Raw genomic sequence first — 57671 nt, 5'->3', positions numbered from 1 at the left:
ACGGCAGCAGATCCGGGGTGAACTGGATGCGCCGCACCGAGCAGTCCAGGGACCGCGCCAGCGCCTTGGCCAGCATCGTCTTGCCGACGCCCGGCACGTCCTCGATGAGCAGGTGCCCCTCGGCGAGCAGCACCGTGAGCGCCAGCCGTACGACCTCCGGCTTGCCCTCGATGACACCTTCGACCGACCGCTGCACCCGTTCGGCAGTGGTGGTCACATCAACGAGGCTCGCTCGCTCGTCATACGTCGTCACCGGCCCTCCTCGGCCCTTCCCCGTGCCCGCGCTGAACAGAGGATTCCTCATCACCGGACCGGCGCCTTCCGTACGGCCCGGCCCGCCCCCGGACGCGGCGCCGCACCCGGCCCGAGCCGCGGCGACGCCACCCCCGCATTCTCACCGGCGCGCGCACTCCACGTCATGGCCTGTGGACAACTGACGGTGTTTCGCCCCGGCGGGTGACGCCGGCCCGCCCGCCTTCGGGCAGCACGAAGCCGGGCACGGGACGTGGGTCCCGCACCCGGCGTCGGCGCGAGGTCAGCGCTGGGGGAAGATCTCCCGCAGCAGACCGGTGGTGACGTCGAAGACGAAGCCGCGGACGTCGTCCTTGTGCAGCAGGAACGGCGAGGTGCGCACCCGCTCCATCGACTGGCGGACGTCCTCGTCGAGGTCCTTGAACGCCTCGACCGCCCAGGTGGGGCGCTGGCCGACCTCGGCCGCCAGATCGTGGCGGAAGTCCTCGGTGAGGCCCAGCAGACCGCAGTCGGTGTGGTGGATGAGGACCACCGAACGGGTGCCCAGCGCGCGCTGGCTGATGGTCAGGGAACGGATGATGTCGTCGGTGACCACGCCGCCCGCGTTGCGGATCGTGTGGCAGTCACCCAGCTCCAGACCGAGCGCCGCGTGCAGGTCGAGACGGGCGTCCATGCAGGCCACGACGGCGACCTTGAGGACCGGCCGGGCATCCATGCCGGGGTCGCTGAAGGCGTCGGCGTACTGCGCGTTCGCCGTGACGAGGCGGTCGGTGACGGTGGTCCCGGCGGGCGCGGTGCCGTCGGCGGCCGGGGACGGCGACTGTGAGGCAGATATGGACATGGCCTCACCGTAGCTCCGGAGGCCGGATCCGGCCGCACCTGGGAGTGGTCATAGCGGGTGACATCACCCCTTGTGACGTAATCCACATGGAGCGTTACGGTGTCCCCGTTCGGGTGAGCGAGGCCCCGGACAGCCGCTCCGGGACGCGCGGAACCGGTTGATTGACCGGGGAAGGCGGTGGACTAAAGTGGCGCGAAGTGGGAGGCGTGACGCTCTCCTCGGTCCCCGAAGCCCTCGCGTGTCCACCACACGTACGGCTCGGCCTCCTCCCGCTCCAGCGGCCTTCCGACGCCAATTCCCGTCGCCGGAGAGCCACTTCCCCTTCAGAGCGGGCGGGGACCAAGCGGTACGTGCGGCACCCCGCCAGCGGCCGGGGACCCACCTGCCGCTCACCCATCGGAAGGCTTATGAGCGAGCGCAGCGAGCGAATCAGAAAGAGGTGCGCCCGCCCCGGATGCGGGTCCGCCCGGCGAAGCGGGGGCCGCGCATGAGCGCCCACACCCGCCACGTCCCCGTCATGCTCCGGCGCTGTCTGGACATGCTCGCCCCCGCCCTCGCCGAGCCGGGCGCCGTCGTCGTCGACTGCACCCTCGGCCTCGGCGGCCACAGCGAGGCGCTGCTCGCCACCTTCCCCGCGGCCCGGCTCATCGCCCTCGACCGCGACCCCTCCGCGCTGCGCCTGGCCGGCGAACGCCTCGCCCCCTACGGTGACCGCGCCACCTTGGTGCACGCCGTCTACGACGAGCTCCCCGAGGTCCTCGACCGCCTCGGCGTGCCCCGGGTGCAGGGCGTCCTCTTCGACCTCGGCGTCTCCTCCATGCAGCTCGACGAGGCCGACCGCGGCTTCGCCTACGCACAGGACGCGCCGCTGGACATGCGGATGGACCAGACGACCGGCATCAGCGCCGCCGACGTCCTCAACACCTACGCCCCCGGGGAGCTGGTGCGGATCCTGCGCTCCTACGGGGAGGAGAAGCAGGCCAAGCGGATCGTCGAGGCGATCGTCCGCGAGCGGGCGAAGGAGCCGTTCCGCAACAGCGCCCGGCTCGTCGAGCTGATCCGCGACGCGCTGCCGCAGGCCGCCAAGCGGCACGGCGGCAACCCCGCCAAGCGCACCTTCCAGGCGCTGCGCATCGAGGTCAACGGCGAGCTGGCGGCCGTGGAGCGGGCGGTGCCCGCCGCGGTCAAGTCGCTGGCGGTCGGCGGCCGGATCGCGGTCCTCGCCTACCACTCGCTGGAGGACCGGATCGTCAAGCAGGTCTTCGCCGCCGGTGCCGCCAACACCGCGCCGCCCGGCCTGCCCGTCGTGCCCGAGCAGTACCAGCCGCGGCTGAAGCTGCTCACCCGGGGCGCCGAACTCCCCACGGAGGAAGAGGTCGCCGAGAACCGGCGCGCGGCCCCGGCCCGGCTGCGCGGCGCCGAACGCATCCGTGAGGACATCGCGTGACCCCCCGGGGGCGTTCGCCGAGGGGGCCCTCCCGCCTCGCGGCGCTGTTCCCCGGCGGGAGCAGTTCCGCCGCGCGAACGCCCTTCGTCCTGCTGGTCGTCGTCCTCCTCGGCTCCGGGCTGCTCGCCCTGCTGCTGCTCAACTCCGCGCTCAACCAGGGCTCGTTCGAGCTGAGCCGGCTGGAGAAGCGGACCGACGAGCTCACCGACGACCAGCAGGAACTCCAGCAGCAGGTGGACGCGGTCTCCGCGCCGGGCGCCCTCGAACGCCGCGCCCGGGAGCTGGGCATGGTGCCGGGCGGCAACCCGGCGTTCCTCGCCCCGGACGGCACGGTCCGCGGCAAGCCGAGCGAGGCGACCGAGGAGCCGCGCCCGCTGCACGCCCCGGCCGGACCGCTCCCCGGGGCGCTCGGCGGCTCCCCGGGGGCGCAGGCACCGTCCCCGGGCGCCCCCGGCGCCCCGTCCCCCGCGCCGTCCGCCACGCCCGGCGCACCGGCCCCGGCCGCCCCGCCGCCCGCCGCGACCGTCCCCGCCCCGACAACCTCCGGCAGGTGAACCCGGTGACGTACCAGGCCCCCCAGCCGTGCGGCGCAGGAGCCCCGCGGCCCCCCGCGGCCACGGGGACCGCCGCCCCGCACCGGCCGGCCGTGTCATGACCGCGCCCAAGGATCCCCGGCGCCGCGTCCCCCGCCCCGCACAGAGCGCCGGCGCCCGCCGCCCGGCCCCGAAGAGCGGCCGGCCCACCCCGAAGACCGGCCGGCCCGCGCCGAAGGGCGGCCGCCCCCAGGCCGCCCGCCGCCCCGCCAAGGCCGCCCCGCCGCGGCGCCCCGCCCGGCCGCGGCCGGCCCCGCGGCCCGCGCCCGCGCTCCGGCTGGGCAGCCCCCGGCCCCGGCTGCGGCTGATCGCCCTCGCGCTGACGCTGGTGATGCTGGTCTTCGTGGTCCGCCTCTTCCAGGTGCAGGCCGTCGACGCCGCCGCGTACGCCGCCAAGGCCAACGTCAACCGCTACGTCCCGGTGACCCTGGCCGCCGAGCGCGGCACCATCACCGACCGCTCCGGCACCGACCTCGCCACCACCGTCGACGCCTACGACATCACCGCCGACCCCAGCCTGCTGGCGCCCGACAAGACCAAGATCCCGGACGCCCCGCAGCGGGCCGCCGCGCTGCTCGCGCCGGTCCTCGGCGAGGACCGCGCCACCCTCGCCGCCAAGCTGTCCAAGCCCTCCTCCCGGTACGTCGTCCTCGCCCGGCAGCAGACCCCGCAGGTCTGGAAGAAGATCAAGGACATGCGGGCGGAGCAGGACAAAAAGGCCGCCGCCGCACCGAAGAAGGCGCCCGCCCCCAACGTCCTCGTCGGCATCTTCGCCGACAAGCACAGCAAGCGCGTGTACCCCAACGACGCCCTCGCCGCCGGCGTCCTCGGCTTCGTCAACAGCGAGGGCAGGGGCGGCGGCGGACTGGAGGCGCAGCTGAACAAGGAGCTGGCCGGCAAGGACGGCAAACTCGTCTACGCCCAGTCCGGCGGCCGCCGGGTGCCCACCGCCGACACCCAGGAACACCCCGCCGTCCCCGGCACCGACATCCGCCTCACCCTGGACCGCGACATCCAGTGGGAGGCGCAGAAGGCCATCACCGAGCAGGTCACCAGGTCCAAGGCCGACCGCGGCTACGTCGTCGTCCAGGACACCCGCACCGGACAGATCCTCGCCCTCGCCAACGCCCCCGGCTTCGACCCCAACCACCTCGACCGCGCCGACCCCGCGGCCCTGGGCAACGCCGCCCTCACCGACGCCTTCGAACCGGGCTCCACCAGCAAGCTGATGTCGATGGCCGCCGTCCTGGAGGAGGGCGCCGCCACCCCCGCGACCCGCGTCACCGTCCCCAACCGGCTGCACCGCGGCGACCGGCTCTTCGCCGACGACGTCGACCACGACACCTGGCACCTGACCCTCAACGGCGTCCTCGCCAAGTCCAGCAACATCGGCACCATCCTCGCCACCGGCCAGCTCGGGAAGACCCAGCCCGAGGCCAACCGGGTGCTCCACTCCTACCTCGACAAGTTCGGCATCGGCCGCCCCACCGGGCTCAACTTCCCCGGCGAGACCGACGGCATCCTGGCCAAGCCGCAGGACTGGAACACCTCGCAGCAGTACACGATCCCGTTCGGCCAGGGCCTCTCCCTCAACGCCGTGCAGGCCGCCTCCGTCTACTCCACCATCGCCAACGGCGGCGAGCGCATCGCGCCCACCCTCGTCCGCGGCACCACCGGGCCCGACGGCCACTACCGTCCGGCGCCCACCCCGGAGAAGAACCGCGTGGTGAGCCGGCAGACCGCCCGGCAGCTCGCCACCATGCTCGAATCCGTCGTCGACGACCGCGAGGGCACCGGTGCCGCCGCGAAGATCGACGGCTACCGCGTGGGCGGCAAGACCGGCACGTCCAACCGGGTGGATCCCAAGACCGGCCGCTACCACGGCTACACCGCCTCCTTCGCCGGTTTCGCCCCCGCCGACACCCCCCGCATCACCGTCTACTGCGCGGTCCAGAACCCGACCAAGGGCAGCTATTTCGGCGGCCAGGTCTGCGGCCCCGTCTATCAGCAGGTGATGAAGTTCGCGCTCAAAACCCTGCAGGTCCCGCCCAGCGGCAGCGCGCCCCCGAGGCTGCCCGTCACCTTCACGCCAGGCGACTGAAAACGAGGCAACATCGCCGTGACGACCATCACTCCCCACGGAACACCCGAGCCGGCGCACCGCTCGCGCACAAAACCCTCACTTCGCCTCGGAGCTGCCACGCCCGGTACGCTCACCGCCGTGTCACATGCTGAACAGTCCCCCAACGCCCAGAAGGACGCCTCCGGAACGTACCCGGGAGCGCCCCGCCCCGAGGTGGTCCGTCCCACCCCGCTTGCGGTCCTCGCCGAGCAGCTGGGCACCCCCGCTCCCGACGCGGCAGACGTCCAGGTCACCGGCATCACCCATGACTCCCGGGCGGTACGCCCCGGTGACGTCTACGCGGCACTGCCCGGGGCCCGCCTGCACGGCGCCGACTTCGTCGCCCAGGCCGCCGATCTCGGCGCCGCGGCGATCCTGACCGACCCGACGGGCGAGAAGCGCGCCGCCGGAACGGGCCTGCCGGTCCTGGTCACCGAGGACCCGCGTGCCCGGATGGGCGCCCTGGCCGTCTCCATCTACGGCGCGCCGGGCGAGGACCTCCTCCAGATCGGCATCACCGGGACCTCCGGCAAGACCACGACGGCCTACTTGATCGAAGGAGGCCTGCGCGAAGCGCTGTCCCGTGCGGGCGGCCGCGAGGCCGCGGCCGCCGCCGACGGCAAGGGCGCGCTGACCGGTCTGATCGGCACCGTCGAGACCCGCATCGGCGACGAGCGCATCAAGTCCGAGCGCACCACCCCCGAGGCCACCGACCTGCAGGCGCTCTTCGCCGTCATGCGCGAGCGGGGCGTCAGCTCCGTCGCCATGGAGGTCTCCAGCCACGCGCTGGTCCTCGGCCGGGTCGACGGCTGCGTCTTCGACGTCGCCGTCTTCAACAACCTCAGCCCGGAGCACATGGAGTTCCACTCCGGCATGGAGGACTACTTCCAGGCCAAGACCCGGCTGTTCACCCGGGCCCGCAGCCGCGCCGGTGTCGTCAACCTCGACGACGAGTACGGCAAGCGCCTGGCCCGCGGCCTCTCCGAGGTCCCGGTGACCACCTTCTCCGCCGAGGGCCACCCGGACGCCGACTGGCGCGCCTCCGACGTCGAGATCGGCACGCTCGGCTCGACCTTCACGGTGCACGGCCCGAACGGTGAGAAGCTGCGGGCCGCCTCGCCGCTCGCCGGCCCGTTCAACGTCGCCAACGCGCTCGCCGCGATCACCGCCCTGGTCGTCGCCGGGATCGACCCGCAGACCGCCGCCGACGGCGTCGCCGCGGTCCCCGGTGTCCCCGGCCGGCTGGAGCGCGTCGACGCCGGTCAGCCCTACCTCGCCGTCGTCGACTACGCGCACAAGACCGACGCCGTCGAATCGGTTCTGCGGGCGCTGCGCAAGGTCACCGACGGCAAGCTGCACGCCGTGCTCGGCTGCGGCGGCGACCGTGACCCGCACAAGCGCGTCCCCATGGGCGCCGCGGTGGCCCGCCTCGCCGACACCGCCGTACTGACCTCCGACAACCCGCGCTCCGAGGACCCGCTGGCGATCCTCGCGACCATGCTCGCGGGCGCCGCCGAGGTACCGATCCACGAGCGCGGGACCGTCCTCGTCGAGGAGGAGCGCGGCGCGGCCATCGCCGCCGCCGTCGCCCGCGCCGAACCGGGCGACACCGTGATCGTCGCCGGCAAGGGCCACGAACAGGGCCAGGACATCGCCGGAGTGGTCCGCCCCTTCGACGACCGCCAGGTGTTGCGCGAGGCCATCGAGGCCTCGCAGTCCGAGCAACAGCCGAACCACCAGGGATGACACACCGCCATGCGCGCACAACCTTTCCGCTGGTACCTTCCGCCGCTCGCCGGGGGTGACCTGTGATCTCCCTGACCCTCGCCGAGATCGCGAGCATCACCGGCGGGCAGCCGCACGACATACCGGACCTGGAACTCCAGGTCTTCGGCCCGGTCGTGCAGGACTCCCGTCAGGTACGCCCCGGCAGCCTCTTCGTGGCCTTCGCCGGTGAACGGGCCGACGGCCACGACTTCGCCGCGGGCGCCGTCGCCGACGGCGCGACGGCCGTGCTCGCGGCCCGTCCCGTCGGCGTCCCGGCGATCGTCGTCGACGACGTCACCGCCGCGCTCGGCGCGCTCGCCCGCGCCGTCGTCGGGCGGCTGGGCACCAACGCCGTCGCCCTCACCGGCTCCGCCGGCAAGACCAGCACCAAGGACCTGATCGCCCAGCTGCTGCGGCGCAACGGCCCGACGGTCTGGCCGGAGGGCAACCTCAACAACGAGATCGGCCTGCCGCTCACCGCGCTCCGCGCCGACGAGAGCACCCGTCACCTCGTGCTGGAGATGGGCGCCCGCGGCGTCGGCCACATCCGCTATCTCGCGGCGCTCACCCCGCCCCGGATCGGTGTGGTCCTCAACGTCGGCAGCGCCCACATCGGCGAGTTCGGCGGCCGCGAGCAGATTGCGCTGGCAAAGGGCGAACTGGTCGAGGCCCTGCCGTCCGCGGAGGAGGGCGGCATCGCCGTGCTCAACGCCGACGACCCCTACGTCCGCGCGATGGTGCACCGCACCAAGGCCCGTACGGTCCTCTTCGGCGAGGCGCCGGAGGCCGACATCCGTGCCGAGAATGTCCGGCTCACCACACTCGGTCAGCCCGCCTTCACGCTCCACACACCCTCCGGGTGCAGCGAGGTGACCATGCGGCTGTACGGTGAGCACCACGTGTCGAACGCGCTCGCCGCGGCCGCCGTCGCCCACGAGTCGGGCATGTCCGTGGACGAGATCGCCACCGCGCTCTCCGAAGCCGGCACGCTCTCCCGCTGGCGGATGGAGGTCACCGAGCGCGCGGACGGCGTGACGGTCGTCAACGACGCCTACAACGCGAACCCCGAGTCCATGCGAGCGGCGCTGCGAGCGCTGGTCGCGATGGGCGAAGCCGGCAAGGCGCGGGGCGGGCGCACGTGGGCGGTGCTCGGAGAGATGGCCGAGCTGGGCGAGGACGCCCTCGCCGAACACGACGCGGTCGGACGCCTGGCCGTCCGGCTCAACGTCAGCAAGCTCGTGGCGGTCGGTGGCAGGGAAGCCGCCTGGCTGCAAATGGGCGCTTACAACGAGGGTTCGTGGGGTGAGGAGTCGGTGCACGTGTCCGACACGCGGGCGGCGGTCGACCTGTTGCGCAGCGAGCTGCGGCCGGGGGACGTCGTGCTGGTGAAGGCATCCAGGTCGGTGGGGCTCGAACGGGTCGCGGCGGCATTGCTGGACGACGAGGGCGTACAGGGCGCCGAGAGCGGGTCCGCGGCCCGATGAACTCCATGAAGCAGATCCTCTTCTCCGGAATGATCGGGCTCTTCCTGACCCTGATCGGTACCCCGCTGCTGATCAAGCTGCTGGCCAAGAAGGGCTACGGGCAGTTCATCCGCGATGACGGACCCCGTACCCACGGCAGCAAGAAGGGCACGCCCACCATGGGCGGCATCTCCTTCATCCTGGCCACGATCATCGCGTACGCCCTGACGAAGGTGATCACCTCCAGCGACCCGACCTTCTCCGGTGTGCTGGTGCTCTTCCTCTTCGCGGGCATGGGCCTGGTCGGCTTCCTCGACGACTACATCAAGATCGTCAAGCAGCGTTCGCTGGGCCTGCGGGCCAAGGCGAAGATGGCCGGCCAGCTGATCGTCGGCATCGCCTTCGCGGTGCTCTCGCTGCAATTCGCCGACCTGCGCGGCGCCACCCCGGCGTCCGACCGGCTCTCCTTCACCCAGGACTTCGGCTGGCAGATCGGCCCGGTGCTCTTCGTCATCTGGGCGCTGTTCATGATCCTGGCGATGTCCAACGGCGTGAACCTCACCGACGGTCTCGACGGTCTGGCCACCGGCGCCTCGGTGATGGTCTTCGGCGCGTACACCTTCATCGGCATCTGGCAACACCAGGAGTCCTGCGCCAACGCGATCACCGCGGGCCCCGGCTGCTACGAGGTGCGCGATCCGCTCGACCTCGCGGTCGTCGCCTCCGCCCTGATGGGCGCCTGCTTCGGCTTCCTGTGGTGGAACACCTCGCCCGCCAAGATCTTCATGGGTGACACCGGTTCGCTGGCGCTGGGCGGTGCGCTCGCGGGTCTGGCGATCTGCTCCCGCACCGAGCTGCTGCTGGCGGTCCTGGGCGGTCTGTTCGTCCTCATCACGATGTCCGTGGTCATCCAGGTCGGCTCGTTCCGCCTGACCGGCAAGCGGGTGTTCCGGATGGCGCCACTTCAGCACCACTTCGAACTCAAGGGGTGGTCCGAAGTCCTTGTCGTGGTCCGCTTCTGGATCATCCAGGGCATGTGCGTGATCGTCGGCCTGGGCCTCTTCTACGGCGGTTGGCAGGCCGCCAAGTGACCGCCGAATTCGCAGGCGCGTACATCACCGTCGCCGGCCTGGGCGTGAGCGGCATCAGCGCCGCCCGCGCCCTGGCCGGCCGCGGCGCCCATGTCACGGTCGTGGACGGCGGCGACGGCGAGCGGCAGCGGGCCGCCGCCGCGGAGCTGACGGAGTGGGCGGCCCGCGAGGCCGCCGGCGGGTCGGTGACCGTCCGCCTCGGCGACGGCGCCACCCTCCCCGAGGGCACCGGCCTCGTCGTCACCTCGCCCGGCTGGCAGCCGGACAGCCCGCTGTTCACCGCGGCCGCCGAGGCCGGGGTGGACGTCGTCGGCGACGTCGAGATCGCCTGGCGGCTGCGCGGCCCGGACGCCGCCGACTGGCTGGCGGTCACCGGCACCAACGGCAAGACCACCACCGTGCGGATGCTCGCCGCGATCCTGGAGGCCGAGGGCCTGCGCACCACGGTCGCCGGCAACATCGGCACCCCGATCATCGACCTCGTCCTCGCCCAGGACACCGAGCGCTACGACGTCCTCGCCGTGGAGCTGTCCAGCTACCAGCTGCACTGGGCCCCGTCCGTACGGGCCCACTCCGGCGCGGTCCTCAACCTCGCCCCCGACCACCTCGACTGGCACGGCTCCATGGACGCGTACGCCGCCGACAAGGGCCGGATCTACGAGGGCAACACCGTCGCCTGCGTCTACAACGTCGCCGACAAGGCGACCGAGGACCTGGTCCGCGAGGCCGACGTCGAGGAGGGCTGCCGGGCGATCGGCTTCACCCTCGGCACCCCGGGCCCCTCGCAGCTCGGGGTGGTCGACGGCATCCTCGTCGACCGCGCCTTCGTCACCAACCGCCAGAAGCAGGCCCAGGAACTGGCCGAGGTCGCTGACGTAACGCCGCCGGCCCCGCACAACATCGCCAACGCCCTCGCGGCCGCGGCGCTGGCCCGGGCGTACGGCGTGCGGCCCGCGGCGGTCCGCGAGGGGCTGCGGGCGTTCCACCCGGACGCCCACCGCATCCAGCACATCGCGGACGTCGCCGAGGTGGCGTACGTCGACGATTCCAAGGCGACCAACACCCACGCGGCCGAGGCGTCGTTGGCCTCGTACGAGCACATCGTCTGGATCGCCGGCGGGCTCGCCAAGGGAGCCACCTTCGACGAGCTGGTGCGGACGGCCGAGGGCAGGCTGCGCGGGGCGGTGCTGATCGGCGCCGACCGGGCGCTCATCCGCGAAGCCCTGGCGCGACACGCCCCCGATGTCCCGGTGGTCGACCTCGACCGGACCGACACTGGGGCGATGTCCGCGGCGGTCCGCGAGGCGGCCGCCCTCGCCGAGCCCGGCGACACGGTGCTCCTGGCCCCGGCCTGCGCCTCGATGGACATGTTCACCAACTACAACAAGCGCGGCGACGCCTTCGCCGACGCGGTGCGCGACCTGGGCGCATCTGGCCGGTAGCCGCTCGTCCCGCTCCCGTCGGGGATCTGCGGCCCGCACTGTGGAGGGGACGAGATGACGGCCCGATCGGCGAAGGCGGCGCCGCCGCGCCCGCGGCGCACCGTGAACGCGCCGCGGACTCCGCGGACACCGCGCGGCGGCCGCCCGGCCGGCGGCGCCCCGCGGCGGTTCCACGCCCGCCTCCGGCGGGCCTGGGACCGTCCGCTGACGGCGTACTACCTGATCCTCGGCGGCAGCCTGCTGCTCATCGTCCTCGGTCTGGTGATGGTCTACTCGGCCTCGCAGATCAAGGCGCTGCAGTCCGGGCTGGCGCCGAGCTTCTTCTTCCGCAAGCAGCTGATGGCCGCGGCCGTCGGCGGGGTGCTGCTCTACCTCGCCGCCCGGCTGCCGGTGCGGCTGCACCGCGCGTGCGCCTATCCGCTGCTGGCGGCCTCGGTGTTCGCGATGTGCCTGGTGCAGGTGCCGGGGATCGGCGTCGCGGTCAACGGCAACCAGAACTGGATCAACCTCGGCGGCGTCTTCCAGATGCAGCCGAGCGAGTTCGGGAAGCTCGCGCTGGTCCTGTGGGGCGCCGATCTGCTCGCCCGCAAGCAGGAGCGGAAGCTGCTCACGCAGTGGAAGCACCTGCTGGTGCCGCTGATCCCGGTCGCCTTCCTGCTGCTCGGGCTGATCATGCTCGGCGGCGACATGGGCACCGCGATCATTCTCACGGCGATCCTCTTCGGGCTGCTGTGGCTGGCGGGCGCCCCCACCCGGCTGTTCGCCGGCGTCCTGGGCACCGCTACGGTCATCGGTGCCCTGCTGATCAAGACCAGCGCCAACCGGATGTCCCGTCTCGCCTGCATCGGCGCGACCGATCCGGGCCCCAGCGACCAGTGCTGGCAGGCGGTGCACGGCATCTACGCGCTGGCCTCCGGCGGACTCTTCGGTTCCGGGCTCGGCGCGAGTATGGAAAAATGGGGTGAACTCCCTGAACCGCACACCGACTTCATCTTCGCCATCACCGGGGAGGAACTGGGACTGGCGGGGACGCTGTCGGTACTCGCCCTGTTCGCGGCTCTAGGCTATGCGGGTATCCGCGTGGCCGGACGCACGGAGGACCCCTTCGTGAGGTACGCCGCGGGAGGTGTGACCACCTGGATCATGGCCCAGACCATGGTCAACATCGGTGCGGTGCTCGGCCTGTTGCCGATCGCCGGCGTCCCGCTCCCGCTGTTCTCCTACGGAGGCTCCGCCCTGCTGCCGTCGATGTTCGCCGTCGGGCTGCTGATCGCCTTCGCGCGTGACGAGCCCGCGGCGCGGGCGGCACTGGCCGCGCAGGCCACGCGGCGGCCGGGTTCCGGAAGGAAACCGGCCGGGGTGAGATGGAAGACGATGAGACGGCGCGTCACGAGGCGACCGTCCGGAGAGCGGTGAATTTCGGTGCATGTCGTACTCGCCGGTGGGGGGACCGCCGGCCACATCGAGCCCGCGCTCGCCCTCGCGGACGCACTGCGGAGGCAGGACCCGACCGTGGGGATCACGGCACTCGGCACGGAACGCGGTCTGGAGACCCGGCTCGTCCCGGAGCGCGGCTACGAGCTGGGACTGATCCCGGCCGTACCGCTGCCCCGTAAGCCCACCCCCGAACTCATCACCGTCCCCGGGCGGCTGCGCGGCACCATCAAGGCGGCCGAGCAGATCCTGGAGCGGACGAAGGCGGACTGCGTCGTCGGCTTCGGCGGCTACGTCGCCCTGCCCGGCTACCTCGCCGCCAAGCGCCTGGGCGTGCCGATCATCGTCCACGAGGCCAACGCCCGCCCCGGTCTGGCCAACAAGATCGGCTCGCGGTACGCCAAGTTCGTCGCGGTCTCCACCCCGGAGAGCAAGCTGCGCGGCGCCCGCTACGTCGGCATTCCGCTGCGCCGCACCATCGCCACCCTCGACCGGGCGGCCGTCCGTCCCGAGGCGCGCGCGGCGTTCGGGCTCGACCCCAACCTCCCGACGCTGCTGGTCTCCGGCGGCTCCCAGGGCGCGCGCCGCCTCAACGAGGTCATCCAGGCGGCGGTCCCGGCGCTCCAGCGCTCCGGCATCCAGGTCCTGCACGCGGTCGGCCCGAAGAACGAACTGCCGCAGGTCGACAACATGCCGGGCATGCCCCCCTATGTCCCGGTACCGTACGTGGACCGGATGGACCTCGCCTACGCCGCGGCGGACATGATGCTCTGCCGCGCGGGCGCGATGACCGTCGCCGAACTCTCCGCCGTCGGGCTCCCCGCCGCCTACGTCCCGCTGCCGATCGGCAACGGCGAACAGCGGCTGAACGCCCAGCCGGTGGTCAACGCCGGCGGCGGACTCCTCGTCGACGACGCCCAGCTGACCCCGGAGTGGGTGCAGTCCACGGTCCTGCCGGTCCTCGCCGACCCGCACCGGCTGTTCGAGATGTCCCGCGCGGCCGCCGAGTTCGGCCGCCGGGACGCCGATGAGCTGCTCGTCGGCATGGTGTACGAGGCGATTGCCCAGCGGAACAGCTAGACGACGAAAGGCAGGGGGAGCGTGGCCGGACCGACCGCCGCCCGCAGCGGCACCAAGGGGGCGCCGGCGTCCGGCCGGGCCCCCGCCGAACCGGCCCGCGCCGGACGGCGCTTGTGGCCACGCCTCCCCTTCCGCCGCCCCGGACGCCGCGGTCTGATCATCACTCTGACCCTGGCGCTCCTCGGCGGCTTCGGCGTCTGGGCCCTCTACGGCTCGGACTGGCTGCGGGTGTCGGGCGTCAAGGCGTCCGGCACCCGGGTGCTGACCTCCGGCGAGGTGGTCCGGGCCGCCGCGGTTCCGCTGCACACCCCTTTGGCGTCGGTCGACACCGACGCGATCGCCGCCCGGCTGCGCCACCGGCTGCCCCGGATCAAGTCCGTGGACGTGGTCCGCTCCTGGCCGCACACGATCGCCCTGAAGGTGACCGAAAGGGAACCGGAACTGGTCATGCCGGAGGGCGGCAAGTACGTCGAAGTCGACGCCGAGGGTGTCCGTTTCGCGACCGTCCCCGCGCCGCCCAAGGGCGTTCCCGCACTTCAGCTGGCCGCCGACGACGCCCCCAGCCTGGACCGTTTCGGCCCCGCCCGACTGCGCCGGGCCGCGGTCGAGGTGGCCTCCGACCTTCCCAAAACCCTTCACAATCAGGTCAAAACCCTGCGCGTGACGTCGTACGATGCGATCACACTCGATCTGACGGGGAAGCGCACGGTGGTGTGGGGGAGCGGGGAGAACAGTCCCCGGAAGGCCGCGGTGCTGACCGCTCTCCTCAAAGCCGCGCGTGACGCACACCACTTCGATGTCTCCGTTCCCAGTGCGCCCGCGGTGTCCGGGAGTTGACTGCCGTTGTCGCAGGCCAGCCCCCTGGATGGCTATCACCGCGGGTGATCACATAGGGTGAAAAGAAAAACGGGAGGTTCGGCGTGTTCGTTGAACGTGCGCCACTTGTCGACTTAGTGTCTCGTTCCAAAGGGACTTTGCTTCCAAGGAACACGGATACAAGTAACCCTAAACTTCAACGTTAGGGTTCGGGTCGGCAATACGGACCGTCCCATCGGCATCAGTCGGCGTCCACAAGGAATGTGAGGCGGCGACACGTAACTCGAGGCGAGAGGCCTTCGACGTGGCAGCACCGCAGAACTACCTCGCAGTCATCAAGGTCGTCGGCATCGGCGGCGGTGGCGTGAACGCCATCAACCGGATGATCGAGGTCGGGCTCAAGGGCGTCGAGTTCATCGCGATCAACACCGATGCGCAGGCGTTGCTGATGAGCGACGCCGACGTCAAGCTCGACGTCGGCCGCGAAATGACCCGCGGACTCGGCGCCGGCGCCAACCCGGACGTCGGCCGCAAGGCGGCCGAGGACCACCGCGAGGAGATCGAGGAGGTCCTCAAGGGGGCCGACATGGTCTTCGTGACCGCGGGCGAGGGCGGCGGCACCGGCACCGGCGGCGCCCCGGTCGTCGCCAACATCGCCCGTTCGCTGGGCGCCCTGACGATCGGTGTGGTCACCCGGCCGTTCACCTTCGAGGGCCGCCGGCGGGCCAACCAGGCCGAGGACGGCATCGCCAGCCTCCGCGAAGAGGTCGACACCCTCATCGTCATCCCCAACGACCGCCTGCTGTCCATCTCGGACCGCCAGGTGAGCGTGCTGGATGCGTTCAAGTCGGCCGACCAGGTGCTGCTCTCCGGTGTCCAGGGCATCACCGACCTGATCACCACGCCCGGCCTGATCAACCTCGACTTCGCCGACGTCAAGTCCGTGATGTCGGAGGCCGGTTCGGCGCTCATGGGCATCGGCTCGGCGCGCGGCGACGACCGCGCGGTGGCCGCCGCGGAGATGGCGATCTCCTCGCCGCTCCTGGAGGCGTCCATCGACGGCGCCCGCGGCGTGCTGCTCTCCATCTCCGGCGGCTCCGACCTCGGTCTCTTCGAGATCAACGAGGCCGCGCAGCTGGTCAGCGAGGCGGCCCACCCCGAGGCGAACATCATCTTCGGCGCGGTCATCGACGACGCGCTCGGCGACGAGGTGCGGGTCACCGTCATCGCCGCGGGCTTCGACGGCGGTCAGCCGCCGGCCCGCCGCGACACGGTCATCGGCTCCGCCTCGACCAAGCGCGAGGAGCCGGCCCCGGCCCCTAGCCGCCCGGCCACCCCGCCCGAGCCGCGGTCGTCGTCCTTCGGCGGCCTGGGCGCGGTGCCGGTGCGGGACGAGGAGCCGGCTCCGGCCGAGACCTCCTCGTTCAGCGACGTCCTGTCGTCCCAGCCCACCACCCCGCAGGTGCCCCCGGCCCGTCCGTACTCGGACACCGCGGCCGAGGAGCTGGACGTCCCCGACTTCCTGAAGTAGCCGAAGCACAGCAGTGATAGGGCAACAGCGGTACGCGAGCGGCGCGCACTTCGCCTTCACCGACAGGTGGGGCGGGGTGAGCGCCGCTCCGTACGATCAGCTCAATCTCGGCGGCGCGGTCGGTGACGACCCCGCGGCCGTCCATGAGAACCGCGCCCGCGCGGCCCGGGCGCTCGGTCTCGCGCCGGACTCCGTGGTCTGGATGAACCAGGTGCACGGCAAGGACGTCGCCGTGGTCGACGGGCCGTGGCGCGACGGCGACATCCCGTGCGTGGACGCGGTGGTGACCACCCGTCGGGGCCTGGCCCTCGCGGTGCTCACCGCCGACTGCACCCCGGTACTCCTCGCCGACCCGGTCGCCGGGGTCATCGGCGCGGCGCACGCGGGGCGGCCCGGGATGGTCGCCGGCGTGGTGCCCGAAACGGTCCGCGCCATGACCGGACTGGGTGCGCGGCCCGACCGGATCACCGCCCACACCGGACCGTCCGTGTGCGGACGCTGCTACGAAGTGCCCACCGCGATGCGGGACGAGGTGGCGGCGGTGGTCCCCGAGGCATGGGCGACCACCTCGTGGGGCACGCCGGCGGTGGACGTCACCGCGGGCGTCGCGGCCCAACTCGCCGCCGCGGGCGTGGCGGCCCGTGAAGATTCCCACATCTGCACGATCGAATCGGCGGACCACTTCTCCTATCGGCGCGACCGCACCACCGGGCGGCTCGCGAGCTACGTATGGCTGGACGGCGCGTTGTGACGGATCGCAAGACGGAACTGGCCGCCAATCTGGCGCGGGTCGAGGAGCGCATCGCCGCCGCGTGCGCCGCCGCCGGACGCCGGCGTGACGAGGTCACGCTGATCGTGGTCACCAAGACCTACCCGGCGAGCGATGTGCGGCTGCTCGCCGAGCTGGGGGTGCGTCAGGTCGCGGAGAACCGCGATCAGGACGCGGCACCCAAAGCCGCCGAATGTGCCGATCTGCCCCTGACTTGGCATTTTGTTGGTCAATTGCAGACCAACAAGGTCCGCTCGGTCGCCCGCTACGCCGGCCTCGTCCAGTCCGTCGACCGCGGCCGTCTGGTCACCGCGCTCTCGAAGGAAGCGGTGCGCGCGGAGCGGGAGATGGGGTGCCTGATCCAGGTGGCGCTGGACGCGGAGGCGGGGGAGCGGGGCGAGCGCGGCGGGGTGGCGCCGGACGGGGTCGCGGCGCTCGCCGCGGCGGTCGACGGCGCCCAAGGGCTGCGCCTGGACGGCGTGATGACGGTCGCACCGCTGGCGGGGCCGTACGCCGGGCGCCAACGGGCCGCGTTCGAGCGGCTCATGGAAATCTCAACCGACCTGCGCGCCGCTTATCCTGCTGCCACCATGGTGTCGGCAGGCATGAGCGCGGACTTGGAGGACGCCGTGGCGGCCGGAGCGACACATGTGCGCGTCGGCACTGCGGTACTCGGAGTCCGTCCACGCCTCGGGTAACGTCGCCAAGCAAGTCGGACCACAGCACAAAATATGGTCATTCCCGTAAGAAATGGGACAGGCCCAGTGGATCCAGGGCGCCCGGTGACGGAGCCGATCCACCACAGAGCGGAGGACGCAGAGAATGGCCGGCGCGATGCGCAAGATGGCGGTCTACCTCGGCCTCGTGGAGGACGATGGGTACGACGGCCGGGGGTTCGACCCCGATGACGAGTTCGAGCCCGAACTCGATCCGGAGCCCGACCGCGGACGGCGGCAGCAGCAGCAAGTGCAGCCGGAGACACGCCCGGAGCGGGAGGAGCCGGTCAGATCCGTTCAGCCGCCCGCGCAGCGTGAGCCCACTCCGCTGCCCGCGGAAAGCGGACGACCCGCCCGAATCGCCCCCGTGGCATCCATCACACCCGACCGTCCGAATCTGGAGAAGAACGCACCGGTGATCATGCCCAAAGTTGTGTCCGAGCGGGAGCCTTACCGCATCACCACACTGCATCCCCGGACCTACAACGAAGCCCGTACCATCGGGGAACACTTCCGTGAGGGCACTCCGGTGATCATGAATCTCACGGAGATGGACGACACCGACGCGAAGCGACTTGTCGACTTTGCCGCCGGGCTAGTCTTCGGTCTGCACGGCAGCATCGAGCGCGTGACGCAGAAGGTGTTCCTGTTGTCGCCTGCTAACGTCGATGTCACGGCGGAGGACAAGGCCCGTATCGCAGAGGGTGGGTTCTTCAACCAGAGCTGAGACGCAACACCGGGCACACCGAGGCCGCGAGGCCGACACGAGGGATCAGGGGAGAGGGACGCGCGAAGATGAATGTCTTTGGGCAGGTGATCTACATCGCGCTGTACTGCTTCCTGATCGTGTTGATCTTCCGGCTGGTGATGGACTACGTGTTCCAGTTCGCCCGTTCATGGCAACCCGGCAAGGCAATGGTCGTCATTCTCGAAGCCGCTTACACCATCACCGATCCGCCACTCAAGCTTCTGCGGCGGGTCATCCCGCCGCTGCGTCTCGGGGGCGTGGCGCTTGACCTGTCCTTCTTCGTATTGATGATCATCGTATACATCCTGATCACCGTCGTGAGGTCGGTGTTGTTGGTGTGAACGATACGGTCTTGCCGATTGCCGACGACTACGTTGAGGTGAAGTAGAGATGCCGTTGACCCCCGAGGACGTGCGGAACAAGCAGTTCACAACCGTCCGCCTCCGAGAAGGCTATGACGAGGACGAGGTCGATGCCTTCCTCGACGAGGTGGAAGCCGAACTGACCCGTCTGCTGCGGGAGAACGAGGATCTGCGCGCGAAGCTGGCCGCCGCCACGCGAGCCGCCGCCCAGAACCAGCAGCAGGGTCTCCGTAAGGGACCCGACCAGCAGCAGGAGCAGCAGCAGCGCGGAGGGGCACCGGTGCCCGCCGCCATATCGGGTCCGCAGCCGGTCCCGCCGCAGCAGCAGGGGATGGGTGGTCCTCCCCAGCTTCCCGGCGGTGCACCTCAGCTGCCCGCAGGTCCCGGTGGACACGGCCCGCAGGCCGGTCCGCACGGCCCCGGCCCGATGGGCCCCGGCGGTCCGATGGGTGGCGGCCCGATGGGCGGCCCCGGCGGTCCGCAGCAGCTGCCCCAGGGCGGGCAGCCGCAGGGCGGTCCCGGCGGTGACAGCGCGGCGCGCGTGCTGTCGCTGGCGCAGCAGACCGCCGACCAGGCGATCGCGGAGGCCCGTTCCGAGGCCAACAAGATTGTCGGCGAGGCGCGTTCGCGCGCCGAGGGTCTGGAGCGGGACGCCCGCGCCAAGGCCGACGCGCTGGAGCGGGACGCGCAGGAGAAGCACCGCGTCGCGATGGGCTCCCTGGAGTCCGCCCGCGCCACGCTGGAGCGCAAGGTCGAGGACCTGCGCGGCTTCGAGCGCGAGTACCGCACCCGCCTGAAGTCGTACCTGGAGAGCCAGCTGCGTCAGCTGGAGAACCAGGCGGACGACTCGCTGGCCCCGCCGCGGACCCCGGCGACCGCGTCGCTGCCGCCGTCGCCCTCGATGGCGTCGGCCGGTGCGGGCTCCATGGGCGGTGGCAACCACACCATGGGCGGCGGTCAGTCGATGGGCGGCCACAACGGCAGCTCCGGCGGCGGTCCGTCGTACGGTGGGCAGCAGCAGATGGCGCCCGCGATGACGCAGCCGATGGCTCCGGTGCGGCCGCAGAGCCCGCAGCCGATGGGGCAGGCGCCGTCGCCGATGCGCGGCTTCCTCATCGACGAGGACGACAACTGACGTAGCCGGCGCACCGCGTCGCACACGTTTCGGCAATCAGGGCCGGGCCCCGAGGGACATGTTCCCCCGGGGCCCGGCCCTTTTGCGTGCGCGGAATGCGGTGGCCCGTGCGCAGCGGCGGGGTCGGGCGGTATCGGGCGGCGCTGACCTGCGCGGATGAGGTGTGTGCCGGAGGGGCGGTGGTCCTGTTCCCGTTGCCTGCGGGCGCCGTGAGGGCGGGTCAGCCGAGGCGTCGTCAGCAGGGGCGGGTGTGCCGTCCCCCGTTCGTGCGGCGCTCTTTCGGGGGGCGGTGGCCCGGGGTGGCGCGGCGACGCCGGGCGGGAAATCGCACCGGTAGCGGCCCCGCCGGACCGGAAATCGCACCGGGCCGACCGGCCGGGGCAAGCCCCGGCACCTCGGCCTCGCGGGCCGGGGAAAGCGCCGGCCACCCGGTGGTGTGAAAAAGCGCCGGGCCCCCGGCACACGCGCGGTGTGCCGGGGGCCCGGTGACGTACGGCGGGCGGTGCCGCCGGGGAGGGTTACGCCTTGCGGAGGCGGAAGGAGAGGCCCAGGGGCTCGTCCGTGAACAGCTCGCCGTAGGCGCCGGCCTCGTCGGCCGCGTCCGCTTCGGCGGTGAAGGCGGTGGCCAGCACCTCGTCGGCGATCAGGGTGGCGTGCTCGGCCAGGGCCGTGCCGAGGTCCGCGTCGGCGGTCTCCCAGCGCAGGGCGATCCGGTCGGAGACGTCCAGACCGCTGCTCTTGCGCGCCTCCTGGATGAGCCGGATCGCGTCGCGGGCCAGACCGGCGCGGCGCAGCTCCGGGGTGATCTCCAGGTCCAGCGCGACGGTCGCACCGGCGTCGGACGCCACCGACCAGCCCTCGCGCGGGGTCTCGGTGATGATCACCTCGTCCGGGGTGAGGGTGACGGTCTCGCCGTCGACCTCGACCGTGGCCTCGCCGTCGCGCAGCGCCAGCGAGAGCGCCGCGGCGTCGGCGGCGGCGACGGCCTTGGCGACCGCCTGGACGCCCTTGCCGAACCGCTTGCCCAGCGCGCGGAAGTTGGCCTTGGCGGAGGTGTCGACCAGCGAACCGCCCATGTCGGAGAGGGCGGCGAGCGAGGTGACGTTCAGCTCCTCGGCGATCTGCGCGCGCAGGTCGTCGGAGAGAGCGGCGAAGCCGTGCGCCGCGACCAGCGCGCGGGACAGCGGCTGACGCGTCTTCACACCGGACTCGGCGCGGGTGGCCCGGCCCAGCTCGACCAGCCGGCGCACCAGCTGCATCTGCGCGGACAGCTCCGGGTCGATCAGCCCCGGGTCGGCCAGCGGCCACGACGACAGGTGCACGGAGTCCGGCGCCTGCGGGGTGACCGGCACGACGAGGTCCTGCCAGACCCGCTCGGTGATGAACGGCGTCAGCGGCGCCATCAGCCGCGTCACCGTCTCGACCACCTCGTGCAGGGTGCGCAGCGCGGCCGGCTCGCCCTGCCAGAAGCGGCGGCGCGAGCGGCGCACGTACCAGTTGGAGAGGTCGTCGACGAAGGATGACAGCAGCTTGCCGGCGCGCTGGGTGTCGTACGCCTCCAGCGCCTCGGTGACGCCCTCGACGAGGGTGTTCAGCTCGCCGAGCAGCCAGCGGTCGAGCAGAGGGCGCTCGGCGGGGGCCGGGTCGGCGGCGGAGGGCGCCCAGTTCGAGGTGCGGGCGTAGAGCGCCTGGAAGGCGACGGTGTTCCAGTACGTCAGCAGGGTCTTGCGGACGACTTCCTGGATGGTGGTGTGGCCCACCCGGCGGGCGGACCAGGGCGAGCCGCCGGCCGCCATGAACCAGCGGACCGCGTCGGCGCCGTGCTGGTCCATCAGCGGGATCGGCTGGAGGATGTTGCCCAGGTGCTTGGACATCTTCCGGCCGTCCTCGGCGAGGATGTGGCCCAGGCAGACGACGTTCTCGTACGACGACTTGTCGAAGACGAGGGTGCCGACGGCCATCAGCGTGTAGAACCAGCCGCGGGTCTGGTCGATCGCCTCGGAGATGAACTGCGCCGGGTAGCGCTTCTCGAAGAGTTCCTTGTTGCGGTACGGGTAGCCCCACTGCGCGAACGGCATCGAGCCCGAGTCGTACCAGGCGTCGATGACCTCGGGCACGCGGGTGGCGGTGAGCGCGCAGCCCTCGTGGGTGCAGCCGAAGGTGACGGCGTCGATGAACGGGCGGTGCGGGTCCAGGCCGGACTGGTCGGTGCCGGTCAGCTCGGTCAGCTCGGTGAGCGAGCCGACGCAGGTGAGGTGGCCCTCCTCGCAGCGCCAGATGGGCAGCGGGGTGCCCCAGTAGCGGTTGCGGCTCAGCGCCCAGTCGATGTTGTTCTGCAGCCAGTCGCCGAACCGGCCGTGCTTGACGGAGTCCGGGAACCAGTTGGTGTTCTCGTTCTCGCGGAGCAGGGCGTCCTTGACGGCGGTGGTGCGGATGTACCAGGACGGCTGCGCGTAGTAGAGCAGCGCGGTGTGGCAGCGCCAGCAGTGCGGGTAGCTGTGCTCGTAGGCGAGGTGGCGGAAGAGCAGGCCGCGGGCGTCGAGGTCGGCGACGAGCGCCTCGTCGGCCTTCTTGAAGAACTCGCCGCCGACGAGCGGCAGTTCGGCCGCGAAGGTGCCGTCGGGGCGGACCGGGTTGACCACCGGCAGGCCGTAGCTCTTGCAGACCTTGAGGTCGTCCTCGCCGAAGGCCGGGGCCTGGTGGACGAGGCCGGTGCCGTCCTCGGTGGTGACGTACTCGGCGTTGACGACGAAGTTGGCGCCCTCCAGCTCGACGAGGTCGAACGGGCGGCGGTAGGCCCAGCGCTCCATCTCGCGGCCGGTGAACGACTGGCCGGTGGCGCTCCAGCCCTCGCCGAGCGCCTTCTCCAGCAGCGGCTCGGCGACGACCAGCTTCTCCTTGCCGTCGGTGGCGACGACGTAGGTGACGTCCGGGTGGGCGGCGACCGCGGTGTTGGAGACCAGTGTCCAGGGCGTGGTCGTCCAGATGAGGAGCGCGGCCTCGCCGGCGAGCGGGCCGGAGGTCAGCGGCAGCCGGACGTAGACGGACGGGTCGACGACCGTTTCGTAGCCCTGCGCCAGCTCGTGGTCGGACAGGCCGGTGCCGCAGCGGGGGCACCAGGGGGCGACGCGGTGGTCCTCGACCAGCAGGCCCTTGGAGAAGATCTCCTTCAGCGACCACCACACCGACTCGATGTAGTCGGGGTCCATGGTGCGGTACGGGGCGTCGAGGTCGGTCCAGTACCCCATGCGGGTCGTGAGCTCGGCGAAGGCGTCGGTGTGGCGGGTCACCGACTCGCGGCACTTGGCGTTGAACTCGGCGATGCCGTACGCCTCGATGTCCTTCTTGCCGTTGAAGCCCAGTTCCTTCTCGACGGCCAGCTCGACGGGGAGGCCGTGGCAGTCCCAGCCGGCCTTGCGGTCGACGTGGTAGCCCTGCATCGTGCGGAAGCGGGGGAAGACGTCCTTGAAGACGCGGGCCTCGATGTGGTGGGCGCCGGGCATGCCGTTGGCGGTCGGCGGGCCCTCGTAGAAGACCCATTCGGGCCGGCCCTCGGACTGCTGGAGGGTGCGGGCGAAGACCTTCTGTTCCTGCCAGAAATCGAGCACGGCGTGCTCCAGGGCGGGTAGGTCGACCTGCGCGGGCACCTGGCGGTACTGCGGCTGCTCACTCATCGGGTTCCTCCGGCGGACACCTGCTGCGTTCTCCGTCCGGAGGGACGAGAGCGCTGCTCCCGCGGTACCACCCTCCTTGGCGGTGGCCTGCCACCGCCCCCTCATTGGGGTCGCGCTGCCGGTTCTACTCGCCCACGGCGCTGCGCGGGCTTTCTTCCGGCGGCTCCGGGGTGATCTTCACGTCGCGCACGCCTCCGGGCTCCCACCGTCCCCGGATCGCTGCTGGCTGCCTACGACGCTACTCGTCCCATCGACGCCTGTCGCTGCGCCCAGTGTACGGGGCGGCGGGGACGGGGCCCGACCGGTTTTCTGGCGGCCCGGCGCCGGAACCCACCCGAACGCGGCGGCGGGCGGCGGGCGGCCGGGCCCCGTGACCGGCCGGGCGGTGGCGGGGCGGAAGCGGGGGCGGAGCGGGGGTACGGGCGGTGCGTCCCATTGCCGCACCTCGTGCGGCGATTTATCGTTCCCGTCACGATTCGCGAACTAGATCACATATGTGAAGGGGTCGCGGCCATGGTGGCGAAGAAGTCCGCCGCGAAGAAGAGCACGGCACCCGCCGAGGAGCCCGGTACGGCACGTCCCGCCGCTCCCCAGGAGGCCGGGGCGGCCGCTTCCGGGACCCCCCAGGAGCCCGGCCCGGCGAAGAAGACCGCGGCCAAGAAGACCGCGGCCAAGAAGACCGCGGCCAAGAAGGCCGTGGCGAAGAAGGCCCCGGCCAAGACGGCTGCGGCGAAGAAAGCCCAGGTCAAGAAGGCTCAGGTCAAGAAGGCCGTGGCGAAGAAAGCCCCGGCGAAGAAGGCCGCGGCGAAGGCCCCGGCGAAGAAGGCGACCGCCGCGAAGGCGGCGGCGAGGAAGACGGGAGCCAAGACGGTGGTGGCGAAGAAGACCGCGGCCGCGACGGCGGCGCACGGCACGAAACCGGCGGTACCCGCGGCGCTCACCGCCGCCCCCGACGACCTGGCCGTCCGGCCGGGCGAGGACCCCTGGACGCCACAGGAGGTGGACGAGGCGCGGACCGGGCTGCTGGCTGAGGCGGTGCGGCTGCGGGCCGAGATCGCCGCCTCCGAGGACGCCATCGCGGGACTGATGCGCGACTCCGGGGACGGCGCGGGCGACGACGAGGCGGACACCGGCACCAAGAACATCACCCGCGAGCACGAGCTGGCGCTGGCCTCCAACGCCCGCGAGATGCTGCTCCAGACCGAACGCGCGCTGGGCCGCCTGGACGCGGGCACGTACGGCCTCTGCGAGAACTGCGGCAACCCGATCGGCAAGGCCCGGATGCAGGCGTTCCCCCGGGCCACCCTCTGCGTGGAGTGCAAGCAGAAGCAGGAACGGCGGGGGTGAGGGGAGCGGGGCGGGCGGCGTCCCCCGAGAGGGCCGGATGCGCCCGGCGGGCGGGCCCGGCGCCTCGCCCGCCGGAGGCCGCCGGCCGCGCCCCGTGCGGCTCCGTGCCCGGCCCGCTCTCCCCGGCCCGCGGGCGGCCGTTGCCCGGTGACCCCGGCCCGGCCGCTGCCCGGGGCGGGTGTCGTACCCTCGTTCCTCAGCCAGGCGTGGCCTGGCGGGGACGCTACGGGCTGAGGGACGCACACAGTGGCAGAGGCGGAACGCATCACCGGTACGCCGGAATCCGGATCGGGTTCCGGGGCGGAGTCCGACGCGGGTTCGGAGGGGGGACGTCCGGCGGAGCCGGAGCAGGGTGAGAGCCGCGGCAAGCGGCGCATCCCGGCCCTGCTGCTGGTCGCGCTCGTCGCCTACCTGCTGGACCTGGGCAGCAAGCTGCTGGTGGTCGCGAAGCTGGAGCACCATGCGCCGGTCGAGGTCATCGGGACGCTGCTGCAGTTCGAGGTGATCCGCAACCGCGGCGCGGCGTTCAGCATGGGGGAGGCGCTGACGATCTTCCTCACCATCATCGCGGTGGCGGTGATCGTGGTGATCTTCCGCATCGCGCGCAAGCTCTACAGCCTGCCGTGGGCCATCGCGCTGGGGCTGCTGCTCGGCGGCGCCTTCGGCAACCTCACCGACCGGCTCTTCCGCTCGCCGGGCGTCTTCGAGGGCGCGGTGGTCGACTTCATCGCCCCGGCGCACTTCGCGGTCTTCAACCTCGCCGACTCCGCGATCGTCTGCGGCGGCATCCTGATCGTGATCCTCTCCTTCCGGGGCCTGGACCCGGACGGCACGGTCCACAAGGACTGAACCGCCTGCGGAAAGGGCCCCCGGCGCCCGCCGCCGGGCACCGGGCGGGCCACCCCGGTCGGACTGCCATACTCGTGGGGTGAGCACGCTTCCCGATATCCGCACCCTGCCCGTACCGGACGGCCTGGAGGGCGAGCGCGTCGACGCCGCGCTGGCCCGCATGTTCGGCTTCTCCCGTACGAAGGCCGCCGAGCTGGCGGCCGCCGGCAAGGTCCGGGTCGACGGCTCCGAGGTGATGAAGTCCGAGCGGGTGCACGGCGGCGCCTGGCTGGAGGTCGAGATGCCGCAGGCGGCGGCGCCGGTCGAGATCGTCGCCGAGCCCGTCGAGGGCATGGAGATCGTCCATGACGACGACGACGTCGTGGTGATCGTCAAGCCCGTCGGCGTCGCCGCGCACCCCAGCCCCGGCTGGACGGGTACCACCGTCATCGGCGGACTGGCCGCCGCCGGCTACCGCATCTCCACCTCCGGCGCCGCCGAGCGCCAGGGCATCGTGCACCGCCTGGACGTCGGCACCTCCGGCCTGATGGTCGTCGCCAAGTCCGAGCGCGCCTACACCCTGCTCAAGCAGCAGTTCCGGGAGCGGACGGTCGACAAGCGCTACCACGCGCTGGTGCAGGGCCACCCGGATCCGATGAGCGGCACCATCGACGCCCCGATCGGCCGCCACCCGCAGCACGACTACAAGTGGGCGGTGACGGCCGAGGGCAAGGCGTCGGTCACCCACTACGACCTCATCGAGGCGTACCGCGCCGCCAGCCTCCTCGACATCAAGCTGGAGACCGGCCGCACCCACCAGATCCGGGTGCACATGTCCGCCCACCGCCACCCCTGCGTCGGCGACCTGACCTACGGCGCGGACCCGACGATGGCCAAGCGGCTCGGGCTGACCCGGCAGTGGCTGCACGCGATGCGGCTCGGTTTCGAGCACCCGTCGGACGGCCGCTGGGTCGAGTTCGAGAGCGCCTATCCCGAGGATCTCCAGCGGGCGCTGGACACCGTGCGGGACGAGAGTTCCTGACGGGCCGACGGGCGCCGGGTCCGGTCAGTAGCGGAAGGCGACCGTCCGCTTTCTGTCCGGGCATGGCAGGCTTGGGGCGGAAAGTGATCGGTTTCGACCCCGGAGCGTAACCCCGTGGATCAGCTCGCCCTGCTGTTCGTGCTTTTGCTGGGGGCGGTGGTCACGGTCCCCCTGGGTGACCGGCTGGGCCTGCCCTCGCCGGTGCTGATGACCCTGGCCGGCGGTGTCCTCGCGCTCCTGCCATTCGTTCCGAACGTCGACATTCCGCCGGAGTACATCCTTCCGCTGGTGCTGCCGCCGCTGCTCTACGCGGCGGTCCAGCGCACCTCCTGGCGCCAGTTCACGGCGAACATCCGCCCGATCTTCCTGCTGGCCGTCGCGCTGGTCTTCGCCACCACCGCGGCGGTCGCGGCGGTCGCCCAGGCCGTGGTGCCGGGGATGCCGCTGGCCGCCGCCGTGGTGCTCGGCGCGCTGGTCGCCCCGCCCGACCCGGTCGCCGCGACCGCGGTCGCCGGCAAGCTGGGGCTGCCCCGCCGCATGGTCTCCATCCTGGAGGGCGAGGGCCTCTTCAACGACGTCACCGCGATCGTCCTCTACCACGTCGCCCTCGCCGCGGCCGTCAGCGGCACCTTCTCCGCGCCGGGAGCCGTCAGCTCGCTGGTGCTCTCCGCCGTCGTCGCCCTCGCCGTCGGCCTGGTCATCGGCTGGGTCGCCAACAAGCTGATGGGCATACTCGGCGACCCGACGCTCCAGATCGGCCTGACGCTGCTGGTCCCGTTCGTCGGCTACGTGCTCGCCGAGGAGTTCCACGGCTCCGGGGTGCTGGCCGTGCTGACCTGCGCGCTCTTCCTCGCCGAGTACGCGGTCGACGCCGACGACGTGATGGGCCGGCTGGCCGGCTACACCTTCTGGGAGATCGTCGACACCCTCGTCACCGGTGTCGCCTTCGGGCTGATCGGCCTGGAGCTGCACAACGTCGTCAGCGCCGCCTCCGGCCACTGGACCGAGCTGCTGCGGGCCGGCGCCGCCGTCGTCGCGGTGGTCGTCGTCGTCCGGTTGCTGTGGCTGCTGCCCGCCGCCTGGCTGGCGAAGCGGATGCACAAGCGCCGCGACTACGACGAGGACATCCCGACGTCCTGGCGCGAGACGATCATCATGTGGTGGTCCGGGATGCGCGGGGTGGCGTCGGTGGCGCTGGCGCTGGCCATCCCGTACACCGTCGACGACGGCGGGGACTTCCCGGCGCGTGAGGAGATCCTCTTCATCGCCTTCGCGGTGGTGCTCACCACCCTCATCGTGCAGGGCCTGACGCTGCCGTGGCTGGTGCGCAAGCTGCGGGTGAAGGCCGACACGGAGGCCGAGGAGGAGCTGGAGCGGGCGCTGGCGCTCCGCGTCATCAAGGCGTCCAAGCACCGCCTCAAGGAGATCCTGGAGGTCGAGGAGCTGCCCGAGGAGGTCAGCGACCAGCTGGCCCGCCGGGCGTACGACATCGGGGCGCGGATTGCGCCGGACATCGTCGACGACGACCGGCGCGAGCACTTCGAGAAGCGCATCACCCGGATGAAGAAGGTGCAGCGCATCCAGAACGAGATGCTCTCGGCCGCGCGCCACGAGGTGCTCGCCGCCCGCAACGAGCCGGGTGCCGACCCGGAGATCGTCGACCGGGTGCTGCGCCAGCTCGACATGCGCAGCCTGCGCAGCACGCCGGAGGTCCACGACTGATCACCGCGGGGCCCGGCCCGGGCGACGGGCCGGGCCCCGCGCGGTCAGCGCTCCTCGGGGGTGTGCTGCCGGACCAGCTCCGCGGGCCGGCCGGCGGGGGCCGCCGCGGTGGTGACCCGGGGCAGCGCGTACGGGTGCTCGGCCGCCAGCCACGTGACCAGCCGTTCGCGGACCCGGCAGCGCACCTGCCACAGGGCGTCCGAGTCGCGGGCGGTGACCAGCGCGCGGACCACCAGCGTCGACGGCGTGGTGTCCGTCACCAGCAGGCTCCAGGCGCGGCCGTCCCACTCCGGGCACTCCTGGAGGATCTGGTGCAGCTGCTCGCGCATCTTCTCCAGCGGCGCGGTGTGGTCGAGGTGGAGGAAGACCGTGCCGGTCAGCTGGGCGCCGCCGCGCGACCAGTTCTCGAACGGCGTGCCGGTGAAGTACGACACCGGCATGGTGATCCGCCGCTCGTCCCAGGTCCGCACGGTCAGGAAGGTCAGGGTGATCTCCTCGATCGTGCCCATCTCGCCGCCCACCACGACCGTGTCGCCGATGCGGACCATGTCGCCGAAGGCGATCTGCAGCCCGGCGAAGAGGTTGCCCAGCGTGGACTGGGCGGCGACACCGGCGACGATGCCCAGCAGCCCGGCCGAGGCCAGGACGGAGGTGCCGACCGCCCGCATCGCCGGGAAGGTCAGCAGCATCGCCGCGGCCGCCACGATGATCACGATCGCGCTGACCACCCGCTGGATCAGCGTGATCTGCGTCCGCACCCGCCGCACCCGCGCCGCGTCGTGCGCGTTGGCGGCGTAGCGCGAGTACGACGACTGGACGATGGCCGCCGCGGCGCGCACCGTCAGCCACGCCGACGCGGCGATCAGCACCAGGGTCAGCGCCCGGCCGATGCCCACCGAGTGGTCGCGCACCAGGTCGAGTCCGGTCGCGTCGTACGACCCGCGCAGCAGCGCCGCGCAGAGCAGCACCTGCAGCGGGATCCGGCAGCGCCGCAGCGCTTCCCACAGCGGGGTCTCCGGGTGGGCGGCGTCGATCCGGCGCAGTACGCGGTCGGCGAGCCAGCCCAGGACGGCCGTGACGACGACCGAACCGCCGATGACGCTCAGCGGGCGCAGGACGTCCTCCAGGGACACGTCGCGATTCCTCCTCGGCTCGGGGTGCCCGTCAGCCGCACCCGGTGGTCGGCGTACGGCATCAGGGCACGGTACGGCACCCGGCGCGGGGCGGCTGTGACGGGGGCCGCGGCTCGGCCTGGCAGGATGGGAGGCTGCCGTCCGACTCAGGGAAGTGAAGAGATGCCGCCCACCACCGAGCCCGCGACCAGCGGTTCCTCGACGATCGTGCTGTTCCATTCGGTGTGCGGGCTGCGCCCTGCGGTGCATGCGGCAGCCGACCGGCTGCGGGCCGCGGGCCATGAGGTGATCGTCCCGGATCTGTTCGAGGGGCGGACCGCGGACTCCGTCGGTGACGGCATGGAGATCAAGGAGGAGATCGGCAAGGAGACGCTGCTGCGGCGCGCGGTCACGGCGGCGGCGCCGTACTCCGACTGCGGGCTGATCTACGCCGGTTTCTCCTTCGGCGGCGCGGTCGCGCAGAATCTGGCGCTCGCCGACGAGAAGGCCCGCGGGCTGCTGCTGATGCACGGCACCTCGGACATCGCCGAGGACACCGACGCCCACGACCTGCCGGTCCAGCTGCACGTCGCGGACCCGGACCCGTTCGAGCCGCACGACTGGCTGACCGCCTGGTACCTCCAGATGCAGCGGGCCGGCGCCGACGTCGAGATCTACCGCTACCCGGGCGCCGGCCACCTCTTCACCGACCCGGAGCTGTCCGAGCACGACGAGGACGCCGCGGAGAGCGCCTGGCGGACGGCGCTGGGGTTCCTGGAAACCCTCTGAGCCGGTGGGCCCGACGGGGTGCGGCGCCGGGCCGGCGCCCGGTCCCGGCGCGGTGACCGGCCCCGGCGCGCGGGTGCGTGACCCCGGCGTGCGGGGCGCATCGCCGCGCCCCGCACACCGCCCGGCTCAGCGCACCGGCGCGTCGCTCCGCTCCACCCGCTGGGTGCCCGAGCGCGTCCGGTAGGAGCGCACCAGCGTGCTGGTGGCCGCCGGGTCCCGCTTGTCGGAGACCGCGAAGTAGTCCATCTGCGTCCGCTCCGCGTCGACGTCGAGGACGCCGTAGCCGTGCGCGTCCATGTCCAGCCACTTCACATGGCGGTTGGCGGCGCGGACGGCGGCCGCCGCGGGCAGCGAGAGGGTGCCCGGGGCGACGTGCAGGATGTCGTCGAGGTTGTCCGAGGTGACGGAGGTGACCACGAACTCCGTCGCCACCGGCGCGGTCGCCGGGTACGTCGCCGCCTTCACCGGGACGTCGTTGGCCCACGCCATGTGGATGTCACCGGTCAGGAAGACGGTGTTGCCGATCCCGCGGTCGCTGAGGTGACCGAGCAGCTCCCGGCGGTCGTCGGTGTAGCCGTCCCACTGGTCGGTGTTGACGGCGATGCCCTCCTTGGGCAGGCCGAGGAGTTCGGCGAGCGGCTCCAGCAGATGCGCGGGCACGGAGCCGAACGCCACCTGCGAGATCATCACCGAGGTGCCGACCAGCCGCCACGCGGTGTCCGAGCGCTCCAGACCCGCCTTGAGCCAGTCCAGCTGGGCCCGCCCGGTGATCGTGCGGCCCGGGTCGTCGACGGCGCCGCTGCCCGGCTTTGCCTGCTCGTCGCGGAACGACCGCAGATCCAGCAGATGCAGATCGGCGAGGGTGCCGAAGCGCAGCCGGCGGTAGGTGGTCCCGGCGGTCGACGGGCGGACCGGCATCCACTCGAAGTACGCCTGCTTGGCCGCCGCCATCCGCCGTGCCCAGGAACCCTCGGTGTCCGGCTGGTGGTTGACCGCCCCGCCCGACCAGGCGTTGTCGGCGAACTCGTGGTCGTCCCACATCGCGATCACCGGATGCGCGGCGTGCATCGCCGCGGCGTCCGGGTCGGCCTTGTGGACGCCGTGCCGGACGCGGTAGTCGGCGAGCGTGCGGAGTTCGTGGGCGGGTGAGTGCGGCCGGACGACCTCCTTGAACTCCGGGTACTCGCCGGACTTGTACTCGTAGAGGTAGTCGCCGAGGTGCAGCACCGCGTCCAGGTCCGCGCGGGCCGCGAGGTGGCGGTAGGCCGAGAAGTAGCCGGACTCCCAGTTGGCGCAGGAGACCACGCCGAAGCGGACGTGGCCGGCGGCCGCGTCGTGCGCCGGGGCGGTCCGGGTGCGGCCGACCGGGGAGGTCCGGCCGCCCGCGGTGAAGCGGTAGAAGTACGCGGTGGCCGGGCGCAGTCCGCGGACGTCGGCCTTGACGGTGTGGTCGGCGGTCGCGGCGGTCCGTACCGTGCCGTGCGCCACGACCTGCGCGAAGCGGCGGTCGGTGGCCACCTCCCACACCACGTCGGTGGCCGCGCCCCGGCCCGAGCCGGGGACCGCGTCCGGGTCGGGCGTGACCCGGGTCCACAGCAGGACGCCGTCGGGCAGCGGGTCACCGGACGCGACGCCGTGCAGGAACTCCGGCGGACCGGCCGCCGCGCCCTTTGCGGGGGACGCGGCGGGAGACGGCGACGCGGCGGAGGCGGGGGCGGCCGCGGCGAGCGGCAGCAGGGCGGCGGTGGCGGCCGCGGCCGTCACGGCGGTGCGGCGCGAGAGCTGGTCATGATCGGTCACGGCCGCTCACCCTACTGGCCGGTATGGGCGGCGGGGACCCTCCGGACACACCGGAATCGGAAATTCTTTCGCCCGCCGCCCGGCGGACACCTATCGCGCCCGCTCAGCCCGCGCTCGGGTCCTTCTCGCCCTTGGCGATACCGGGCGCACCGTCCGGGGCACCGTCCTTGCCGGCGCTCGGGTCCTTCTCGCCCTTGGCGATGCCGGGTGCGCCGCCGTCCTTGCCGCTGGGGTCCTTCTCGCCCTTCGCGACGCCGGGTCCGGCCTCCGCCGGGCCGAACTCCTTGTCGATCATCTTCTTGAAGTTGGCGTCGGCGAGCTGGTTGTACTGCTCCCGCGTCATCTGCTGCTGCGGCACCGGCGGCAGCACCAGCTTCTTGTCGCCGTGCAGGAAGGTCGGGGTGCCCTTGACGCCCTTGCGGCCGAACTGCGCGGTCATGTCCATCGCCCAGCGGTCGTAGGTGCCCTTCTTGACCGCCTGCTCGAAGCCCTTGTTGTGCGCCAGCTCCGGCACCTCGGACGCGATCTTGAGGAGGACGGAGTCCTTGGCGAACGCGTCGTCCTGCTCCTCGGGGTGGTTCTTCAGCGAGTAGAGCGCCGACTTGTACTTGAGGAACGCCTCCGGGCCGACGTTCAGCGCCGCGCCGAGCGCGCTGAGCGCGTTCTTGGACCCCTCGCCGCCCTGGGCGCCGTCGAGGAAGGTGTAGATCGTGAAGCGGACCTTGTAGCGGCCGTTCTCGACGTCCTTGATCAGGGAGGCGCCGGAGGACTGCTCGAACGAGGCGCACATCGGGCAGCGCAGGTCCTCGAAGACCTCCAGCGTCTCCTTGGCGCTCTTGTCCCCGATGAGGATCTCGGTGCCGTTCTTCCCCTGGGTGTGCGCCGGAGCGACCGGCTTGGCCTCCTTGGCCGCCTCCCACCCGGTCGGCTCGGTCGCCTTCACCACGGCGAATCCGGCGCCGCCCGCGACGACCAGAACGCCCGCCACGACGGCGGCGACGGTCAGCTGGCGGCGTATCCGGTCCTTCTTCTTCTGCCGCTCCCGCTCGGCGCGGATCCGCTCACGGGCGGCCGACGGGGCCTTCTGGCTGGTGCCGTTGCTCATCTGTGTCCCGATCCCTCGGTGCTGCGGCTGGCAGTTGCGTCGATGGCGTACGCACCGGGCGGCGGCGGGCCGCGGTGCGGCAGGCAGCGGATCAGGAGGAGCGTGGGGGGCATGCCGGGAGTCTGCCATGTCCACGGCAGACTCCCGGGTCAAGATTTGGCATCGGGCGACGGGCGCGGGCCCGCCGCCCGGCGCCCTACTTCACGCCCTCGTCGACGAGGCGGTTGAAGTCGTCCGGGGTGGACGGGGCGACCTTGTTCGGGCCGCTCTGGATACCGATCTCCTTGCCGTCGAGCTTGACCGTCGGGGTGTTGTTGACGTCCTTGTGCGAGTTGAACTCGACGGACATCTCCAGCGCCCAGCGGTCGAAGACGCCCGACTTCACGGACTTCTCGAAGTCCTTGTTGCCCTTCAGCGCGGGCACGGTGTCGGCGACCTCGATCAGGTAGTTGTCGTCGGCGAACTTGTCCGGACCGGTCTCCTCCGGGTGGTACTCCTTCGAGTACAGGGCTTCCTTGTACTTGAGGAAGGCGTCCGGGCTGACGTTCAGCGCCGAGCCCAGCGCGCTCAGCGCGTTCTTGGAGCCGGTGCCCCGGAGGTTGTTGTCCAGGAAGGTCGCCAGGTGGAAGTGGGCCTTGTACTTGCCGTCCTTGATGTCCTTCTGGACGATCTCGCCGACGTTCTGCTCGAAGTTGGCGCAGCCGGGGCAGCGCGGGTCCTCGAACAGCTCCAGGGTGTGCTTGGCGTCCGCCTTGCCGATGACGAGGGTGGTGCCCTTGTCGCCGGTGGTGTTCGCGGGCTTGACCAGCTTGGCCTTGGCCGCCTTGGCCCATGCCTTGTCGGCGCCGGCCATGTCGTTCACGGTGGCGCCGGAGCCGCCGTCGCCGCCGGACTTGGCGACCATGACGCCGATGCCGCCGGCGATCGCCAGCACCGCGACGATCGCGCCGCCGACGGTCAGCTGCCGCCGCAGCTTGTCCTTCTTCGCCTGCCGCTCACGCTCGGCACGCAGCCGCTCGCGCGCCGCCTGCTTGTTGGCCTGGTTGTTCCGGTTGCTCATGAGGTGTCTCCGGGGAAATTCCGTGGGAAGGGTGCGATGCGTCCAGGCGCGTACGCACCCGGGGGAGGGGTACGCGCGGTGTGGCTGCGGCCCGGGGAAAGGGCTCAGGCAGCGAGCACGCAGGGCGGTCCACGGCGGACGACGGAGTGCACCAGCAGCGGCGGGCGGGGCGCGGGCGGACCGTCGGCGGCGCGGCGGGCGGCCGGGCGCTCCGGGGCGGGCACCCGTACGGCCATCGCGACGGCGGCCAGCAGCGGCCGGAACGCGAAGTGGGCGACCGCGCCGAGCAGCTGCGCCAAGGCGGCCTCGCCGCGGCGCAGCCAGGCGGCGGCCACCAGCCCGACCAGCAGATGGGCGAGGAGCAGCAGCCAGCCGGCCCCGGCGGGGAAGGCGAGCAGCGGCCCGGCGCCGTGGCCGGAGAACCGGGCCAGCGGCGTGCCGACGTCCCCGCCGCCGCAGAGCAGATCGATGCCCAGGGTGTGCAGCGGACCGGTCACCGGGCCGCCGGAGAGGCCGTAGCAGGCGTGCTGGCCGAAGCTGAAGACCGCGTCGGCGGCCAGCTCCAGCGGCAGCAGCAGGGCGGCGATCCGCCCGAAGCCGCGCTCGCGTCCGGCCAGTGCGTAGGCGAGGCCGAAGACCGCGGCCGAGACGACGGCGACGGTGGTCAGCGGCAGCGGCATCCGGGTCAGCAGCACATGGGACGCCGCGGACAGCGTCACGCACAGCGCTGTGAAAAGCGCCGCACGCACCGCCCGCAGGTGTGCCGCCGAGATGTCCATTGCCAGCGAGTGTGCCATGAACCCGCTCGGGTGTTCCCCGAGGGTGCCGGGGAGGGCGCCGTCGCCGGCGTCCCCGGACGGGTCCGCGCGGGCTGCGGGCGGCGTCCGGGCCGGTCCGGAGGCCGGGCGGCGGCCGCCGGGAGCGGCGCGGGGGGGCCGTCGCGCGGGCCGTGCGCCGTTCGTCCGCCCGGGGTGCGGAAGGGTGGCGGAGGCTCGCGTTCCGGGTCGCGGCGGAGCCTCGTTGTCGGTGCCGGGTCGTAGACTTCGAAGCTGCCCACACCATCCGCGGTGCGGCGCCCCGGGCGCCGTCCGTCCCCTCGCCGTGCCCTCGTCCGCCGCCCATCTCCGGAGGTCTTCCGCCGTGGCCAAGCCGCCCTTCACGCACCTGCACGTCCACACCCAGTACTCGCTGCTGGACGGTGCCGCGCGGCTCAAGGACATGTTCGCCGCGTGCAACGAGATGGGCATGACGCACATCGCCATGTCCGACCACGGCAACCTCCACGGCGCGTACGACTTCTTCCACTCCGCCCAGAAGGCCGGGGTCACCCCGATCATCGGGATCGAGGCGTATGTCGCCCCCGAGTCGCGGCGGCTCAAGCGCAAGGTCCAGTGGGGCCAGCCGCACCAGAAGCGCGACGACGTCTCCGGTTCCGGTGGTTACACCCACAAGACCATCTGGGCGGCGAACAAGACCGGACTGCACAACCTCTTCCGCCTCTCCTCGGACGCCTACGCCGAGGGCTGGCTCCAGAAGTGGCCGCGGATGGACAAGGAGACCATCGCCCAGTGGTCCGAGGGCCTGATCGCCTCCACCGGCTGCCCCTCCGGCGAGCTGCAGACCCGCCTGCGCCTGGGCCAGTACGACGAGGCGAGGAAGGCCGCCGGCGAGTACCAGGACATCTTCGGCAAGGACCGGTACTTCCTGGAGCTGATGGACCACGGCATCGACATCGAGCGCCGGGTCCGCGAGGACCTCCTCAAGATCGGCAAGGAGCTGGGCATCCCGCCGCTGGTCACCAACGACTCGCACTACACCTACGCGCACGAGGCCACCGCCCACGACGCGCTGCTGTGCATCCAGACCGGCAAGAACCTCTCCGACCCCGACCGCTTCCGCTTCGACGGCACCGGCTACTACCTCAAGTCCACCGACGAGATGTACGCCATCGACTCCTCGGACGCCTGGCAGGAGGGCTGCCGCAACACCCTCCTGGTCGCCGAGCAGATCAACACCGACGGCATGTTCGAGAAGCGCGACCTCATGCCGAAGTTCGACATCCCCGAGGGATACACCGAGGTCACCTGGTTCCAGGAGGAGGTCCGGCGCGGCATGGCCCGCCGCTTCCCCGCGGGCGTCCCCGACGACCGCCAGAAGCAGGCGGAGTACGAGATGGACATCATCATCCAGATGGGGTTCCCGGGGTACTTCCTCGTCGTCGCCGACTTCATCATGTGGGCGAAGAACAACGGCATCGCGGTGGGCCCGGGCCGTGGCTCCGCGGCCGGTTCGATCGTCGCGTACGCCATGGGCATCACCGACCTCGACCCGATCGAGCACGGCCTGATCTTCGAGCGGTTCCTCAACCCCGAGCGCGTCTCCATGCCCGACGTCGACATCGACTTCGACGAGCGCAGGCGCGTCGAGGTCATCCGGTACGTCACGGAGAAGTACGGCGCCGACAAGGTGGCCATGATCGGCACCTACGGCAAGATCAAGGCGAAGAACGCCATCAAGGACTCCGCCCGCGTCCTCGGCTACCCCTACGCGATGGGCGACCGCCTCACCAAGGCCATGCCCGCCGACGTCCTCGGCAAGGGCATCGACCTCTCCGGCATCACTGACCCCAAGCACCCCCGCTACAGCGAGGCGGGCGAGATCCGCTCGATGTACGAGAACGAGCCGGACGTCAAGAAGGTCATCGACACCGCCAAGGGCGTCGAGGGTCTGGTCCGGCAGATGGGTGTGCACGCGGCGGGCGTGATCATGTCCAGCGAGCCGATCGTCGACCACGCCCCGGTCTGGGTGCGCCACACCGACGGCGTCACCATCACCCAGTGGGACTACCCCCAGTGCGAGTCGCTGGGCCTGCTGAAGATGGACTTCCTGGGCCTGCGCAACCTCACCATCATGGACGACGCCGTCAAGATGGTGGAGGCCAACAAGGGCATCAAGCTGGACCTCCTGGAGATCCCGCTGGACGACCCCAAGACGTACGAACTCCTCTGCCGCGGTGACACGCTCGGCGTCTTCCAGTTCGACGGCGGTCCGATGCGGTCGCTGCTGCGCCAGATGCAGCCCGACAACTTCGAGGACATTTCCGCCGTCTCGGCCCTGTACCGCCCGGGCCCGATGGGCATGAACTCCCACACCAACTACGCCGAGCGCAAGAACGGCCGCCAGGAGATCACCCCGATCCACCCGGAGCTGGAGGAGCCGCTCAAGGAGGTCCTGGGCCTGACCTACGGCCTCATCGTCTACCAGGAGCAGGTCCAGAAGGCCGCCCAGATCGTCGCCGGCTACTCGCTCGGCGAGGCCGACATCCTCCGCCGCGTCATGGGCAAGAAGAAGCCCGAGGAGCTGGAGAAGAACTTCGTCCTCTTCCAGGCGGGCGCCAAGAAGAACGGCTTCAGCGACCAGGCGATCCAGGCGCTGTGGGACGTCCTGGTCCCGTTCGCCGGCTACGCCTTCAACAAGGCGCACTCCTCCGCGTACGGCCTGGTCACCTACTGGACGGCGTACCTCAAGGCCAACTACCCGGCCGAGTACATGTCCGCGCTGCTCACCTCGGTGCGCGACGACAAGGACAAGTCCGCGGTCTATCTGAACGAGTGCCGCCGCATGGGCATCAAGGTGCTCCCGCCGAACGTCAACGAATCGCTGGCCAACTTCGCGGCGCAGGGCGACGACGTGATCCTCTTCGGCCTCACCGCGGTCCGCAACGTCGGCCAGAACGTCGTCGATTCGATCATCCGCTGCCGCAAGGCCAAGGGGAAATACGCCTCGTTCCCCGACTACCTCGACAAGGTCGACGCGGTCGTCTGCAACAAGCGCACCACCGAGTCGCTGATCAAGGCGGGCGCGTTCGACGAGATGGGGCACACCCGCAAGGGCCTCATCGCGCAGTACGAGCCGATGATCGACAACGTCGTCCAGGTCAAGCGCAAGGAGGCCGAGGGGCAGTTCGACCTCTTCGGCGGCATGGGGGACGACGGCGGCGACGACGGCCCCGGTTTCGGCCTCGACGTCGAGTTCTCCGACATCGAGTGGGACAAGACGTACCTCCTCGCCCAGGAGCGGGAGATGCTCGGCCTGTACGTCTCCGACCACCCGCTGTTCGGCCTCGAACACGTCCTGTCGGACAAGGCGGACGCCGCGATCGCCCAGCTGACCGGCGGCGACTACTCCGACGGCTCGATCGTCACCATCGGCGGCATCATCTCGGGCCTCCAGCGGAAGATGACCAAGCAGGGCAACGCCTGGGCCATCGCCACCGTCGAGGACCTCGCAGGCTCGCTGGACTGCATGTTCTTCCCCGCCACCTACCAGCTGGTCTCCACCCAGCTCGTCGAGGACGCGGTGGTCTTCGTCAAGGGCCGCCTCGACAAGCGCGAGGACGTGCCGCGGCTGGTCGCCATGGAGATGATGGTCCCCGACCTCTCGGAGGCGGGCGCCAACGCCCCGGTGACGATCACCATCCCGACGCTGAAGGTCACCCCGCCGCTGGTCGAGAAGCTCGGCGAGGTGCTGACCAGCCACCGCGGCTCCACCGAGGTGCGGATCAAGCTCCAGGGCACCCGCAAGACCACGGTCCTCCGCCTCGACCGGCACCGCGTCACGCCCGACCCGTCGCTCTTCGGCGACCTGAAGGTGCTGCTCGGCCCGTCCTGCCTGGCCGGCTGAGCAGGCCGGACCCCGAAGGGGCGCGCCCGGTGCGGGCGCGCCCCTCAACTTCTGTGCGGCGGGCTTCCGTTACGGCGCCGCCGGCGGCACGGGCCGGGTCAGTTGTGCCCGAAGCGCCGCTGGTGCTTGCGCGCGACGTCCGCCGGGCTGCCCTGCGCCGACTGCTGCGGCTGCCGGATCGCCTCGATCGTCGACTTCTGCGATTCCTCGCGGCCCTGCTGGGCCGGGCCGCTCCGCTGCTGCTTACTTCGGTCCTTCTTGTGCTTGGCCATGACCGTGCCTCCTGAGGGGGATCCTGTGATCGGGCCGTGACCAGACTTACACGCGGGACGAAAGCATGCATTTCCGGCAATTACCATGAGTGAGAAGGGGATCCGCGCGCCACGTCCGCGCCGTCCGTACGTGCTTTAGCGCCATCCGCCACGCCGAAGATCGAGTTCCGGCAGTTAACCCCCGTACGGTCGGGCAGACTCGATGGAAAGCCGAAGGAAACTCGCACCGGGGGGCGATCGGACTTCAGCACCTCCAGGGAAGAGGGTGGATCGTGGATCGCTGCGTCGTCCTGGTGGACGCCGGTTACTTGCTCGGCGCCGCCGCCAGCCTGCTTGCCGGAGAACCCGCCCGGTCCCGGATCACCGTGGACCACGCGGCCCTCATCCAGGGCCTGCGCCGCCGCGCCGAGGCCGACACCGAACGCCCGCTGCTGCGGATCTACTGGTTCGACGGCGCCCCCGACCGCGTCCCGCAGCCCGAACACCGCCGGCTGCGCGTCATGCCCCGCGTCACCGTCCGCCTGGGCGCCCTGACCCGCAGCGACGGCCGCTGGGCACAGAAGGGCGTGGACGCCGCCATGCACGCCGAGCTGACCGAACTCGCCCGCAACCGCGCCTGCTCCGACATCGTGCTGGTCACCGGCGACGGCGATCTGCTGCCCGGACTGATGTCCGCCAAGGAGCACGGCGTCGCCGTCCACCTCTGGGCCGTCCAGGCGGCCGACGGCGACTACAACCAGTCCGAGGACCTGGTCGCCGAGGCCGACGAGCGCCGCGTCCTGGACCGCGCCTGGATCACCCGCGCGGTCCGCGCCAAGGAGCTGGGCGGCCCCTGCGCCCCGCCGCCCGCGCCCCGCCCGGAGATCGCCGCGATCCTCTCCGCGCCGCTGCCCGAGTCCGCGGTGGCCGCCGCTGCCGCCGCGACGTCCACCTCCGGCACCACCGACCGCCCGCGCGGTGCGGACGGCCCGGGCACACCCGCGCCCGCCCGGTCCGGCGGCCGCGAGTCCGCGCCCGCCGACACCAACGGCTCGGGCACCGCCAAGGTCGTCCCCACCCCCAAGGACCTCGCCGGACTCGGCCGCGCCCACGGCAGCGCCGCCGCGTCCGCCGCACCGCAGCCGCCCGCCGCGAGCGCCACCCTGCGCTGGTCGTCCGACCGCGGCTGGGTCGAGCGCGGCGGCCCCGCGGGCGAGCCCTCCGAGACCGCCTCGCTGCCCACCCTCGCCCAGCTCACCAGCGCCGAACAGCGCTGGGCCGACCGCGAGGAGGACATCACCGCCGTCAGCGGTGACCCGTTCGAGGTCGGTCAGGTCTTCGCCCGCCGCTGGACCGAACGCCTCTCGGACACCGTCCACCTCCAGCAGCTCTCCACCGAGTACCCGCGCATCCCGCACCGCATCGACGGCGAACTGCTGCGCTACGCCGCCCGCTTCGGCCTGCTCGCCCACAAGGACGACCAGATCGACGAGCACGACCGGTACGCGATCCGGGCCGGATTCTGGCGCGAGGTGGACCTGCGCACCGCCGCCGGACACACCTCCGCCGCCGACTGACGCCGCCGGTCCGCCGCCCCGCGGGCCGGGCGCGGCCCGCGGGCGCGTACCCTCATAGCTCGTGAGCACGGGCACGAAACAGGCGGAGCACGGCGGAACGGTCTGCGCCGTGCGGGACCTGATCAAGACGTACCCCGCGGTGCGCGGGCGCCGCGGCGCGGCAGGCACGCCCGCACTGCGCGCCAACGACGGCATCACCCTCGACGTGCACCGCGGCGAGATCTTCGGGCTGCTCGGCCCCAACGGCGCCGGCAAGTCCACCCTCGTCCGCCAGCTCACCGGCCTGCTGCGCCCCGACTCCGGCAGCGTCCACGTCCTCGGCCACGACGTCGCCCGCCACCCCGAGCGCGCCGCCCGGCTCCTCGGCTATCTCGGCCAGGAGTCGACCGCCCTCGACGAGATGACCGTCGCGCTGGCCGTGGAGACCACCGGCCGGCTGCGCGGCCTGGGCCCCCGCGAGGCGCGCGCCGAGCGGGACGCGGTCCTCGCCGAGCTGGCCCTCGGCCCGCTCGCCGACCGCCCGCTGAAGAAGCTCTCCGGCGGTCAGCGCCGCCTCGCCTGCTTCGCCGCCGTCCTCACCGGCGACCGTCCGCTCCTCGTCCTGGACGAGCCGACCACCGGCATGGACCCGGTCGCCCGCCGCGCCGTCTGGGCCGCCGTCGACCGCCGCCGCGCCGAACGCGGCGCCACCGTGCTGCTGGTGACCCACAACGTCCTGGAGGCCGAGACCGTCCTGGACCGCGTCGCGGTGATCGACCGCGGCAAGGTCATCGCCTGCGACACGCCCGGCGGGCTCAAGGAGCGGGTCAGCGACGAGGTCCGCCTCGACCTGGTCTGGCGCGACCGGCCGCCGCTCGACGTCCCCGAGGTCGCGGCGCTTCAGCCCGCCGCGCAGGTCGCGGGCCGCCGCTGGACCCTGCGGCTGACCGCCGACCGGGCCCGCGCCGCCGTCGCCGACGTCACCTCCGGCGCCGCCTTCGCGGCCCTGGACGATTTCACCCTCGCCACCCCGAGCCTGGAGGATGTCTACCTCGCGCTCGGCGGCCGCGCCGAGGGACTGGTCAAGGCGTGAAGGGCCGCGCCGCCGAACCGAAGGGCAGAGTGAACGCGTGAGTGGGGTTTCCGCGCAGGCCGTGGCCGGGGCGGCAGCGACGGACGGACGGGCCCGGCCCGGCGCCGCACCGGAGGTGCCCGACCGGGAGACCTGGCCCGCCCCGCTGGCGCCGCGCGCCCGGCTGCTGCCCGCACTCGGCGCCGTCTACCGCGCCCAGCTCTCCCGCGCCCGGGTCGCCCGCATCCCGCTGCTCTTCGTCGCCACCTTCCAGTCCGTCGGGATCATGGTCCTGATGCGCGGGGTGGCCGACGGGCCGGCCGAGGCGCGCGCCGTGGTCGCCGGCTCCAGCGTGCTGGTCGTCGCCTTCGTCGCCCTCAACCTCCTCGCGCAGTACTTCGGGCAGCTGCGGGCCGGCGGCGGCCTCGACCACTACGCGACGCTGCCGGTGCCGCCCGCCGCCGTGGTGCTGGGCGCGGCCGCCGCGTACGCGTCGTTCACCGTCCCCGGCACGGTCGTCACGGCGGTCATCGGCTGTCTGCTCTTCCAGCTGCCGATGGCGCATCTGTGGGTGCTCGCCGCGGTCCTGCCGCTGGCCGGAGCGGCGCTCGCCGGCCTCGGCGCGTTCCTCGGGCTGCTCGCGCCGCGCCAGGAGCTGGCGACGCTCTGCGGACAGCTCGGCATGTCGGCGGCGCTGCTGCTCGGCGTGTTGCCGGCCGAGCGGCTGCCCGCGCTGCTGGACCTCGCCCGCGACCTGCTGCCGTCGACATACGGCGTGGAGGCGCTGATCCGCACCTTCGACGCGGACCCGGACTGGCTCGCGGTCGCCGCCGACCTGGGCGTCTGCGCCGGCGTGGGCCTCCTCGCGCTGACCGCCGCGACCTGGGCGTTCCGCCGCGCCGCGACCCGCTGACCGGCTCCGGGCCCGCCGCCCGGCGTGCCCGCCCGCCGTCCTGCCGCCAAAGGCACCCCGCCCACCTGGCACGATGACGGGGTGACCGCACCGCTGACGCCACGCGACAACCAACCGCCCGAAGAGCCGCACACCCCGCCGACCGCCTCCGGCGCCGGCTCGTCGGCCGAGCCGCCCGCGCATCCGCCGACCGGCGAGGCGCCGGCCGACCCGCCGCTCGGCCAGGAGCTGCGCGAGGCCGCGCTGACCGTGCTCGTGCTCGCGCTCCTCGGCGCGCTGCTCGGCCTGCTCTGGCTCTGGCTGGCCCCGCGGATCCCGCTGGTCGCCGACACCCACAACGTCTACCTCAAGGACACCGAGGGCGAGGAGGCGATCGGCGCCGACGGCGTCTTCCTCCTGCTCGCGGCCGGTTTCGGCATCGTCTGTGCCGCCGTGCTCTTCCGGCTGCGCCGCCGCGGCGGCATCCCGCTGGTGATCGCGCTGGCCGTCGGCGGACTGCTCGGCTCCGTCCTGGGCTGGCAGCTCGGCATGGTGCTGGGCCCGACCGACGACCTCGCCGCCCACGCCGCGCGGGTCGGCCCCGGCGTCGTCTTCGACGGACCGCTGCGCCTGCAGGCCATGGGCGTGCTGCTGGCCTGGCCGATCGCCGCGATGCTGACCCAGCTGGCGCTGACCGGCCTCTTCGGGCCCCGCGACGAGGAGCCGTCGCTGCCGGGGACGCCGGTGCCGGGCGCACCGGACCTGACGAAGGACGATCCGGCGGCCTGACGGGGCGGCGGGCCCGGCCCGCCGCCGCCCGGCCCCGGCCGACGAGCTCCGCTCAGCCCCGCCCGATCGGCGCGACCACGGCCCCGGTGAGGGCGACGAGATCCGCCGGGGCCAGCTCGACCTCCAGGCCGCGGCGGCCGGCCGAGACACAGATCGTGGCGCGGCCCTCGGCCGAGGCGTCCACGACCGTCCGCAGCCGCTTGCGCTGGCCCAGCGGGGAGATGCCGCCGCGGACGTAGCCGGTGCTGCGCTCGGCGGCGGCCGGATCGGCCATCGCCGCCCGCTTGCCGCCCACCGCCGCGGCCAGCGCCTTGAGGTCGAGGGAGCCGGAGACCGGCACCACCGCGACGGTCAGCGCGCCGTCCACCTCCGCCAGCAGCGTCTTGAACACCTGCTCGGGCGCGACCCCGAGCGCCTCGGCGGCCTCCTCGCCGTACGAGGCGGCGGCCGGATCGTGGGTGTAGGCGTGCACGGTGAAGGGCACGCCCGCGGCGGTCAGCGCGACCGTCGCCGGGGTGCCGCCCGCCGCGGACTGCGCGCCCTGGGCCTTCTTCGACTTCTTGGACAACTCGTCGGCGCCTTGCGTTCGGGAAACCTGGCGTGGGACCGGCCGCGCGCGGCCGGGTCAGTTGGGGCTGGTCGGCCGCCGGGTCAGCTCCACGGCCGGCAGCGACGGGAGCTTACCGAGCACCGCCGTCTCCTGGCGCAGGATTTTCAGCTCCTGACCGAGCCGGTCCGCGGTGTCCGGCGCCGCCAGCAGCTGCTGCTTGGCCGGCACGTCCAGCACCGCCGCCGCGGCGACCAGGTACGACAGCACCGACGGATCGCCCGGCAGATCCTGCCCACCGGCCAGCGTCCGCTCGTTCGCCCAGGCCAGCCGCTTCTGATAGGTGCGAAACGCCCGGACCACACCGGACGCGAGCGCCCCGGCGCCCTCGCCGCCCTCCTCCGTCAGCTCCTCCACCTCGGCCGTCAGATACGGCCCGGAGGCGTCCACCGACAGCAGCCGGAAGCGGGTGGTGCCGGTGGCCAGCACCTCGTAGCCGGCGTCCGCCTCGTCGGACTTGGCCCGGATCGTCGTCGCGTCGGCGACACAGCCGATGGTGTGGAACGCGGCCATCGGGTCCTCGCCGAATCCGGCGGCGGGCCCGTCCGCGGCCGGCGCGGTGGCGTCCGGCATGCCCTGCGCGGTCGGCGCCACCTCGCGGCCGTCGCGGATCGCGATCACCCCGAACCGGCGCTCGTCCTCGGGCCGCTCACCGAGGTCGCGCATCAGCGCCCGGTAGCGCGCCTCGAAGACGTTCAGCGGCAGAACGAGTCCGGGGAAGAGCACCGAGTTGAGCGGGAACAGCGGCAGGCGTACGGAGGTCACAGCCGGTAAGCCTAGAGGCTGGGCCGCGCCGCCCGGATGCTGGGGCGCGTCCGCGCGGCCCCGGACGCGCGCGGCGGGGCGAAAGCCCCGGTGGCGGCGGGCCCGGCGGCGGCCCCGCACCCGCGGCGCCGCCCGCGTCCCGCCCGCGGCCCGCGCCCGCCGGCCCGGCCCCGTTACTGCCGCCGCAGCAGCCGCGACGCGCCCGCCGCCACCGTCGTCGCCAGGATCCAGCCCGCGATGATCAGCACCGCCGCCACCCACTGCGCCCCGCCCCGCGGGTTCCACGCCGCCCGCTGGCCCAGATCGATCACCGGCAGCAGCAGATCCAGGACGTAGAGGTACGGGTTCCACGGCGGCGCCTCGCCGACCTTGAGGGGCGGGGGCGGGGAGGAGGCGAAGAAGACCGTGCCCAGCGCCCAGAGGATCGCGATCCACAGCGACGCCCGGCCCGGACGGTAGCCGTACGCCACCGTCCAGTCCTGGAGGAAGCCCCACGCCTTGCCGGCCAGCGGCAGCGTCTCGCGCCGCCGCCGCTGCTTGGCCAGCAGCACCACCCGCGCATCCGCGTCCTCACCGCTGGAGCGCAGCGCCGTGGCCAGCATCTCGTACGGCTCCGGCGCGTACTCCGGCGTCGCCGCGGCCACCCACTGCAACCGCGCCGCCAGCGGGAAGTGCCCCCGCGGGATCAGCGTCTCGTACGCGAACCCGGCCATCTGGAGGCTGCCCGCGCCGGGCCAGCTGGCGGAGCGGTCGACGAGGTTGACGACCCGGGCGCCGGAGACGATCACCCGTCCGCGCTGCGGCCGCTCCCCGAGGAAGCGCAGCTCGGGCGTCTGGATGCGGCGCAGCGACAGCTCCTGGTCGGACTCCATCACGAACCGCGCGTGCTCCAGATCGACCGCGTCGCCGAACCGCCCGTCGTCCAGCCGCATCCCGCCCTCGCACTCGAACCGCTGCATCCGCACGCCGCGCGGCGGCGTGGTGACGGTGCCGTACGCCGGGGTGTGGACCGTGCCGAACGGCGGTGTGGTGCCGGAGGCGAAGGGGGAGTTGGCCAGGCCCGCGGCGGTCAGGTGCAAGGTGCGCTCGACGGTCAGCTGCGGGGCGTTCAGCGCCCGGCGGCCGAACGGGTTGCTCAGCCGGCTGCCGCGCAGGCTCAGCGAGCCGCCGATGGTCGCCCCGCGCAGCGACAGCTCGCCGTACGACTCCAACATGTCGGCCTGGAGGTCCTGTGTGACGGTCAGCCCGTCCGCCACGATCGAGCGGCCCTGGCGGTCCTTGTGCACCACCGCCTGGCTCAGCAGCAGATCCGTGCCGATGTGCGCGTCGGTGAGGCGGATGCCGGAGAGCACCACGCACCGCGGCAGATGCAGATCGCCCTCGGTGGTCAGCCGCGCCGCCTCCAGCCGGGGCAGCGCGCAGTTCACCAGCCGCACCGTCGTGAAATGCGCCTCGGGTAAGACCACCTCGCCCTCGAACCGGCAGTCCCGCAGCTCGACGAATGGCTTGATCGAGCCCCCGGCGACGTCGAGGATGTCGGTGATGTACGCGCCGGTGACCTTCAGCGCGGAGACCCGCCCGGGCTGCGCCGGCGGCCCCTCCAGCAGCAGCAGCGCCAGCACCCGTGCGCGTATCCGGCGCTCCGGCCCCCACAGGAACCGGCCGTGCGGATCGTCCCGGGCCGGATCTCCGATGTGCAGGTCACAGGTGCTGCCGTTGCGGAACGCCTGCCACATGCTCCATTCCGCCGATGTCAGCTGCAGATCCGCCGGTGCGTCCCCGTCCCCGGGCTCGATCACTGTCGTGTCCCCCTTTCGTCTCTGTCTTCCGACGCTGTCCGGATGCGCCCGCGTGTCGGCCGCCGTCCGCGCGCCACACCGGTGCGCGGAGCGGGAACCGGAGGCGGGTGACGGGACACGCCGAAGCCGTCACCCGGCCTTTGCCCGCCCCGTGACCTGTTGAACACGCGTGGTCAGGGCCAACTCCGGTCAACTTCACGGGCCCGTCCGGAGTGCAATGTGCGGTGTATCACTGGGTGATACGGCGAGCGGGTCGAGGGAGCGGGTCTGAGACACTGGGAGGGTGATCTCCCGAATCGATCTGCGCGGTGACGCCCTCCCCGAGGGCGGCGCCCTGCGCGACCTGCTGCCCCGTGCCGAGTTCGACGTGGAAGCCGCACTGGAGAAGGTGCGGCCCATCTGCGAGGACGTGCGCCATCGCGGCACCGCCGCGCTGATCGACTACGCGCGGCGGTTCGACGGTGTCGAGATCGAGCGGGTCAAGGTCCCCGCCGAGGCGCTGGAGCGCGCCCTGGCCGAGCTGGACCCGGCCGTCCGCGCCGCCCTGGAGGAGTCCATCCGGCGCGCCCGCCTCGTCCACCGCGAGCAGCGCCGCACCGACACCACCACCAAGGTCGTCCCCGGCGGCACGGTCACCGAGCGCTGGGTGCCGGTCGAGCGGGTCGGGCTGTACGTCCCCGGCGGCCTCGCGGTCTACCCGTCGTCCGTCGTGATGAACGTCGTCCCCGCCCAGGAGGCCGGCGTCGAGGGCGTCGCGGTCACCTCCCCGCCGCAGAAGGAGTTCGGGGGCCTGCCGCACCCCACGATCCTCGCCGCCTGCGCGCTGCTCGGCGTCGACGAGGTCTACGCCGCCGGCGGCGCCCAGGCCATCGCGATGTTCGCGTACGGCACCGACGAGTGCCGCCCGGTCAACCTCGTCACCGGCCCCGGCAACATCTTCGTCGCCTCGGCCAAGCGCCTGCTCAAGGGCCGGATCGGCATCGACGCCGAGGCCGGGCCCACCGAGATCGCGGTGCTCGCCGACGCCACCGCCGACGCCCGCCACGTCGCCGCCGACCTGATCAGCCAGGCCGAGCACGACACGCTCGCCGCCGCCGTCCTCGTCACCGACTCCGCCGAGCTCGCCGAGGCGGTCGAGGCCGAGCTGAAGACGCAGACCGCCGCCACCAAGCACGTCGAGCGGATCACCGAGGCGCTGGCCGGGCGGCAGTCCGCGATCGTCCTCGTCGACGGTCTCGACGACGGCCTGACGGTCGTCGACGCGTACGGCGCCGAGCACCTGGAGATCCAGACCGCCGACGCCTCCGCCGTCGCCGCCCGGGTCCGCAACGCCGGGGCGGTCTTCGTCGGCCCCTACGCCCCGGTCTCCCTGGGCGACTACTGCGCCGGCTCCAACCACGTCCTGCCGACGGGCGGCTGCGCCTGCCACTCCTCGGGCCTGTCCGTGCAGTCGTTCCTGCGCGGCATCCATGTCGTGGACTACTCCCGCGACGCGCTGGCCGAGGTCGCCCACCACGTGGTGACCCTCGCCGAGGCCGAGGACCTCCCGGCCCACGGCGCCGCGCTGAAGGCCCGGTTCGACTGGAAGGTCCCGCAGAGCAAGTGACGAACAGCCCCGACGCGTTCCCCTGGGACGCCCTCCCCATCCGGGACGAACTGCGCGGCAAGACCCCGTACGGCGCCCCGCAGCTGGACGTCCCGGTCCGGCTGAACACCAACGAGAATCCGTATCCGCTCCCCGAGGAGCTGGTCCGGCGGATCGCCGAGCGGGTCGCCGACGCCGCCCGCGACCTCAACCGCTACCCGGACCGCGACGCCGTCGAACTCCGCACCGAGCTGGCCCGCTACCTCACCCGCACCGGCGGCCACCCGGTCACCGCGGAGCAGGTCTGGGCGGCCAACGGCTCCAACGAGGTCCTCCAGCAGCTGCTGCAGACCTTCGGCGGCCCCGGCCGCGCGGCCCTCGGCTTCGAGCCCTCGTACTCCATGCACGGGCTGATCTCCCGCGGCACCGGCACCGAGTGGATCTCCGGACCGCGCAACGACGACTTCACCATCGATGTCGCGGCGGCCCGGGCGCTGATCGCCGAGCGGCGACCCGACGTGGTCTTCGTCTGCTCGCCGAACAACCCGACCGGCACCGCCGTCGACGCGGAGACCGTCCTCGCGCTGTACGACGCCGCGCAGGCCGCGCGAGCGGAGACCGGCGGCGCGCTGGTGGTGATCGACGAGGCGTACGGCGAGTTCAGCCACCGCCCCTCGCTGCTGCCGCTGATCGAGGGACGGCGCAACCTCGTCGTCTCGCGGACGATGTCCAAGGCGTTCGGCGCCGCCGGGCTGCGCCTGGGCTACCTCGCCGCCGACGCGGCCGTGGTCGGCGCCGTCCAGCTGGTCCGGCTGCCCTACCACCTCTCCGCGGTGACCCAGGCGACCGCGCTGGCCGCCCTGGAGCACACCGACACCCTGCTGAAGTACGTCGAACAGCTCAAGGACGAGCGCGACCGCCTGGTCGCGGAGCTGCGCGCGGCGGGCTGCGAGGTCGTCGACTCCGACGCCAACTTCGTGCAGTTCGGCCGGTTCGACGGCCCGGGCGGCGCGCACGCCGCCTGGCAGGCCCTCCTCGACCGGGGCGTCCTGGTGCGGGACAACGGCGTGCCGGGCTGGCTGCGGGTGACCGCGGGCACCCCGGACGAGAACGACGCGTTCCTCGAAGCGGTACGCGACCTGATGAAGGAGCAGAGCGCATGAGCCGCGTCGGACGCGTCGAGCGCACCACCAAGGAAACCTCGGTGCTCGTCGAGATCGACCTCGACGGCACCGGCCAGGTCGATGTGTCGACGGGCGTGGGCTTCTACGACCACATGCTCGACCAGCTCGGCCGCCACGGCCTCTTCGACCTCACCGTCAAGACCGACGGCGATCTGCACATCGACACCCACCACACCATCGAGGACACCGCCCTCGCGCTCGGCGCCGCCTTCCGGCAGGCGCTCGGCGACAAGGTGGGCATCTACCGCTTCGGCAACTGCACCGTCCCGCTCGACGAGTCCCTCGCGCAGGTCACCGTCGATCTCTCCGGCCGCCCGTACCTCGTGCACACCGAGCCGGAGAACATGGCGCCGATGATCGGCACCTACGACACGACGATGACGCGTCACATCTTCGACTCGTTCGTCGCCCAGGCGCAGATCGCCCTGCACATCCACGTCCCGTACGGCCGCAACGCCCACCACATCGTGGAGTGCCAGTTCAAGGCGCTGGCGCGGGCGCTGCGGTACGCCAGCGAACGCGATCCGCGCGCCGCCGGAATCCTCCCGTCCACGAAGGGTGCCCTGTGAACGGCATGTCGACCGCCTTCATCCTGGTCGGTCTCTTCCTCGTCGGTGGCATCTACTCCTTCTGGAAGCAGAAGATGCCCCGCAGCCTGATCACGCTGCTGTCCATCGGCGCGGCGATGTGCCTCGTCGCCGGGGTCATGCGGCTGGAGGTGTGGAATTGACGGCCGCGAAGAAGGTCGTGGTCTTCGACTACGGCTTCGGTAACGTCCGCTCCGCCGAGCGCGCCCTGGCCCGCGCCGGCGCCGAGGTGGAGATCACCGGCGACTACGACCGCGCGATGAACGCCGACGGGCTGCTGGTCCCCGGCGTCGGCGCGTTCGCCGCCTGCATGCAGGGGCTGCGCGACGCCCGCGGCGACTGGATCGTCGGCCGCCGCCTCTCCGGCGGCCGCCCGGTCATGGGCATCTGCGTCGGCATGCAGATCCTCTTCGCCCGCGGCATCGAGCACGGCGTGGAGACCGAGGGCCTGGACGAGTGGCCCGGCACCGTCGGCCCGCTCAAGGCCGACGTCGTCCCGCACATGGGCTGGAACACCGTCGAGGCGGCGGACGGCTCCCGCCTCTTCGCCGGTCTGGACGCGGACGCCCGCTACTACTTCGTCCACTCCTACGCGGCGCACGACTGGGAGCTGGAGATCGGCAACCCGCACATCGCCGCCCCCAAGGTCAGCTGGGCCACCCACGGTGCGCCCTTCGTGGCCGCGGTCGAGAACGGCCCGCTGTGGGCCACGCAGTTCCACCCCGAGAAGTCCGGTGACGCCGGAGCCCAGCTGCTGAGCAATTGGATCGAGACCCTGTGATGGCCCACCCCAAGCTCGAACTCCTCCCCGCCGTCGACGTGCGCGACGGCCAGGCCGTCCGTCTGGTGCACGGCGAGTCCGGCTCCGAGACCGCCTACGGCGACCCGCTCCAGGCGGCGCTGGCCTGGCAGCAGGCGGGCGCCGAGTGGCTGCACCTCGTCGACCTCGACGCGGCGTTCGGCACCGGCGACAACCGCGCGCAGATCGCCGAGGTCGCCCGCGCCATGGACATCAAGGTCGAGCTGTCCGGCGGCATCCGCGACGACGCCTCGCTCGCCGCGGCGCTCGCCACCGGCTGCCGCCGCGTCAACCTCGGCACCGCCGCGCTGGAGTCCCCCGAGTGGGTCGCCAAGGTCATCGCCGAGCACGGCGACAAGATCGCGGTGGGGCTGGACGTCCGCGGCACCACGCTCCGCGGCCGCGGCTGGACCCGCGACGGCGGCGACCTCTACGAGACGCTGGCCCGCCTCGACTCCGAGGGCTGCGCCCGGTACGTCGTCACCGACATCAACAAGGACGGCACCCTCCAGGGCCCCAACGTCGAGCTGCTGAAGAACGTCTGCGCCGCCACCGACCGCCCCGTCGTCGCCTCCGGCGGCGTCTCCTCCCTCGACGACCTGCGGACGCTCGCGTCGCTGGTGCCCGAGGGCGTGGAGGGTGCGATCGTCGGCAAGGCGCTCTACGCGAAGGCGTTCACCCTGGAAGAGGCGCTGGCCGCAGTGGCCTGACCGGACGACCGAGAGGCGGCGTGATGACCATCGAGCGGGTACGGACCCAAAGTCCCTGGGAAGAGACGATCGGCTTCGCCCGCGCGGTGGCCGCCGGCGACCGGGTCCTGGTCGCCGGCACGCTGCCCTTCACCGACGGCGGGGTGCTCCAGGGCGAGGGCGACCCCTACGAGCAGGCCCGGGCGGCCTTCGGCAACGCCCTGGCCGCCCTGGAACCGTTCGGCCTGGACGCCGCCGCCGTCCTGCGCACCCGGATGTATCTCACCCATGTGCGTGACGTGGACGCGGTGGGCCGCGCCCACCGGGAGATCTTCGCCGCCGCGCCGCCGGCCGCGACCCTGGTCGTGGTCTCCGGCTTCGTCGACCCCCGCGTACTGGTCGAAGTAGAACTGGAAGCCTTCAAGCCCGAAGGCTCCGAGCAAACCCCCGAAGGAGCCTGACGCCATGACCCTGGCGGTCCGTGTCATCCCCTGCCTGGACGTCGACAACGGCCGGGTCGTCAAGGGCGTGAACTTCCAGAACCTCCGCGATGCGGGCGACCCCGTCGAGATGGCCCGGATCTACGGCGAGGAGGGCGCCGACGAGCTGACCTTCCTCGACATCACCGCCTCCTCCGGCAACCGCGAGACCACCTACGACGTGGTCCGCCGCACCGCCGAGCAGGTCTTCATCCCGCTGACCGTCGGCGGCGGCGTGCGCACCGCCGAGGACGTCGACAAGCTGCTGCGGGCCGGCGCGGACAAGGTCGGCGTGAACACCGCGGCGCTGGCCCGGCCCGAGCTGATCCGGGAGATCGCCGAGCGGTTCGGCAGCCAGGTGCTGGTGCTCTCCGTGGACGCCCGCCGGGTGAAGGCCGCCGACGGCACCACCTCCTTCGAGGTGACCACGCACGGCGGGCGCCGCTCCGCCGGGGTCGACGCCGTCGAGTGGGCGCACCGCGCCGCCGAGCTGGGCGCCGGCGAGATCCTGCTGAACTCCATGGACGCCGACGGCACCAAGGACGGCTACGACACCGAGATGATCGAGGCGGTCCGCCGGCACGTGTCCGTCCCCGTCATCGCCTCCGGCGGCGCCGGCCGGCTCGCCGACTTCGCCCCCGCGGTCGCCGCGGGCGCCGACGCGGTGCTGGCCGCCTCCGTCTTCCACTTCGGCGACCTGCGCATCGGCGAGGTCAAGGGGGCCCTGCGGGAGGCCGGACACCCCGTGCGCTGAGGCCGGGCGCCCGCCGGCCCGACGGGGGAGGCGGGCCATCCGGGTGCCCCGACGACGGGCGCGGGCCGGTACCGCGGGCCCGCCCCGGCCGTCCGTGCTCAGATCCCCAGCGCCGCCTGCCGCGCCCCGGCGACCGCCTCCGGGTCGCCCTCCAGCTCCACCTTCGCGGCCCGCTGCCGGCCGAAGGTGAAGAGGGTCAGCTCACCGGGCTCGCCGACGACCGTCACCACCGGCGCGCCCCGCTGGGCCACCGCGGTGCGTCCGTCCGGGCGCCGCAGCACCAGGCCCACCGGCGACTTCCGGCCCAGCAGCTTCGCCATCTTCTCCAGCCGGGACCAGAGCGCGTCCGCGAAGATCGGGTCCAGCTCCCGCGCCGACCAGTCCGGCTGCGCCCGCCGCACGTCCTCGGTGTGGACGTAGAACTCGACGGTGTTCGACGCCTCGTCGATCTGCTTCAGGGCGAACGGCGACATCCGCGGCGGCCCGCTGCGGATCAGCCCCAGCAGCTCCTCGTACGGCTTCGCGGTGAACTCCGCCTGGACCCGCTCCAGGCGGGCCGCCAGCGGCTTGAAGAGCAGACCGCCCGCCGCGTCCGCCCGGCGCTCGCGCACCACCACATGGGCGGCCAGATCGCGGGTGCGCCAGCCCTCGCAGAGCGTCGGGGCATCGGGGCCGACGCTCTCCAACAGGTCGGCGAGCAGGAGCCGTTCACGCTTCGCATGGGTCGACATACGGCCACCCTACGGCCGGCCCCGCCGCCCTGCCACGCCGCGGCCCGTCCCGCGGCCCCTCCCACCGGGGCTTTCTTCCCGCTCCCCGCCGGCCCGCGGCGCCCGCCCGGCGGCCTTCGCACGGCACAATGGCCCCATGACCAGCCGCGCCACCGACACCGCCCCCGCCGACCGGCCCGCCGCCCCCGGCAGCACCGCCCTCGACCCCGCCGTCGCCGCCCGCCTCAAGCGCGACGCCGACGGCCTCGTCCCGGCCATCGCCCAGCAGCACGGCACCGGCGAGGTCCTCATGCTGGGCTGGATGGACGACGAGGCGCTGCACCGCACCCTGACCACCGGCCGCTGCACCTACTGGTCCCGCAGCCGCCGCGAGTACTGGGTCAAGGGCGACACCTCCGGCCACGTCCAGCGCGTCCGCTCGGTGGCCCTGGACTGCGACGCCGACACCGTGCTGGTCACCGTCGAGCAGACCGGCGCCGCCTGCCACACCGGGGCCCGCACCTGCTTCGACGCCGACGTCCTGCTCACGGACGGCGACCAGTAGGCTCCGCTGCCATGACCACGGGAACCACCGGCACCGCCACACCGGACCTCGACCGCTTCCGCACCCTCGCCAAGGACCGCCGGGTCGTCCCCGTCACCCGGCGCCTGCTGGCCGACGGCGACACCCCGGTCGGGCTCTACCGCAAACTCGCCGGTGAGCGGCCCGGCACCTTCCTCCTGGAGTCCGCCGAGAACGGCCGTACGTGGTCGCGGTACTCGTTCATCGGCGTCCGCAGCGCCGCCACCCTCACCGTCCGCGACGGCGAGGCCCACTGGCTGGGCACCCCGCCCGTCGGCATGCCCACCGGCGGCGACCCGCTGGCCGCGCTCCGCGCCACCGTCGAGGCCCTGCACACCCCGCGCGACCTGCTTCAGGACGCCGGTCTGCCGCCCTTCACCGGCGGTATGGTCGGCTACCTCGGCTACGACGTCGTGCGCCGCCTGGAGAAGATCGCCGAGCGGACCGAGGACGATCTCGGGCTGCCGGAGCTGACCATGCTCCTCACCTCCGACCTCGCCGTCCTCGACCACTGGAGCGGCACGGTCCTGCTGATCGCCAACGCGATCAACCACAACGACCTCGACACCGGCGTCGACGAGGCGTACGCGGACGCCGTCGCCCGCCTCGACGCGATGGCCGACGACCTCGCCCGCCCCGCGCCCGCGAGCGCCGCCGCGCTGCCGCCGTCGGAGCTGCCGCCGTTCACCGCCGAATGGGGCGGCGCCGCGTACCAGGACGCCGTCGAGGACATCAAGGAGCGCATCCGCGCCGGTGAGGCGTTCCAGGTGGTGCCCTCGCAGCGGTTCGAGACGCCGTGCACGGCGAGCGCCCTGGACGTCTACCGGGTGCTGCGGGCCACCAACCCCAGCCCGTACATGTACCTCTTCCGCTTCGCGGGCGACGGCGAGCGCAGCGGCTTCGACGTGGTCGGCTCCAGCCCGGAGGCGCTGGTCAAGGTCGAGGACGGCCGGGCCATGGTGCACCCCATCGCCGGCACCCGGCCGCGCGGCGCCGGCGTCCAGGAGGACCAGGCGCTCGCCGACGAGCTGCTGGCCGACCCCAAGGAGCGCGCCGAGCACCTGATGCTCGTCGACCTGGGCCGCAACGACCTGGGCCGGGTCTGCGCGCCCGGCAGCGTCGAGGTCGTCGACTTCATGTCGGTGGAGCGCTACAGCCACGTCATGCACCTGGTCTCCACCGTCACCGGCACCGTCGCCGAGGGCCGCACCGCCTTCGACGTCCTCACCGCCTGTTTCCCCGCGGGCACCCTCTCCGGCGCGCCCAAGCCCCGCGCCCTGCAGATCATCGAGGAGCTGGAGCCGACCCGCCGCGGGCTGTACGGCGGCTGCGTCGGCTATCTGGACTTCGCCGGCGACTCCGACACCGCCATCGCCATCCGCACCGCCCTGCTGCGCGACGGCACCGCGTACGTGCAGGCCGGCGCGGGTGTCGTCGCCGACTCCGACCCGGTCGCCGAGGACACCGAGTGCCGCAACAAGGCCGCCGCCGTGCTGCGCGCCGTGCACACCGCCAACCGTCTCGGCACCTGACCCGGCGCGCCCGCAAGGCGCCCGCGCACCGCCCGTGGCACCGGCCACCCCGTGGCCGGGTGCCGCGGGCGGTGCGCGATAGTGGGGGAGTGAGTGCCGCAACCCAGCCCCCCGCCGCCACCGCGCCCGCGCCGTCCGCCCGGCCGCGCAGCGCCCGGCGCAGCCTCGCCGCAGCCCTGCTGCTGGGCGCCGCCGGCTCCGCCCTCGCCCTGCTCGCCTCGGGCCGCGTGTGGTCCCGGGGCACCGCCGCCCTCGCCCAGGGCGACCTGCCGCGCACGGTGACCGGCTCGGACGTCACGGGCGTCCCCGGCGCGCTGGCCGTCGTCGGCCTCGCCGCGCTGGTCGCGGTCTTCGCGGTGCGGCGCGCCGGACGGTACGCGGTCGCCGCCCTCCTCGCCCTCAGCGGCGCGGGCACCGCGCTCGCCGCGGCGGCCGGTTACGGCGACACCTCCGCGCTGCGCGAGCAGGCCGCCACCGCCGTCGGGCTGAGCGGCACCGATGTGCATCACGTCACGCACAGCCTCTGGCCGTGGGTCTCCGCCGGAGGCGGTGTGCTGCTGCTGATCGCCGGGGTCCTCGCGCTCCTCTTCGGCCGCCACTGGCCCGCGATGTCGGGCCGTTACGAGCGCACGCCGGGCGGCGCCCGCGCCCCGCGCCGGGCCGCCGCCCCGGTGGACCCGGACCGTCCGGAGGAGTTGTGGAAGTCGCTGGACCGCGGCGAGGACCCCACCCGGTAACGGAGTTCCCGCCTCCATCGGTGACAATGGACGGCGAGGTATCACCGCGCCCCGATCCGGCGCGACAGAGCTACGAGGAGCACTCATGTCGAGCAGTGGCCACGGACACACCCCCGCCGCCTGGACCGGCGTCATCATCTCGTTCATCGGCTTCTGCGTCGCGGGGGCCTTCATGGTGCTGGCGAACGTGACCGGCTTCTGGGCCGGCATCGTCCTCATCGGTCTCGGCGCCGTCGTCGGCGGTGTGATGCGCCTCGCCGGTCTCGGCTCGGAGCCCAAGCGCTCGGCCGCCCCGGTCGCCGCCGTGGCCCAGCCCCAGGAGGGCTGACCCCGCGGCGCCGGGCTCCGGCGCCGCACCCGAGTCTTCGAAGGCGCCGCTTCCCGGTCGCCGTCCGTAAGGGCTACCCCGTACGGCTGCCGGGAAGCGGCGCCTTCGCGTGTCCCCCGGGACAATCGGCGGGGTGAACGCACCCGCGGCCCCGCCCCGGCCCGCCGCCCCGCGCCCGGCCCCGCCGCCCGCCCGCCGGGGCCCGCTGCGCCGCCTCGCCGCCCCGCTGGCCACGGCCGCCGCCGCGGTGGCCGCCTTCGGCTACGTCGGCGCGGTCGACCCGCAACGCCCGGGCCACTACCCCATCTGCCCGCTGCTGCATCTGACCGGCATCTACTGCCCGGCCTGCGGCGGCCTGCGCAGCGCCCACGCGGTGGCCCACGGCGATCTGCCCGCCGCGCTCGGCGCCAACGCCGTGGCGGTCTGCGCGTACGCCGTCTGCGCGGTGTTCTGGATGGTCTGGGCGGTCCGCGCGGCGCGCGGGCTGCCCACCGCGGGGCCGCGCCCGCGCCCCGTCCACTGGTGGGCGCTGACCGCCCTCCTCGCCCTCTTCACCCTCCTCCGCAACCTCCCCTTCGGCGCCTTCCTGCGCCCCTGACCTGGGCGGCCGCTGTCCAGCTGGTGGGACCGGCGGCGGCCGGGTGCGGGAGCTGGGGCCCCGTGCGGATACCATCGACAGTGCCCACGGTGAGTCCGCTCACCGCCCGGCGCCCGTCCCCTCCACCGCTTCAGAAGGAGGCCGCTCGCGTGAGTGTGCTCGACGAGATCATCGACGGAGTCCGCGCCGACCTCGCCGAGCGGCAGGCGCGCGTCAGCCTCGACGAGCTGAAGGAGCGCGCCCGCGCCGCCCGCCCGGCCAAGGACGGCGTCGCCGCCCTCAAGGGCGAGAGCGTGACGGTCATCTGCGAGGTCAAGCGCTCCAGCCCCTCCAAGGGCGCGCTCGCCGCCATCGCCGACCCGGCGGGCCTCGCCGCCGACTACGAGGCCGGCGGCGCCGCGGTCATCTCCGTCCTCACCGAGCAGCGCAAGTTCGGCGGCTCGCTCGCCGACCTCGAAGCGGTCCGCGCCCGGGTCGACATCCCGGTGCTGCGCAAGGACTTCATCGTCACCGCCTACCAGCTGTGGGAGGCCCGTGCGTACGGCGCCGACCTCGCGCTGCTGATCGTCGCCGCGCTGGAGCAGGAGGCGCTGGTCTCGCTCAT

53 protein-coding genes (2 of these 53 only partly in view) are annotated in these 57671 nt (G+C 72.7%); 40 read left to right on the top strand and 13 right to left on the bottom strand.

What is annotated here, in order from left to right:
- On the bottom strand, positions 1 to 253 hold the start of the coding sequence (locus ABT345_RS01255; RefSeq protein WP_345083257.1) for an AAA family ATPase. 770 nt of this gene lie to the left of the window's left edge; the window shows 253 of its 1023 coding nt (coding positions 1-253); its start codon is at positions 251 to 253; the stop codon falls past the left edge of the window.
- A 282-nt stretch (positions 254 to 535) separates the two neighbouring features.
- A complete protein-coding gene (locus ABT345_RS01250) occupies positions 536 to 1093 on the bottom strand; it encodes a beta-class carbonic anhydrase (protein WP_345083255.1) in 558 nt (185 codons plus the stop codon).
- Positions 1094 to 1580: 487 nt separating this feature from the next.
- Here ABT345_RS01250 and rsmH point away from each other — a divergent pair, with 487 nt between their 5' ends.
- The 16 genes from rsmH (at position 1581) to ABT345_RS01170 (ending at position 19609) form a co-directional block, all read left to right on the top strand.
- A complete protein-coding gene (rsmH, locus tag ABT345_RS01245; RefSeq protein ID WP_345083253.1) occupies positions 1581 to 2540 on the top strand; it encodes a 16S rRNA (cytosine(1402)-N(4))-methyltransferase RsmH in 960 nt (319 codons plus the stop codon).
- Entirely contained in the window at positions 2537 to 3094 is a 558-nt protein-coding gene (gene ftsL, locus ABT345_RS01240) for a cell division protein FtsL (protein ID WP_345083251.1), read from the top strand. The genes rsmH and ftsL overlap by 4 nt, the downstream gene beginning before the upstream one ends.
- 97 nt (positions 3095 to 3191) lie before the next feature.
- The gene (locus ABT345_RS01235; RefSeq protein ID WP_351320286.1) at positions 3192 to 5234 is read left to right on the top strand and encodes a peptidoglycan D,D-transpeptidase FtsI family protein; all 2043 of its coding nucleotides are present in this window, start codon (positions 3192 to 3194) and stop codon (positions 5232 to 5234) included.
- An 18-nt stretch (positions 5235 to 5252) separates the two neighbouring features.
- Positions 5253 to 7001 (top strand): UDP-N-acetylmuramoyl-L-alanyl-D-glutamate--2,6-diaminopimelate ligase, encoded by a 1749-nt coding sequence (locus tag ABT345_RS01230; protein ID WP_345083247.1) that lies wholly within the window; start codon positions 5253 to 5255, stop codon positions 6999 to 7001.
- A gap of 62 nt (positions 7002 to 7063) precedes the next feature.
- Positions 7064 to 8506: a UDP-N-acetylmuramoyl-tripeptide--D-alanyl-D-alanine ligase gene (locus ABT345_RS01225; RefSeq protein ID WP_345083245.1), complete on the top strand. Its 1443-nt coding sequence runs from the start codon at positions 7064 to 7066 to the stop codon at positions 8504 to 8506.
- 5 nt (positions 8507 to 8511) lie between these two features.
- Positions 8512 to 9576: a phospho-N-acetylmuramoyl-pentapeptide-transferase gene (gene mraY, locus ABT345_RS01220; protein WP_030281734.1), complete on the top strand. Its 1065-nt coding sequence runs from the start codon at positions 8512 to 8514 to the stop codon at positions 9574 to 9576.
- Complete coding sequence (gene murD, locus ABT345_RS01215) at positions 9573 to 11018, top strand: UDP-N-acetylmuramoyl-L-alanine--D-glutamate ligase (RefSeq protein WP_345083242.1); 1446 nt, start codon at positions 9573 to 9575, stop codon at positions 11016 to 11018. Before mraY ends, murD begins: the two co-directional genes overlap by 4 nt.
- A gap of 54 nt (positions 11019 to 11072) precedes the next feature.
- Complete coding sequence (gene ftsW / locus ABT345_RS01210; RefSeq protein ID WP_345083240.1) at positions 11073 to 12434, top strand: putative lipid II flippase FtsW; 1362 nt, start codon at positions 11073 to 11075, stop codon at positions 12432 to 12434.
- Positions 12435 to 12440: 6 nt separating this feature from the next.
- Positions 12441 to 13532: an undecaprenyldiphospho-muramoylpentapeptide beta-N-acetylglucosaminyltransferase gene (gene murG / locus ABT345_RS01205; protein ID WP_345083238.1), complete on the top strand. Its 1092-nt coding sequence runs from the start codon at positions 12441 to 12443 to the stop codon at positions 13530 to 13532.
- Positions 13533 to 13553: 21 nt separating this feature from the next.
- Positions 13554 to 14369, top strand: coding sequence for a cell division protein FtsQ/DivIB (locus ABT345_RS01200; protein ID WP_386461321.1), 816 nt, complete (start codon positions 13554 to 13556; stop codon positions 14367 to 14369).
- 283 nt (positions 14370 to 14652) lie between these two features.
- Positions 14653 to 15879 carry a cell division protein FtsZ gene (gene ftsZ, locus ABT345_RS01195; protein WP_345083236.1) on the top strand — a complete coding sequence of 409 codons (1227 nt, stop codon included), beginning with the start codon at positions 14653 to 14655 and terminating at the stop codon, positions 15877 to 15879.
- A gap of 13 nt (positions 15880 to 15892) precedes the next feature.
- Positions 15893 to 16630, top strand: a complete 738-nt coding sequence (gene pgeF, locus ABT345_RS01190) for a peptidoglycan editing factor PgeF (RefSeq protein WP_345083234.1) — start codon at positions 15893 to 15895, stop codon at positions 16628 to 16630.
- Positions 16627 to 17346, top strand: coding sequence for a YggS family pyridoxal phosphate-dependent enzyme (locus tag ABT345_RS01185; protein WP_345083232.1), 720 nt, complete (start codon positions 16627 to 16629; stop codon positions 17344 to 17346). The genes pgeF and ABT345_RS01185 overlap by 4 nt, the downstream gene beginning before the upstream one ends.
- 124 nt (positions 17347 to 17470) lie before the next feature.
- On the top strand, positions 17471 to 18091 hold the full coding sequence (locus ABT345_RS01180) for a cell division protein SepF (protein ID WP_030281718.1): 621 nt from the start codon (positions 17471 to 17473) through the stop codon (positions 18089 to 18091).
- 68 nt (positions 18092 to 18159) lie between these two features.
- Complete coding sequence (locus ABT345_RS01175; RefSeq protein WP_030281716.1) at positions 18160 to 18453, top strand: YggT family protein; 294 nt, start codon at positions 18160 to 18162, stop codon at positions 18451 to 18453.
- A 49-nt stretch (positions 18454 to 18502) separates the two neighbouring features.
- The gene (locus ABT345_RS01170; RefSeq protein WP_345083226.1) at positions 18503 to 19609 is read left to right on the top strand and encodes a DivIVA domain-containing protein; all 1107 of its coding nucleotides are present in this window, start codon (positions 18503 to 18505) and stop codon (positions 19607 to 19609) included.
- A gap of 518 nt (positions 19610 to 20127) precedes the next feature.
- Here the strand turns inward: ABT345_RS01170 and ileS are convergent.
- Positions 20128 to 23283, bottom strand: coding sequence for an isoleucine--tRNA ligase (gene ileS / locus ABT345_RS01165; RefSeq protein WP_345083223.1), 3156 nt, complete (start codon positions 23281 to 23283; stop codon positions 20128 to 20130).
- A 513-nt stretch (positions 23284 to 23796) separates the two neighbouring features.
- Here ileS and ABT345_RS01160 point away from each other — a divergent pair.
- The 4 genes from ABT345_RS01160 to ABT345_RS01145 all read left to right on the top strand — a co-directional run bounded on the left by ABT345_RS01160 (position 23797) and on the right by ABT345_RS01145 (position 28222).
- A complete protein-coding gene (locus ABT345_RS01160; protein ID WP_345083220.1) occupies positions 23797 to 24630 on the top strand; it encodes a TraR/DksA family transcriptional regulator in 834 nt (277 codons plus the stop codon).
- A gap of 246 nt (positions 24631 to 24876) precedes the next feature.
- Positions 24877 to 25479: a signal peptidase II gene (lspA, locus tag ABT345_RS01155; RefSeq protein ID WP_345083217.1), complete on the top strand. Its 603-nt coding sequence runs from the start codon at positions 24877 to 24879 to the stop codon at positions 25477 to 25479.
- 79 nt (positions 25480 to 25558) lie between these two features.
- Positions 25559 to 26500 (top strand): RluA family pseudouridine synthase, encoded by a 942-nt coding sequence (locus ABT345_RS01150; protein WP_345083214.1) that lies wholly within the window; start codon positions 25559 to 25561, stop codon positions 26498 to 26500.
- A 114-nt stretch (positions 26501 to 26614) separates the two neighbouring features.
- A complete protein-coding gene (locus ABT345_RS01145) occupies positions 26615 to 28222 on the top strand; it encodes a Na+/H+ antiporter (RefSeq protein ID WP_345083211.1) in 1608 nt (535 codons plus the stop codon).
- A 44-nt stretch (positions 28223 to 28266) separates the two neighbouring features.
- On the opposite strand, the gene ABT345_RS01140 is transcribed toward ABT345_RS01145, so the two are convergent.
- Positions 28267 to 29349: a mechanosensitive ion channel family protein gene (locus ABT345_RS01140; RefSeq protein WP_345085034.1), complete on the bottom strand. Its 1083-nt coding sequence runs from the start codon at positions 29347 to 29349 to the stop codon at positions 28267 to 28269.
- 168 nt (positions 29350 to 29517) lie between these two features.
- Here ABT345_RS01140 and ABT345_RS01135 point away from each other — a divergent pair, with 168 nt between their 5' ends.
- Positions 29518 to 30123, top strand: coding sequence for a dienelactone hydrolase family protein (locus ABT345_RS01135; RefSeq protein ID WP_345083208.1), 606 nt, complete (start codon positions 29518 to 29520; stop codon positions 30121 to 30123).
- A gap of 126 nt (positions 30124 to 30249) precedes the next feature.
- On the opposite strand, the gene ABT345_RS01130 is transcribed toward ABT345_RS01135, so the two are convergent.
- The 4 genes from ABT345_RS01130 to ABT345_RS01115 all read right to left on the bottom strand — a co-directional run bounded on the left by ABT345_RS01130 (position 30250) and on the right by ABT345_RS01115 (position 34867).
- Entirely contained in the window at positions 30250 to 31923 is a 1674-nt protein-coding gene (locus ABT345_RS01130; protein ID WP_345083205.1) for an alkaline phosphatase D family protein, read from the bottom strand.
- A 103-nt stretch (positions 31924 to 32026) separates the two neighbouring features.
- A complete protein-coding gene (locus tag ABT345_RS01125) occupies positions 32027 to 33028 on the bottom strand; it encodes a thioredoxin domain-containing protein (protein WP_345083203.1) in 1002 nt (333 codons plus the stop codon).
- A gap of 196 nt (positions 33029 to 33224) precedes the next feature.
- Positions 33225 to 34088 (bottom strand): thioredoxin domain-containing protein, encoded by an 864-nt coding sequence (locus tag ABT345_RS01120; protein WP_345083200.1) that lies wholly within the window; start codon positions 34086 to 34088, stop codon positions 33225 to 33227.
- A gap of 104 nt (positions 34089 to 34192) precedes the next feature.
- Positions 34193 to 34867 (bottom strand): hypothetical protein, encoded by a 675-nt coding sequence (locus ABT345_RS01115; protein WP_345083197.1) that lies wholly within the window; start codon positions 34865 to 34867, stop codon positions 34193 to 34195.
- A gap of 361 nt (positions 34868 to 35228) precedes the next feature.
- Between ABT345_RS01115 and dnaE the strand changes: the two genes are divergently transcribed.
- A complete protein-coding gene (gene dnaE, locus ABT345_RS01110) occupies positions 35229 to 38771 on the top strand; it encodes a DNA polymerase III subunit alpha (RefSeq protein WP_345083194.1) in 3543 nt (1180 codons plus the stop codon).
- 98 nt (positions 38772 to 38869) lie between these two features.
- Here dnaE and ABT345_RS01105 read toward each other — a convergent pair whose 3' ends face one another.
- Positions 38870 to 39043 (bottom strand): hypothetical protein, encoded by a 174-nt coding sequence (locus ABT345_RS01105; RefSeq protein WP_345083192.1) that lies wholly within the window; start codon positions 39041 to 39043, stop codon positions 38870 to 38872.
- A 272-nt stretch (positions 39044 to 39315) separates the two neighbouring features.
- On the opposite strand from ABT345_RS01105, the gene ABT345_RS01100 reads away from it, so the two are divergent.
- The 4 genes from ABT345_RS01100 (at position 39316) to ABT345_RS01085 (ending at position 43331) form a co-directional block, all read left to right on the top strand.
- Positions 39316 to 40599 carry an NYN domain-containing protein gene (locus ABT345_RS01100; protein WP_345083189.1) on the top strand — a complete coding sequence of 428 codons (1284 nt, stop codon included), beginning with the start codon at positions 39316 to 39318 and terminating at the stop codon, positions 40597 to 40599.
- Between the two features lie 61 nt (positions 40600 to 40660).
- Positions 40661 to 41671, top strand: a complete 1011-nt coding sequence (locus ABT345_RS01095; protein WP_345083186.1) for an ABC transporter ATP-binding protein — start codon at positions 40661 to 40663, stop codon at positions 41669 to 41671.
- A 37-nt stretch (positions 41672 to 41708) separates the two neighbouring features.
- Positions 41709 to 42563 carry an ABC transporter permease gene (locus ABT345_RS01090; protein ID WP_386461328.1) on the top strand — a complete coding sequence of 285 codons (855 nt, stop codon included), beginning with the start codon at positions 41709 to 41711 and terminating at the stop codon, positions 42561 to 42563.
- A gap of 81 nt (positions 42564 to 42644) precedes the next feature.
- Positions 42645 to 43331: an ABC transporter permease gene (locus ABT345_RS01085; protein WP_345083183.1), complete on the top strand. Its 687-nt coding sequence runs from the start codon at positions 42645 to 42647 to the stop codon at positions 43329 to 43331.
- A 52-nt stretch (positions 43332 to 43383) separates the two neighbouring features.
- On the opposite strand, the gene ybaK is transcribed toward ABT345_RS01085, so the two are convergent.
- From ybaK to ABT345_RS01070, 3 genes are all read right to left on the bottom strand, one after another.
- A complete protein-coding gene (ybaK, locus tag ABT345_RS01080; RefSeq protein WP_345083180.1) occupies positions 43384 to 43899 on the bottom strand; it encodes a Cys-tRNA(Pro) deacylase in 516 nt (171 codons plus the stop codon).
- Between the two features lie 57 nt (positions 43900 to 43956).
- Positions 43957 to 44703, bottom strand: a complete 747-nt coding sequence (locus ABT345_RS01075) for an LON peptidase substrate-binding domain-containing protein (RefSeq protein ID WP_345083177.1) — start codon at positions 44701 to 44703, stop codon at positions 43957 to 43959.
- Positions 44704 to 44876: 173 nt separating this feature from the next.
- The gene (locus ABT345_RS01070; RefSeq protein ID WP_345083175.1) at positions 44877 to 46502 is read right to left on the bottom strand and encodes an oxidoreductase; all 1626 of its coding nucleotides are present in this window, start codon (positions 46500 to 46502) and stop codon (positions 44877 to 44879) included.
- Positions 46503 to 46785: 283 nt separating this feature from the next.
- Between ABT345_RS01070 and hisD the strand changes: the two genes are divergently transcribed.
- The 8 genes from hisD to hisF are packed head-to-tail and all read left to right on the top strand — an operon-like array spanning position 46786 to position 52579.
- Positions 46786 to 48108, top strand: a complete 1323-nt coding sequence (hisD, locus tag ABT345_RS01065; protein ID WP_345083172.1) for a histidinol dehydrogenase — start codon at positions 46786 to 46788, stop codon at positions 48106 to 48108.
- Positions 48105 to 49250 carry a histidinol-phosphate transaminase gene (locus tag ABT345_RS01060; RefSeq protein ID WP_345083169.1) on the top strand — a complete coding sequence of 382 codons (1146 nt, stop codon included), beginning with the start codon at positions 48105 to 48107 and terminating at the stop codon, positions 49248 to 49250. The genes hisD and ABT345_RS01060 overlap by 4 nt, the downstream gene beginning before the upstream one ends.
- Complete coding sequence (gene hisB / locus ABT345_RS01055; protein ID WP_345083166.1) at positions 49247 to 49840, top strand: imidazoleglycerol-phosphate dehydratase HisB; 594 nt, start codon at positions 49247 to 49249, stop codon at positions 49838 to 49840. Before ABT345_RS01060 ends, hisB begins: the two co-directional genes overlap by 4 nt.
- A complete protein-coding gene (locus tag ABT345_RS01050) occupies positions 49837 to 50001 on the top strand; it encodes a CG2302 family histidine operon protein (protein ID WP_186000424.1) in 165 nt (54 codons plus the stop codon). The genes hisB and ABT345_RS01050 overlap by 4 nt, the downstream gene beginning before the upstream one ends.
- Positions 49992 to 50639: an imidazole glycerol phosphate synthase subunit HisH gene (hisH, locus tag ABT345_RS01045; protein ID WP_345083164.1), complete on the top strand. Its 648-nt coding sequence runs from the start codon at positions 49992 to 49994 to the stop codon at positions 50637 to 50639. The genes ABT345_RS01050 and hisH overlap by 10 nt, the downstream gene beginning before the upstream one ends.
- On the top strand, positions 50639 to 51367 hold the full coding sequence (gene priA / locus ABT345_RS01040; protein ID WP_030281672.1) for a bifunctional 1-(5-phosphoribosyl)-5-((5-phosphoribosylamino)methylideneamino)imidazole-4-carboxamide isomerase/phosphoribosylanthranilate isomerase PriA: 729 nt from the start codon (positions 50639 to 50641) through the stop codon (positions 51365 to 51367). The genes hisH and priA overlap by 1 nt, the downstream gene beginning before the upstream one ends.
- A 23-nt stretch (positions 51368 to 51390) precedes the next feature.
- On the top strand, positions 51391 to 51807 hold the full coding sequence (locus tag ABT345_RS01035) for a RidA family protein (RefSeq protein WP_345083153.1): 417 nt from the start codon (positions 51391 to 51393) through the stop codon (positions 51805 to 51807).
- A 4-nt stretch (positions 51808 to 51811) separates the two neighbouring features.
- Positions 51812 to 52579 (top strand): imidazole glycerol phosphate synthase subunit HisF, encoded by a 768-nt coding sequence (gene hisF, locus ABT345_RS01030; RefSeq protein ID WP_345083150.1) that lies wholly within the window; start codon positions 51812 to 51814, stop codon positions 52577 to 52579.
- Between the two features lie 98 nt (positions 52580 to 52677).
- On the opposite strand, the gene ABT345_RS01025 is transcribed toward hisF, so the two are convergent.
- Positions 52678 to 53310 (bottom strand): TIGR03085 family metal-binding protein, encoded by a 633-nt coding sequence (locus ABT345_RS01025; RefSeq protein WP_345083147.1) that lies wholly within the window; start codon positions 53308 to 53310, stop codon positions 52678 to 52680.
- A 136-nt stretch (positions 53311 to 53446) separates the two neighbouring features.
- Between ABT345_RS01025 and hisI the strand changes: the two genes are divergently transcribed.
- The 6 genes from hisI to trpC form a co-directional block, all read left to right on the top strand.
- Positions 53447 to 53854 carry a phosphoribosyl-AMP cyclohydrolase gene (gene hisI, locus ABT345_RS01020; RefSeq protein ID WP_345083144.1) on the top strand — a complete coding sequence of 136 codons (408 nt, stop codon included), beginning with the start codon at positions 53447 to 53449 and terminating at the stop codon, positions 53852 to 53854.
- 11 nt (positions 53855 to 53865) lie between these two features.
- Entirely contained in the window at positions 53866 to 55404 is a 1539-nt protein-coding gene (locus ABT345_RS01015) for an anthranilate synthase component I (RefSeq protein ID WP_345083141.1), read from the top strand.
- An 89-nt stretch (positions 55405 to 55493) separates the two neighbouring features.
- Complete coding sequence (locus ABT345_RS01010) at positions 55494 to 56141, top strand: TIGR02234 family membrane protein (protein WP_345083138.1); 648 nt, start codon at positions 55494 to 55496, stop codon at positions 56139 to 56141.
- 85 nt (positions 56142 to 56226) lie between these two features.
- On the top strand, positions 56227 to 56469 hold the full coding sequence (locus tag ABT345_RS01005; RefSeq protein ID WP_345083135.1) for an HGxxPAAW family protein: 243 nt from the start codon (positions 56227 to 56229) through the stop codon (positions 56467 to 56469).
- Positions 56470 to 56602: 133 nt separating this feature from the next.
- Positions 56603 to 57067 (top strand): DUF2752 domain-containing protein, encoded by a 465-nt coding sequence (locus ABT345_RS01000; RefSeq protein WP_345083132.1) that lies wholly within the window; start codon positions 56603 to 56605, stop codon positions 57065 to 57067.
- A gap of 149 nt (positions 57068 to 57216) precedes the next feature.
- A protein-coding gene (gene trpC / locus ABT345_RS00995) for an indole-3-glycerol phosphate synthase TrpC (protein ID WP_345083129.1) crosses the window boundary here: on the top strand, positions 57217 to 57671 show its 5' portion. Its footprint extends 355 nt past the window's final position; only the first 455 of its 810 coding nucleotides appear in the window; its start codon is at positions 57217 to 57219; its stop codon lies beyond the right edge, outside the window.

Origin of the sequence: Streptomyces sp. NPDC000404, from assembly GCF_040300365.1 — a bacterium.
Taxonomy (GTDB): Bacteria; Actinomycetota; Actinomycetes; order Streptomycetales; family Streptomycetaceae; genus Streptomyces; species Streptomyces ramulosus.
Note: the sequence above shows the minus strand (reverse complement) of the source record. Positions and strands in the feature narration are given on the sequence as shown.

Bases quoted from the DNA above. Each gene is read 5' to 3' on its own strand.
- ABT345_RS01005 (WP_345083135.1), top strand. From the start codon at position 56,227: ATGTCGAGCAGTGGCCACGGACACACCCCCGCCGCCTGGACCGGCGTC.
- hisI (WP_345083144.1), top strand. From the start codon at position 53,447: ATGACCAGCCGCGCCACCGACACCGCCCCCGCCGACCGGCCCGCCGCC.
- ABT345_RS01025 (WP_345083147.1), bottom strand. From the start codon at position 53,310: ATGTCGACCCATGCGAAGCGTGAACGGCTCCTGCTCGCCGACCTGTTG.
- mraY (WP_030281734.1), top strand. From the start codon at position 8,512: ATGAAGCAGATCCTCTTCTCCGGAATGATCGGGCTCTTCCTGACCCTG.
- ABT345_RS01160 (WP_345083220.1), top strand. From the start codon at position 23,797: ATGGTGGCGAAGAAGTCCGCCGCGAAGAAGAGCACGGCACCCGCCGAG.
- ABT345_RS01175 (WP_030281716.1), top strand. From the start codon at position 18,160: ATGAATGTCTTTGGGCAGGTGATCTACATCGCGCTGTACTGCTTCCTG.
- ileS (WP_345083223.1), bottom strand. From the start codon at position 23,283: ATGAGTGAGCAGCCGCAGTACCGCCAGGTGCCCGCGCAGGTCGACCTA.
- ABT345_RS01125 (WP_345083203.1), bottom strand. From the start codon at position 33,028: ATGAGCAACGGCACCAGCCAGAAGGCCCCGTCGGCCGCCCGTGAGCGG.
- ABT345_RS01180 (WP_030281718.1), top strand. From the start codon at position 17,471: ATGGCCGGCGCGATGCGCAAGATGGCGGTCTACCTCGGCCTCGTGGAG.
- ABT345_RS01120 (WP_345083200.1), bottom strand. From the start codon at position 34,088: ATGAGCAACCGGAACAACCAGGCCAACAAGCAGGCGGCGCGCGAGCGG.
- priA (WP_030281672.1), top strand. From the start codon at position 50,639: ATGGCCCACCCCAAGCTCGAACTCCTCCCCGCCGTCGACGTGCGCGAC.
- ABT345_RS01170 (WP_345083226.1), top strand. From the start codon at position 18,503: ATGCCGTTGACCCCCGAGGACGTGCGGAACAAGCAGTTCACAACCGTC.
- ABT345_RS01015 (WP_345083141.1), top strand. From the start codon at position 53,866: ATGACCACGGGAACCACCGGCACCGCCACACCGGACCTCGACCGCTTC.
- ABT345_RS01135 (WP_345083208.1), top strand. From the start codon at position 29,518: ATGCCGCCCACCACCGAGCCCGCGACCAGCGGTTCCTCGACGATCGTG.
- hisB (WP_345083166.1), top strand. From the start codon at position 49,247: ATGAGCCGCGTCGGACGCGTCGAGCGCACCACCAAGGAAACCTCGGTG.
- ABT345_RS01235 (WP_351320286.1), top strand. From the start codon at position 3,192: ATGACCGCGCCCAAGGATCCCCGGCGCCGCGTCCCCCGCCCCGCACAG.
- ABT345_RS01035 (WP_345083153.1), top strand. From the start codon at position 51,391: ATGACCATCGAGCGGGTACGGACCCAAAGTCCCTGGGAAGAGACGATC.
- hisF (WP_345083150.1), top strand. From the start codon at position 51,812: ATGACCCTGGCGGTCCGTGTCATCCCCTGCCTGGACGTCGACAACGGC.
- rsmH (WP_345083253.1), top strand. From the start codon at position 1,581: ATGAGCGCCCACACCCGCCACGTCCCCGTCATGCTCCGGCGCTGTCTG.
- ABT345_RS01250 (WP_345083255.1), bottom strand. From the start codon at position 1,093: ATGTCCATATCTGCCTCACAGTCGCCGTCCCCGGCCGCCGACGGCACC.
- ABT345_RS01115 (WP_345083197.1), bottom strand. From the start codon at position 34,867: ATGGACATCTCGGCGGCACACCTGCGGGCGGTGCGTGCGGCGCTTTTC.
- ftsW (WP_345083240.1), top strand. From the start codon at position 11,073: ATGACGGCCCGATCGGCGAAGGCGGCGCCGCCGCGCCCGCGGCGCACC.
- ABT345_RS01105 (WP_345083192.1), bottom strand. From the start codon at position 39,043: ATGGCCAAGCACAAGAAGGACCGAAGTAAGCAGCAGCGGAGCGGCCCG.